This is a genomic window from Paralcaligenes sp. KSB-10 (genome assembly GCF_021266465.1).
Taxonomy (GTDB): Bacteria; Pseudomonadota; Gammaproteobacteria; order Burkholderiales; family Burkholderiaceae_B.
Genome location: NZ_CP089848.1, coordinates 1 through 57,671, shown reverse-complemented (window position 1 = coordinate 57,671; position 57,671 = coordinate 1). Strand labels below are relative to the sequence as shown.

Sequence of the window (57,671 nt, the reverse complement as noted above, 5' to 3'; positions counted from 1 at the left end):
ATTCCAGCTCATACACTATTGGCCGTAAACGGCCTCGCCTGGCCGGGCATGCTAATGGAAGTCGATATCACTGCGGTTATCGCCGATCAGTGACAGAAGCCATAAACGCAAAAAGTACCACCAGCCTTTTCACGGGAGGGGCTGGCTGTGTTGTTTTGACGGGGCGTGGTTACCAATGCGACTGGCCAAATAGCCGGACGGCTATTCAACATGCGCCTGAAAATCGGCGCTTGATGAATGCCGGACATGCGGCAACATCTCATATCGCGTCACACACAGACGAAAAAGCGGGCTGCGTAAAAACTACGCAACCCGCATGGATACTTGGTGGGCTGTGAGCGGCTCGAACGCTCGACCTACGGATTAAGAGTCCGCTGCTCTACCAACTGAGCTAACAACCCGATTTGACCGGATGCCTGTCTTTACAGAACCATAAAAACCGGTCAAGGCCGAGATTATATTACAAATCTGGCAATCGTTTTAAATCAGGCTATTTTTTCTTGCGATACGAGTCGTGGCAGGACTTGCAGCTTTTACCCACATCGCCGAAAGCGACCCTGAACGCGTCGAAGTCTCCCGCATCGGCCGCGGCTGTCAGCTTTTTCATACTGGTATGCAGCTTATCTTCCGCCTGCTTGAAACCTTCGGGATCCAGCCAGATATCGTCCTTTGCATCGCCGCCCTCAGTGCCGGGACCAAACCCCGCCCAGGGCAAAGTGACCAGAATATTCAGCAAGGCCACATTTTCTTTGATCTTTTGCTTATCGTAAGGAATTTGGCCTTTGACCACCGGAACCATGCGCCCGAAATGCGAACCCATTAATGTCATGGCCGATTCGCGATACTCCCTGGCATCCTTGCTCTTGGAAAATTGCGCCACGGCAGGTGTGGATAGGGCTGTAACCAACGCTGCAACGGCAATTAAACCAAGCTTCTGTGTCATACGAAATCTCCTATACCAAACAAGTGAAAGGAAAAATGGATCATTGCATAATCTTGCGGGGCCGATGCTTGACGGCTTGCCTAAGCTCCTCGGACGAAGCATCGCCGCCCTTTTGCCCGGCTGCTGTCGGCAGCAAAGCATAAATCAAGGCAATGACTCTTTCCGCGGCCGGAGACAAGGTGCGGCGTTCGCGATGAATAATACTGTATGTCAAGGTGCCGGACGCGGAATAGGCCAATGGCAATGGCTGCAACAGTCCTGCATCGATCTGGTGTTGAATGGCTTCGTGGGTGGAAAATAACACCATATCACTATTCAGCGCCACATCCCGCAGAGTCGCCACGCTGTCGCACTCCAGACCTATAGGTAAAAGATCAGGGCTTGTCACCCGATACAAGCGAGCCAGGTGCTCGCGCGCGCGCAGCGGCAGATCTGTTGCAGCAAGACGATACTGGTTCAGCATGCCGCGCAAATCAGCTCGGCGCACCTTGAGCAGCGGATGGCCTCGGCGCACAAACAAACCCCCGTGCTGAGGAGGCAGGGGCCTGGCAGTGAACTCGGATGATGGAGGCAGGCTATGCGTCACGGCCACGACAAAATCCAGCTTGTCTTGCCGCAGTTTATCGAGCAATCGCTGCCAGCTTTCGATTTCGACATGCACGCTCAGGCCGGGATGCTCGCGTGCCAACTGCATGAGCAGCGGCGACAGAAAGCCGTCCGCAGGAAAAACGCCGACTCCAAACACCACACGTCCTGTGTCAAAGCCGCGGATCAATTCAGCCTCGCGTCGCAACGCGGCGGCCTCTCCCAAAATGCGACGCGCATATTCCATCACCATCTGGCCCGTTTGGGTCAAGGCCATGCCGCTGGATGTGCGATCCACCAGCTTAAGCCCCAGTGCATCTTCCAGGGACTGGATACTACGACTCAGCGCAGATTGCGTCAGATGCAGGCGCAAAGCCGCCCGCGAATAATTTCGCTCTTCGACCAGCGCTGAAAAGTGTGTCAAGGCCCGCAAACTGAGCATTATGTATTTTTCTCATGAAATATAGGATAAATATGCATTTGATTTGAGATTTACGCAAGAATAAAGTTGTTTCGCCGATCAGTTGGATACTGACCTGTCCAGCTCGACACAATGCAAAATGACACGACCTGTCGGCAGGCATCACTACTACCTTCAAGGAGGAGACATGAATAGTAAATTCCTTAATACGACAAAACATACTTTCATCAGCTGTGCCCTGGCCGCCCTGGGCCTCCTGACCCTGCAAACGGCAACAGCAGAAACATCGTGGCCCGCCGCAGGCAGGCCCATCAAAGTCATCGTGCCGTTCCCGGCAGGTTCGGGTTCAGACACACTGGCGCGCATGCTGGCCCAAAAGGTGTCGGAACAGACGGGATCGTCCGTTATCGTTGAAAACAAGCCCGGGGCAAGCACGATCATCGGTGCCACCGATGTGGCTCGCGCCGCTCCAGACGGCTACACGCTGCTGTACACCATCGTCGTTACCCATACGCAAAATCCTCATCTGTACAAAAAACTGCCGTACTCCCCCTTCAAGGACTTCACCCCCATCGAGCAGTTCGTGCGATCCGCCACCATTCTGGAAGCGAACAAGAATGCGCCCTTCAACACGACCAAAGAGATGATCGCCTACGCCAAGGCACATCCGGGGAAATTGAACTTCGGCTCCTACAGTATTGGCTCAACCTCGCATTTGAACGGTGAGATACTGAAAACGCAGGCTGGTATCGATATTGTTCATGTGCCCTACAAAGGCACTGCCGATGCCGGCCGCGCCCTTCTTGCCGGCGAAGTTCAAGTCTATTTCGACGGCACCGCCACCGCCGTCGAAAACTTTCGCGCCCACAAAGTCAAGCTGTTGGGGACGGCAACCCCTCGCCGTCTTAAAGTCCTTCCCGATCTACCTACCTTTGACGAGCAAGGCATTCCCGGTCTGGATGTCGTGGGATGGCAGGGCCTGTTCGGCCCCGGCAATATGCCTCCTGAATTGGCCGAGAAAATCGCCGCGGTGTTTCGCACCGCCTTGAAATCGCCCTCCATCGTCAAAATGGTCGAATCTCAAGGCAATGACATCAGTGGCGCGGGTCCAAAAGAATTCAACAAAATTGTGCACGACGACTACAAACGCTGGGGCGAAGTCATCAAGCACGCCAACATCACACTCGACTGAACATCCTGGAGAAATTAGCATGCATGACCTTGCCATTCGCGGAGGCACCCTGGTCGACGGCAGCGGCAATGCCTCGTACACCGGCGATCTGGCCGTCAATGACGGACTCATCGTCCAGGCGGGCTCTAAAATCGGGCAAGCCAAACGGGAAATCGACGCCACCGGCTGCCTGGTTACCCCGGGCTGGGTCGATATCCATACCCATTACGACGGGCAGGCTACCTGGGATCCGTATCTCAGCCCTTCCACCTGGCACGGGGTGACCACAGCCATCATGGGCAATTGCGGTGTCGGGTTCGCCCCGGTCAAGCAGGAACGGCGCGAATGGCTAATCAAAGTCATGGAAGGCGTGGAAGATATTCCTGGAAGCGTGCTGTCGGAAGGCATTCAATGGGACTGGGAAACCTTTCCCGAATACCTTGATGCGCTGGAACGGCGTCCCAAGGCACTGGATATCGGGGCGCAAATCCCACACTCGGCCGTACGAGCCTATGTGATGGGGGATCGCGCGATTCATCACGACGAAGCTTCGCCGGCCGATCTCGTCGCTATGCGACAAGTCGTGCGCGAGGGGCTTGAGGCTGGCGCGGTGGGGTTCTCGACCGCACGCACTTTTTTGCACAAATACGACGAGCGTAAATATCCACCGGGTACTTTTGCGACGGAAGAAGAGCTCATGGCTCTGGGCAGCGTACTAGGGGAAGTTGGCCATGGGGTCTTTCAGATGACGGCCAATCATCCCGCCATGGAGCAGGAAATCCCCTGGCTGGAACAACTGGCGCGGCACAATCGCTTGCCCGTCCTGTTCAATTTGCAACAAACAGACCCCGCCCCCGATGTCTGGAAACAATTGCTTCATACGCTGGACCGTGCTCGCGATCAGGGCGTCCAGCTAATGGGAGGAATCAGCGGGCGCCCCTTGGGAATTCTGTTTTCCTGGCAAAGCACCCTGCATCCCTTTATGTCGCACCCCACATACCAAGCTATGCAGCACCTGCCGTTCGATCAGATTCTGACTCGTCTGCGCACCCCTGAGGTTCGTCAGAGAATCATGAACGAGCAGGCGGGCCTGCGGGATCGCCGAGCCGAAACGCTATTCAGCAGCTTTCACAAAATATACCCTCTCGGTACAGAACCCGATTACGAGCCTTTGGCGGAAAACAGTGTCGCGGCCATGGCCGAGCGTAGCGGACGCCCTCCACTCGAGATCATCTACGATCTGATGTTGAACAATAACGGCGAAGCGATTCTGTACTACCCGTCATTCAATTATTCCTATGGGCACCTTGACCACCTCCATCAGCTTTTACAGCATGACAATACCGTCAATAGCCTATCCGACGGCGGCGCTCATTGCGGCTATATCTGCGATGTCAGCATGCCCACATTCATGCTCAGCTACTGGACCCGGGATCGGACCCGAGGTCCTCAGTTGCCGCTTGAGTTCGTAGTCAAGCGCCAAACCGCCGACACGGCGCGCGTATATGGCTTGCACGACCGTGGCTTGCTTCAACCGGGGTACAAGGCAGACATCAACGTCATTGACCCTCGGGCTTTGAAACTGCATGGCCCCGAAATGCGCTTCGACCTGCCCGGCGGCGGGCGCCGCCTGGTACAACGGGCCGATGGCTATGTGGCTACCATCGTCAATGGAGAGCCCATATTTGAAAATGGGCAGGCCACCGGCGTGCTGCCGGGCCGCCTGCTTCGAGGCCAAAAGGCGAGGCATGCCTGACATGAATCCGCCCAATTCCCTCAGGCATGAAAGCCAAGACCACAACTCTGAACGACTCGATGATCAAAGCCTGAATCGGTTATTCCGCCATGCGCGCACGCACCGCGCATGGCAACAACGCGGCATACCCATGCCGCTGTTGCACGAATTGTATTCTTTGATGGTCCAAGGACCGACCTCCGCCAATTGCCTGCCCGCGCGAATCATCTTCCTATGCAGCGCCGAAGCCAAAGAGCGGCTATTGCCGCTAATGGCCGCGGGCAACCGGGAACAAACAAGGCTTGCTCCGGTAACCGCGATTGTCGGTTATGACCTGCGGTTTTACGAGCAGTTGTTCAAACTATATCCGCATCAGCCGGAAGCCAGCTCGTGGTTCAGCGCAACGCCGGTTACGGCGCGCGAAACAGCCTTGCGCAACGGCAGCCTGCAAGGCGGTTACCTTATATTGGCCGCCCGGGCCCTGGGCCTGGATTGCGGACCTATGGGAGGCTTTGATGGAGAGGCGGCAGCACGGGAATTTTTCCCCGGCAAGCCCTGCGAAGTGAACTTTATATGCAATTTGGGATACGGCATGCCGGCACGCCTGCACCCGCCATTACCCAGACTGGCCTTCAACGAAGCCTGTGCCATAGTCTGATCACACCCGCTTGGCCAGCTCCGCCGCCAGGCCCACATAAGAACGCGGTGTCATGGCCAGCAGGCGCGCCTTGGGCTCGGGCGGTAGATCGAGCCCGGTGATGAATTCGCGCAAGCCTTCTTCATTGATGCCTTTGCCGCGAGTCAGCGCCTTGAGCTGCTCGTAAGGCTGAGGCAGCCCGTAACGGCGCATCACGGTTTGCACAGGCTCTGCCAGAACCTCCCAGCAGCCATCGATGTCGGCATCGATGGCACCCGCGTTCAGCTCGAGCTTGCTCATGCCCTTCATACATGCATCCCATGCGACAGCGCAGTAGCCGAGCGCCACACCCAGATTGCGCAACACGGTAGAGTCGGTCAGGTCGCGCTGCCAGCGCGACACCGGCAGCTTCTCGGACAGATGGCGCAAGACAGCATTGGCCAGGCCCAGGTTGCCTTCGGAATTCTCGAAATCGATGGGATTGACTTTGTGCGGCATGGTGGACGAACCCACCTCGCCTTCTTTCAGTCGCTGTTTGAAGTAGCCCAGCGAAATATAGCCCCAGATATCGCGATCCAGATCGAGCATGATGGTATTGGCGCGCGCCACCGCATCGAACAGGGCGGCCATCCAGTCGTGCGGTTCAATCTGTATGGTGTAGACGTTTTGCGTCAAACCCAGGCCCGACAGGGTCTTGGCGCTGAACGCGGGCCAGTCGATTTCCGGATAAGCGGACAAATGAGCGTTGTAGTTGCCCGTGGCGCCATTGAGCTTGGCCAGCGGCTCGACCGCCTGGATAGCGGCAATGGCCCGCTCCAGCCGAGCAGCCACATTGGCAAACTCCTTGCCCAGCGTGGTGGGGCTGGCCGGTTGGCCATGCGTGCGCGAGAGCATGGGTTGATCCGCAAACTGCCGAGCCAGGGATTTCAGGCGCGCATGCACGTCGTTCAGGCGCGGCACAATAAAGCCGGAGCGGGCCCGCGTCAGCATGAGCGCATGCGAGGTATTGTTGATGTCCTCGGAGGTGCAGGCGAAGTGGATGAACTCGCTGGCGCCGGCAAGTTCGGCGTTATCGGCCACACGCTCTTTTAGCCAGTACTCGACCGCCTTGACGTCGTGGTTGGTGGTTTTTTCAATCTCTTTGATCAATGCGGCATCGCGTTCGGAGAAATTCTCGACGAGCTCGCGCAGCTCGGCGCGAGCGGCTTCCGAAAATGGCGCCAACTCGGGCAAACCGGCGTCGGACAGGCCTATCAGCCAGGCAACCTCGACCTCGACGCGATGAGCCATGAAAGCCGCTTCCGACAGCACGCCTCGCAGCGCCTGCCCTTTGGCGGCATAACGCCCATCCAGGGGGGACAAGGCGTTCAGGTGACTAAGTTGTTCGGCAATCTGCATCGAGGACTCGCGTAGGGGAAAAATCAAACGGAAATTTTAACATCGACCTAATTATGGGATTTTCCGCAGCCTTTGCCGGCAAACCGCATATAAACCACACATTGACACTTTCTGACATACCTCGTACGGCTTAGTTCGCGCTCCGTCACAAATTGGCGGCGTTATCCTGCTATACTTTTTTCGCCCATAACCATCCCCGCGTCCCCATGAAACTGATTGGTTCCCTGACTAGCCCGTATGTACGCAAAGTGCGCGTCGTCATGGCCGAAAAAAAGCTCGATTACGAATTTGTGCTGGAAAATGTGTGGGCGGAAGATACAAAAATCCAGGAATCCAACCCACTGGGCAAAGTCCCCTGTCTGCTGATGGACGACGGCGGCAGCCTTTTTGACTCCCGCGTCATTGTCGAATACCTGGACACGCTTTCCCCGGTGGGGCGCCTGATTCCCCAGGCCGGCCGCGACCGCACCGCTACCAGGTGCTGGGAAGCCATAGCCGACGGCGTGCTCGACGCGGCGGTTGCCATCAATATCGAAACCAACCGACGGGCCGCCAATTTACGCAGCGAAGACTGGATCGATCGCCAGAGCAAGAAAATCTCGGCGGCGCTGGAATTCATGGATCAAGGCTTGAACACCCAGGCATTCTGCATGGGCGTCAACTTCAGCCTGGCCGATATCTCTGTAGGCTGCGCGCTGGGTTACCTGGACCTGCGTTTCGATCACCTGAACTGGCGCAAACAATACGGACACTTGGCCCGCCTGGAAGAAAAACTGGCAATCCGCCCGTCTTTTTCCGGTACGCTACCGCCTCAAAAATAGCCCGCGTGTGCGGGCTGCCTTCCAGCCCGAAAGCCATCATTCAAACGCCCTATACGCACCGTACAACATATACGCAGCCAGGGAAAACAACAGGCAGGCAAAGACCCGTTTCAGGGTGGCGACCGGCCAACGATGCGCGCAGCGCGCGCCGAGCGGGGCGGTCAGCACGCTCATGGCCGATAAAACGAGCAGCGCAGGCCAATATACATACCCCAGCATGCCAGGCTGGCCCTGCACTTCCTTGAGACCGGAAAAAATATAGCCAAGGCTATTGGCCACTGCAATGAAAAAACCCAGCGCCGCCGACGTGGCCACGGCGTGACGCACCGCCACACTGCAGCGGGTCATGAACGGTACCGATAAAAACCCGCCACCGGCGCCCAGCAAGCCCGAGGCGAAACCGATAGCCACACCCACCCCCGCCGTCGCCGCCTTGCCAGGCATTTGCCGTGGAATGGCGGGTGGCTTGGCCACCAGCATGCGCAGCCCCGAATAGCCCACAAACAGGCCAAAAAACAAGGACAGCCATGCACCGCTGAGATAGGAAAAAACCGCTCCGCCGGAAATCAGGCCGCCCACGATCATGCCCGGAGCCATGACCCCCACGATGTCCCAGCGAATTGCCCCCTTGGCGTGATGGGCCCGCACGCTGGAAATCGAGGTAAAAATAATCGTGGTCATGGAAGTGGCAATCGCCGCATGCACGACCAGCGAATCGGGAACCCCAAACAGCGGGAACAGCATGGTCAGAAAAGGCACCAGCATCATTCCGCCGCCTATTCCCAGCAGCCCTGCCGCAAAACCGACAATGCATCCGAGAAACAGCAAGCTGATAATAAAGACCAGATCCATAATTACCCTGAAGATTCAACACATCGTGGTTTGGGGCGCGGCAGTTCAAGTCGCGATTCGACGCGGCTCCTGAAAAACAGGCGCCTGCCTAGGGCGATGCAATAAAACCGCCGCCCAGACACACATCGCCCGCATATAGTACGGCAGATTGCCCGGGGGTCACGGCCCACTGCGGGTCGTTAAAACTCAAGGCAAACTTGTCCGAGGCAGGCCCCCGCAACACACAGGCCGCATCGGCCTGCCGATAGCGGGTCTTGGCCGTGTACGCGCCTGGTTCGGGAACCTGCCCCGACACCCAGCTCGCTTCCTGCGCTTGAAGCTGCTGCGCCAGCAGCCAGGGGTGATCGTGCCCCTGCACAACATACAAGGTATTGTTTTCGAGATCTTTGCGCGCCGTATACCAGGCGTCAGCCGTTCCGTCGTCGCGCTGCCGCCCCTTTACGCCACCGATGCCCAGGCCTTTGCGCTGGCCCAGGGTATAAAAGGACAGGCCATGATGCTGGCCCACAGTCGCGCCCTCCGCGGTCTTGATGGGGCCGGGCTGGGTAGGCAGGTAGCGATTGAGAAACTCGCGAAACGGACGCTCGCCTATGAAGCAGATACCCGTGGAGTCCTTTTTTGCAGCATTGGGCAAGTGCAGCGACCGCGCAACGCTGCGCACTTCCGTTTTGGGCATTTCGCCCAGAGGAAACAGCGTTCGGGCTAATTGCTCCTGATTGAGCCTATGCAGGAAATAGCTTTGATCCTTGGTCAAGTCCAGGGCCTTGAGCAATTCGTAACGCATGCCGTGGCCCGTTTCCACACTCCGCACTCGCGCATAGTGTCCGGTCGCGATCAGGTCCGCCCCCAAAGACATGGCGTGGTCCAGAAAGGCCTTGAACTTGATTTCCGCATTGCAGAGTACATCGGGATTGGGCGTGCGGCCCGCCGAATATTCGCGCAAGAAATCGGCGAAGACGCGATCTTTGTATTCAGCGGCAAAATTCACGGCCTCGATATCGACGCCGATCAAATCGGCAACACTGGCCGCATCCAGCCAGTCCTGACGCGTCGAACAGTATTCCGAATCGTCGTCGTCCTCCCAGTTTTTCATGAACAGCCCAAGAACTTCATAGCCTTGCTGTTTCAGCAGCCACGCCGTAACCGAGGAATCGACCCCTCCCGACATGCCAACGACTACGCGCCCTTTCGATTTCGATGCAGATAATTTAACCATCGAGGTATTTTAAACTTATCCGGCCCAATATCGGGCACCGGCCTATGCCGCGGCTTTCGCCTGTGCAAGAGCCTGGTCGACGACTTCGACCCAATGCCGCACAGGCGTGGCCGTTCCGCTTTGCAAGTGTCCAATACAACCGATATTGGACGAAACGATGCAATCGGGCTGGGCCGCGGCCAGGGCCTGCAGCTTGCGATCTCGCAAGGCTTTGGACAACTCGGGCTGTGTCACGGAATACGTGCCGGCCGACCCGCAGCACAAATGCGATTCGGCGAAAGCATGCAGCTCGAAGCCCAGGTCCGCAAGCAGGCGCTCGGTCAGGCCGCGCAGGCCCTGCCAGTGCTGCAGCGTGCAGGGGGGATGGAAGGCAACGCGCTCGGGCAAGCCAAGCATGGCAGGCTTCAAGGCCTCCGCGTGTGGCGCAACAAGCTCGGCAATATCCCGTACTTTGTCGACGACACGCAAGGCCTTGACCACATAATGCGGATCGAAGCGCAAATGATGAGCATATTCTTTGACCATCGCCCCGCAGCCCGACGCATTCATGACTACCGCCTCGACGGCGCCGCTATCAAGCAGGGGCAGCCACGCATCGATGTTGGCACGCATTTGCGCCAGCGCAGCCTCTTGTGCGTCCAGATGAAAATTGATGGCACCGCAGCAGCCGGCGCCCGCGACGACCTGGGTACCGATCCCGATCGCATCCAGGACGCGTATCGTGGCTGCATCGATCGTCGGCATCATGGCCGGCTGCACACACCCGGCCAGCATCAGAACCTGCCGCGCGTGCCGGGAGCCATCGGGCAGCACGCCCGCCGGGCGAGCCTCTGGAATCTTGTTTTTCAGCGTCTCGGGCAGCACGCCCCGCACCAGTCGGCCCAATTTGTAGGCTGGCTCGAAAACCGGCGAATTCAGTGTATGGCGTAAAACGGCACGCGTGGCCTTTTGGGCCAAGGGGCGCTCAACCTTCTGATCGACCAGATTGCGCCCGATATCGATCAGGGCGCCATATTCGACCCCGGAGGGACAGGTGGTTTCGCAATTGCGGCATGTCAGGCAGCGATCCAGATGCTGCTGAGTCGCCACAGTGGGCTCGACGCCTTCGAGGACTTGCTTGATCAGATAGATGCGCCCCCGGGGACTGTCGAGTTCGTCTCCCAGAATCTGATATGTAGGGCATGTTGCCAGACAGAAGCCGCAATGCACGCAGCGACGCAGAATTTCTTCGGCCTCTTTGCCCAGTTCGGTATCACGCGCCCATGATGCTAAGTTTGTTTGCACAGCTAAACCTCAAAATTCGGGAAACAGACGTTTTGGATTGAAAATACCCATTGGATCGAGTTCTTGTTTCAGACGGCGGGACACACTCATCAAGCCGGCATCGAGGGGGTGAAACACGGGAACATCGAGCCGTGCTGGATCATAGCGAAACACAGTGGCGTGCCCGCCCAGCCCGGCTACCTGCTCGCGCAGATCGCTGCCCGATGCAACCTTCGATAACCAGCGCTGGCCGCCATTCCACTCAATCAGCGTGGGTCCAAGACCCAAAGGCGAAACCTGGGGAGGCACGGCAACGCGCCATAACGGCACTGCCTGAAAGAAAGAATGCGTCTGATCGCGCAGGCTATTCCAGAATGCCTGCGCCTCGTGCGGGTCAACAAGCTGGCCGCCGATTTTTTGCAAGCCGCTGGCGACGGCGGGCGTGCTTCCCGATACTCGCACCCAAAGCCGGCCTTCTTTTTCGTCGCCCGTTGCGTGCCAGCACGTGGCGGAAATAGGTAAAGGCTGGCCACGCCAACGATTAAAGGATTCCAGCGCTTCGGTTTCCGTACACGCAAGCACCACCGTACTTTCCTGGAAGGGCTTGGGCGCAACTTTGAGGGACACTTCGACCAAGGCTCCAAAAATCCCCATTGATCCTGCCAGCAGGCGCGATACATCGTAGCCGGCCACGTTTTTCATGACCTCGCCGCCAAACTCGAGCACTATGCCTGATGAATCGAGCAACTTGGCTCCCAAAACGAAATCGCGCAGGCTACCCGCCGCCATGCGCCGCGGGCCCGCCAGGCCGGAAGCCACACACCCACCCAGCGTGGAAGCAGGGCTGAACCGGGGCGGTTCGAATGCCAGCATCTGGTTCTGCTCATCGAGTGTCCGTTCGATATCGGACAGCAGCGTTCCCGCCCGAGCCGTGATGACCAATTCGGAAGGCTGGTAGTTGACTATGCCGCAGTAGCCCGATAAATCGAGTACTACATGGCTGTTGAGATCTTCGAGATCGGTGGCTTCGCCATAAAACCGCTTGCTTGCGCCGCCACGAATATGCAAGGGACGTTGCGCGGCACGAGCGGTCATGACCTGTTCGCTCAATTCCGATAAAACAAACTCCATTTGTGACTCTCAAAAACGAGGTAATTCGGGAAAACGGATATCGCCGCCATGAACATGCATCTTGCCGTACTCCGCGCAGCGCGCCAGCGTCGGAATGACTTTTTCGGGATTCAGCAAGCCATACGGGTCGAAGGCGGTCTTGACCGCTGCAAACGCATTGAGCTCTTCGCGTGTGAATTGCACACACATTTGATTGATTTTCTCGATGCCCACGCCATGTTCGCCTGTGACCGTACCGCCGACCTGCACGCACAGTTCAAGGATTTCAGCCCCGAATTTTTCGGCCCGCTCGACCTCGGCAGGCTGGTTCGAATCGAACATGATGAGCGGATGCAGATTTCCGTCGCCGGCATGAAAAACATTGGCGCAGCGCAAACCGTATTCATCTTCCATCTGCTCGATGGCACTGAGCACGCGGCCCAGGTGGCGGCGCGGGATCGTGCCATCCATGCAGTAGTAGTCGGGCGAAACCCGGCCAGCCGCGGGAAATGCATTTTTCCGGCCCGCCCAGAAGGTCAGGCGTTCGTGATCGGTACGCGACACTTGCAGGCGGGTTGCGCCGGCATCCCGAAAAACCGCTTCCATGCGTTCGATTTCGTCATCGACCTCGGCAGCCGTCCCGTCCGACTCGCATAACAGGATAGCGGCGGCCTCGAGATCGTAGCCCGCCTTTACAAAGGGCTCGACCATATGCACGGCGCGCTTGTCCATCATTTCGAGGCCTGCCGGAATGATTCCGGCAGCAATCACATTGGTTACCGCCCTGCTGGCCGCTTCAACGCTGGCAAAACTGGCCATGATGACTCGCGCGCATGCCGGCTTGGGAATCAGCTTGACCGTTACCTCGGTGACCACCCCGAGCATGCCCTCCGAACCTATGAAAGCCGCCAGCAAATTCAGGCCTGGGCTGTCGGGTGCTTCCGAACCCAGCTCGAGTATGGCGCCGTCGATGGTGACAACGCGAACCCGCAAAACATTATGAACAGTAAGGCCATATTTCAGACAATGTACCCCGCCCGAGTTTTCGGCGATGTTCCCACCGATGGAACAGGCAATCTGGCTGGAAGGATCGGGCGCATAATACAAACCGTATGCCGCCGCCGCTTCGGAAATGGCCAAATTGCGCACTCCGGGCTGCACGACAGCCGTTGCCGACGGCAAGTCGATTCGCTTGATTTGATTGAGCTTGGACAGGCCCAGCAGAATTCCTTGGGCATGCGGCATGGCTCCGCCTGACAAGCCTGTGCCGGCGCCGCGCGCAACAATCGGGATATTCAGCGCCTTGCATGCCTGCATGACGGCAATCACCTGCTCTTCATTTTCAGGCAATACCACTACCGGCGGCAGAGACCGGTACAGCGACAAGCCATCGCACTCGTAAGGTCGGGTGTCTTCGATTCTGGACAAAATGCAGTGTGCCGGGATATTTGTTTTAAGTCTTGCCATCAGCCCCACAAAATCCGGCCCGGTCGACTGTGCCGATGGCATCGCGTTATCGTTCATGTATAGTTTTCCCTCAAGCTATAAATGTAACGCGAATGCCTCGGAAATACATGACCGGGACTACCCTAAGACATCCTTTTGTCGATACTCGGGCGATACGTAAGCAGCCATGACATAAACTAAAAAAACAAGACAATCATGAAAACATGCGGCCTTACTTCGTGGGAATAATTTTCCCCGGATTCAGGATGTTGTGGGGGTCGAATGCATGCTTCAGGCTACGCATCAAATCCAATGCATCCTGTCCATGTTCAGCCAGCATGAACTCCATTTTGTGCAAACCGATGCCGTGTTCGCCGGTGCAGGTGCCATCCATATCGATGGCCCGCCTGACCAAGCGATGATTCAGGCGCTCGGACTCGTCCCAGTCGGACTGGCTGTCGGGATCAAGCAGCATCAGCACATGAAAATTGCCGTCGCCCACGTGGCCCACGATCATATAGGGGAAGCTTGCCTGATCCAGCTCTTTGGCGGTCTCGGACACGCATTCGGCCAGGCGTGAAATGGGCACACAGACGTCGGTAGTGCTGGCCCGTGCTCCAGGCCGCAGTTGCAGACCTGCAAAGTAGGCGTTATGCCTGGCCGTCCATAAACGACTGCGGTCTTCCGGGCGCTCGGCCCATTCGAAATCCATGCCGCCGTTATCGCGCGTAATGCTTTGCACGGTCTCGGCCTGTTCTTTGACCCCCGCCGCGCTGCCGTGAAATTCGAACAGCAAGAGCGGCGATTCCTGCAAGCTAAGCTTGCTGTAGGCATTCGTCGCCCTGACGGCGGCGCTATCCATGAATTCGACCCGCGCCACCGGAACCCCCATCTGTATGATTTCAATCACGCTTTGCACGGCCGCATCGAGCGTGGAGAAATTGCAAATCGCGGCCGAAATGGCCTCGGGCTGCGGATACAAGCGCACCGTTACTTCGGTAATGATGCCCAGCGTACCTTCGCTGCCTACGAAAATCCGGGTCAGGTCATAGCCCGCCGACGATTTCTTGGCGCGATTCGCAGTTTCAATAATGCGCCCATCCGCGGTGACCACTTTCAGATTCATCACATTTTCGCGCATGGTGCCGTAGCGCACCGCATTCGTACCCGAAGCGCGCGTGGCGGCCATGCCTCCCAGGCTGGCATCGGCTCCGGGGTCGATCGGAAAAAACAGGCCAGTGTTGCGGATCTCTTCGTTGAGCTGCTTGCGGGTTACCCCTGCCTGCACGGTGGCGGTAAGATCTTCGGAATTGACCGCCACCATCTGGTTCATGCCGGACAAATCCAGGCTGATACCACCATGTACAGCCAATAGATGCCCCTCAATCGAGGAACCGGCGCCATAGGGAATCAGGGGCACCTTGTGCTGATGGCAGAGCCGGGCCACCCAGGCGACCTCGTCGGTACTGGACGCAAACACCACGGCATCGGGCAGCATGGGTGGATACGGCGATTCGTCGCGCCCGTGATGTTCGCAGACGGCATGAGCGGTGGAAACACGCTCTTTGAACTGTGCCTTTAACGCATCCAGAAAACCTGCCGGAATCGGGCGTCGGGCACTCTCGAGAAAAACTGGGGCATTCATCGATCAACTCCGGAAGTAATTTAGCTACGATACAACATTCAACCATTAGCTGACCGCGGAAGCCTGAGCGGCAACTTCTCGACGATGCCTGACCGCCTGCGCCAGACGCTCCATAACCTGCACCGAGGTATCCCAGTCGATGCATCCGTCGGTAATGCTTTGACCGTACACAAGAGGCTGGCCTTCGACGAGGTCCTGCCGCCCTCCGACCAGATGGCTTTCAACCATGACGCCGAAAATGCGCTCGTCGCCACTTTCCATCTGCTGTGCGATATTTTCAATTACCGCAGGCTGATTTCTGTAGTCTTTGTTACTGTTGGCGTGGCTCGCGTCTATCATCAGTCGGGCGCGCAAGCCCGATTTGGAGAGAATCTGGCATGCCTGCTCGACATTGTCGGCGTCGTAATTAGGCACTTTCCCGCCTCGCAGGATTGCGTGGCAGTCTTCATTGCCAACCGTAGACACAATCGCCGAATGGCCCCCCTTGGTAACCGACAGGAAATGATGCGGCTGAGACGCCGCCTTGATCGCGTCAACGGCGATTTTCACATTGCCATCGGTGCCATTTTTAAAACCTACCGGACACGACAGGCCCGAGGCAAGCTCGCGATGCACCTGGCTTTCAGTGGTACGCGCACCGATAGCTCCCCAGGACACCAGGTCGGCAATGTACTGCGGGGTGATCATGTCAAGGAACTCGCAGCCCGCGGGCAGGCCAAGATCATTGACATTGATAAGCAGCTCGCGCGCCGTGCGCAAACCCTGATTGATGTTGAAACTGCCATCCAGCATGGGATCGTTGATCAGCCCCTTCCAGCCAACCGTAGTGCGGGGTTTTTCGAAATAAACCCGCATGATGATTTCAAGCTCGCCCTTGAAGCGCTCGCGTTGCTTCTGGAGGCGCTTGGCATATTCCAGCGCGGCCTCCGGGTAATGAATCGAGCATGGCCCTATTACCACTGCCAAGCGATCATCGGCGCCCTGCAGAATATTGTGCAGGGCATGGCGAGCCTGGTACACCGTATTCGAAATCTTGGTCGTACACGTAAATTCGCGCATGACGTGAGCGGGCGGGCTCAACTCTTTAATTTCTCGAATACGTAAATCGTCGGTATTGTGTAACACGGATCAGCTCCAGGGTAATGTCCATCTCGGCAAGCGGTACAAAAAAAGCCGCCTAGCTAAGCTGGCGGCTTTTTGGGAATTTGGTTTTTTTACTGCGTACTACGCTTCCCTTCCTCCACCAGCGGTCTTGGAAAGGTATAAAAATAAAAGAAAAATTGGCTTGCGCAGTGCATAGTTGTAAATCCTAGCACAGAGTCGGCGGCATGCCAAATAAAATCAATGGCAATTTGCGACTCTGTGCAAAAAAACCGGGCTCAGGCAGTGCCGCCGACCGTCAGGCCATCCATGCGCACCGTTGGCATCCCAACTCCAACAGGAACGCTTTGCCCCTCTTTGCCGCAGGTTCCGACACCGGAATCCAGTTGCAAATCGTTGCCTATCATGCTCACCCGGTTCATGGCGTCGGGCCCGTTGCCTATCAAGGTGGCTCCCTTGACCGGATAGCTTATTTTGCCGTTTTCGATCACATAGGCCTCGGACGCCGAAAAAACAAACTTGCCGCTGGTGATGTCGACCTGGCCACCGCCAAAATTGACCGCGTAGAGGCCTTTTTTAACCGAGGCGATAATTCCGGCCGGATCTTCCTTGCCTGCCAGCATATAGGTATTGGTCATGCGCGGCATGGGCAAATGCGCAAACGACTCACGCCGGCCATTGCCGGTAACTGCCGTTTTCATCAGGCGTGCATTCATGGAGTCTTGCATATAGCCACGCAAAATGCCGTCCTCAATCAGCACATTGCGCTGGGTGGGGTTGCCTTCGTCGTCGACATTGAGCGACCCGCGGCGATCGGCCAGGGTTCCGTCATCGACCACAGTAACCCCTTTGGAGGCCACCCGTTCGCCCATGCGGCCGGCAAAAATGCTTGAGCCCTTGCGATTGAAATCGCCCTCCAGGCCGTGCCCCACCGCTTCGTGCAGCAAAATACCGGGCCAACCCGAACCCAGCACCACTGTCATTTCGCCGGCAGGCGCCGGCCGCGCCTCGAGATTGATCAGGGCCTCGTGGGTTGCGCGCTTGACGTAGGAGCGCAGAATTTCGTCGGAGAAATAGGCCAGGCCGGTACGCCCGCCTCCGCCGCCGTGCCCCATTTCGCGCCGGCCGCCACGCTCGGCAATCACCGTAAGAGAAAGCCGCACCAGGGGGCGCACGTCGGCAACCAGACGGCCGTCGCTGCCCGCGACCAGGATCACATCGTATTCGGCGCCCAGGCCGGCCATGACCTGGATAATATGCGGGTCGGCGGCGCGCGCCATGGCTTCGACGCGCTCGAGCAAAGCCACTTTGTCGGGCGCCGACAGAGTATTCAAGGGATCGATCGCAGGGTATAAATCGTGGTTGACCCGAGCCTGCCCGGTGACGACCTTTTGGCGCCCGGCCCCTTGCCGGCCTATGCTGCGCACGGTTCGGGCGGAAGACAACAATGCTTCGGCGGACAAAGTATCGGAATACGCGAAAGCGGTTTTCTCGCCACTGATGGCGCGCACCCCCACGCCCTGGCCGATGGAAAAACTGCCCGTTTTGACTATGCCCTCTTCGAGGCTCCAGCCTTCGCTGCGCGTATATTGAAAATACAGATCGGCATAGTCGACTTTATGCGTAAAGATTTCGCCCAGGGCACGTGCCATATCCGCTTCGCTCAAGCCCCAGGGGTCGAGCAGGACGGATTTGGCCGTGGCCAATGCATTAATCGTAGGGTCGGAAAGTTTCATGACAAGTGGCGCTACCATAATTAAACAAGGATTACATCGTACGATGTTTCAAGGCGGGCAAAGCTTCACGCACATCGGCCAGGCGTTGTTGATCTACGGCGCCTATTGCGAAACCAAGCCCTTCGGGGCATTCGTCGACTATATCGCCCCACGGGTCAATTAGAACAGAATGCCCCCAGGTGCGGCGACCATTTTCATGCTTGCCGCCTTGTGCAGCCGCCAGGACGTAACATTGATTTTCAATGGCGCGGGCACGCAGCAGAATTTCCCAATGGGCGGAGCCGGTGGTGTAGGTAAATGCCGAGGGCACAATAATCAGGCTGACTTCGCCCAGGGCCCGATAAAGCTCGGGGAAACGCAAATCGTAACAAATCGACAGGCCGACCTTGCCGCAGGGAGCGTCGAATAATTGAGGGGTATTTTCGCCGGGCCGAATCGAAACAGATTCGTCGTAGGATTCGCCGCCCTTCCTGAAACCGAACAAATGGATTTTGTCGTAGCGTCCGATGCGGGCGCCGGTCGGATCGAAAACCAGGCTGGTATTATAAATGCGTTGATTATCCGGGCTTTCCAGGGGTAGCGTGCCGCCAACCAGCCAAATACCATGCTGCAAGGCCTGCGCCTTGAGGAAATCCTGTATGGGGCCTTGCCCCAAAGCTTCACGCAGATCGAGTTTATCGCGATCATGGCGGCCCATTAAACAAAAATACTCAGGCAAAGTGATTAATTCGGCTCCCGCGCGCGCCGCCTGCCCAATCAAATCGGCGGCTTGTTTCAAGTTTTCGGTCAGGTCGGTGGTCGAAACGGTTTGAATAGCCGCGACACGAAAGTTTTTTGCGGTCATGATGATTTTCTATCGCCATAAAATATATATCAGTTTCTGATTTTCAAAATAGCAAAGCTTGTATGCAATGCTCCAGGCCATTCAGAAAATTAATCAGCAACGATGGATAAACATTAAAAGTTGATGTTATTATTTCAATCGCAAACATCAATACCTGCGTTAACAACGCCGATAATCAGGCATCTGCAAGAAATCGCCAAAACTCCAGTTGCAGCCAGCCAATATGTGCAGCAGCAAGCACCCAAATTCATTATGTACGGCAATCGGCAATAACGCGGCCATGGATATTTGTAAGCAGACAATATCAGACGGCAGGTTTTCTTGACCTAAATACGGTAATCATACATATTCATCAGGAATGCACAATGGCACAAGATACTTACTCTACCCTCAAGTTGAAAATCGAAAAAGAAATCGCCAAGCTGCAAAAAAAGGCTCAAGACCTTCAAGCCAAACGCCGCAACCCTGTTATTGCATCAATTATCCGTTCAATGCGCGAATATGGCATTACACCGCAGGAAATCGCCACAGCCTATAATAAAGGGCCGGGCAAAACCGCCACTGTGCGCAAGTCTGAAACCAAGCCTGCCGTCAAACGCGCCGTGCCTGTCAAATACCGCCATCCTCAAACTGGCGAATCCTGGACCGGCCGAGGCAAGGCGCCTCGCTGGATTTCCGCAGCCGAAGCCGCTGGCGAAAAGCGTGAAAGCTTCCTGATTTCCTGATTAAACCTGCTTATCGCGGATTTCTTTCATACCTGATTTCACGCACCTGGCCATTATTCCCCGGGAAACCGTCAAAAACAGCACGCGCCAAATAAGGCATTACAGGCAAAAGATTATCTCCTCCGCTGAAATTCACAGCACTGGAACGATATACTTCGGCGCCATGATTGTGACGATCCTTGATCGAAACAGTCAGGGAATTCTTGTAAACCTGCACCGGCACATTAACAATGGACGGGCCAAAATACACCCCGCCTCCCCAGCCTCGGTTATAGGGGCCATAATAGCCACCCCAACCAGGTCCGAATCCATTATAAAAAGGCGGGTCGGCATATTGTTGCACCCAAGTCTGGGTAACTGGATTTCCATAAGTGAAGGTCACATCGAATCTGGCGGGCTGGTTTTTAATGGCCTCGACCAGGCCAGTAGGGCCGATCGCTGCGCGAATCATATCGGCATAGGTATCGAACTCGAGATTATTGGTTTGAGTCGGGCCAGGCACAAGACGATACGTCTGCCCGGCAACTCCGGCCGGCCATTGCTGGTACGACGTGACTCGAGCCGATATGGTCGACGCGCAGCCCGCCAGCAACAGCGTGCACGACAGCAGCGCCCAGCGTCGCCATGAGGCAAACCAGCCCTCGGTCATTTTCTGCAACATAATACTCACCTCATTGTGCCTTCTGGAAAATCATGCATGTCCCGCCATGCAAGAAAAACCCTCCGCCTATCATTAAAACAGCATAATGCCATTTATATACGATAAGACAATGAACCGCGGAAAAAGGTTGCACACGCCCATCAAAACAGCGGCTCCCGCACACACTACAATACGGCGTATTGAAAATACTTTCAGGCCTGCGCCATGCATACCAATATTGCTTCCACTGTTGCCCGCCTCGATTATCAGGCCTATCCATACCGCCTGCCCAATGTAGAACTGCATTTCGATCTCGATGCCGAGCAGACCCGTGTGAGCGCACGCCTGCATCTGGAACGCGCCACGGAAAGCAATCTGCCCCTGGTCCTGAACGGGGAAAACATACAGATGGAGTCGGTGGCCATCGACGGCCAGGCACTACGTCCCGACCAATACCGCCTTGACGAAAAATCGCTCACCCTGTTCCCGACGACGGCTGTTTTTGTCGTCGATGTGGTAAGTCTGTGCAAGCCCGCCGAAAACTCCACGCTGATGGGCTTGTATCTGTCGGGCAATAGCCTGTTTACCCAATGCGAAGCCGAAGGGTTCAGAAGCATAGTATGGTTCCCCGACCGCCCCGACGTCATGTCGCGCTATCGGGTAACGCTATGCGCCGATAAGACCCTGTATCCCCTGCTGCTTTCCAACGGAAACCTGCTGGAAACCAGCGATCTTGCCGATAACCGGCACACTGCCGTCTGGGAAGACCCCCACCCCAAGCCGTGCTACCTGTTTGCCCTGGTGGCCGGCCATTTCAGTTGCAGAGAGCAAACCGTCCAGACACGCAGCGGGCGCCAGGCCCTGCTGCAGGTCTACAGCGATCTCGATTCACATTCCAAGACCGAGTGGGCGCTCAACTCACTGGTCCATGCGGTCAAATGGGACGAGCAGCGCTTCGGCCTGGAACTCGACCTCGACCGGTTCATGGTGGTCGCCGCGCGCGACTTCAATATGGGCGCCATGGAAAACAAGGGCCTGAATATTTTCAATTCCGCCTACGTGCTGGCCGACCCGGACACGGCCACCGACAGCAGCTACCAGGCTATCGAATCCGTCATCGGGCATGAATATTTCCATAACTGGACCGGTAATCGCGTCACCTGCCGCGACTGGTTCCAGCTTTCCCTGAAAGAAGGGTTGACTGTATTTCGCGACCAGGAATTCTCGGCCGACATGATGTCCCAGGGCCTTGCTCCCGCCGAGGCCAGGAGCGCGCGCGCCGTGAACCGCATCGACGACGTCAGCACGCTCAGGGTCGCCCAATTTCCCGAGGATGCCGGCCCCATGGCGCATCCCATACGCCCCGAGAGCTATCAGGAAATCGGCAATTTCTACACGGCTACCGTGTACGAAAAAGGCGCTGAAGTCATCCGCATGCAGCACACGCTGCTGGGCGAAGCCGGATTCAGGGCCGGGATGGACGAATATTTTCGGCGCCATGACGGGGCCGCCGTTACGTGCGACGATTTCGTCAATGCCATGGAATCAGTCTATGTCCGGCAGAACCCTGGCAAAAACCTCGATATATTTCGACGCTGGTATTCGCAGGCCGGTACGCCGCGCGTCAAAGTAGAACTCCACTACGACCAGCAAAAGCAGTCCTGCTCCATTACCCTGAGCCAGCACTGCGATCCGGTAGGCATCGAAAAGCTTCTTACTCCGCCGCAAGTCAAGCCGCCTTTGCACATTCCATTCGCGCTGGGCTTGCTCGACCAGGCAGGCAAGCCGCTCCCCATCCATCATCAAGGCCACACGCACGACACAATACTGCTTGAATTGTGCGCCGAACAGCAAACCTGGGTTTTCGATAAGCTTCCTGAAGCGCCCATCCCTTCATTGCTGCGAAATTTTTCAGCGCCGGTAATTGTCGAATACCAGCGTTCAAATGCCGAGCTTGCCCTGCTCGCGCAGCACGATACCGATCCGTTTGCGCGCTGGGAAGCCGGCCAGGAATTGGCAAGCCGCCAACTGCTGGAAATGGTCCAGGCCTGCCAGGCCAAACAGCCGCTGACCGTGCATCCCGACTTCATCGAAACCTGGCGCGCCCTGTTGGAAGACCCACAGCTGACTCCCGCCTATCGCGCATGGGCATTGACCTTGCCAGCCGAAAAAATCCTGCTGGAAAAAACCACACCTATGGATCCAGCCGCGGTAACCACCGCGCGGACAGAGCTGCGCAGCGTACTGGGCTCCACCTTGGGGCCATTATGGCTAAATGCCTATCACCAGGCCACCACCCCAGCCGGCGACTATCGCCCCGATGCGTTGTCGGCGGGCCGAAGGGCCTTGAAAAACCTCTCGTTGTCCTATCTTATGGCAGGTGCCCACCCCCAGGCGGCAACGCTGGCGCTCAAACAATATTACGACGCCAAGAACATGACCGACCGCATGGGGGGCCTGTCGGCCCTGGTCAACTTTTCCGATACCCCCGCGGGTTCGCAGGCCCTGAGCCATTTTTACGAACAGTGGCAACAGGAACCGCTGGTTGTGGATCGCTGGTTTGCATTGCAGGCCGCGGCTCCAAGCACCACGGTAGACACCATACGTGCCCTGATGTTGCATCCGGCTTTTACCTTGCGCAACCCCAACCGGGCCCGCTCGCTGATTTTCCAGTTTTGCATGAATAATCTGCAAGGTGTTCACACCCCGGAAGGCTACGCCTTCTGGGCCGAGCAGGTCATTGCCCTGGACCAGATCAACCCTGAAATCGCGGCACGCCTGGCACGCGCTTTCGATAACTGGGCCCGCTTCGTTCCGGCCAGCCGCAGCGCAATCAAACAGGCGCTCGAACATATACAAGGGCAAGCCACCCTGTCGAGCAATGTTGGCGAAATCGTATCCAAAGCCTTAAAAATCTAATCTCGGGAGCCCATCTTGAAACGCAAAACCCTAACGCAATACCTGGTTGAACAACAACGCAAAAAACAGGCCGTCTCGGCTGAAGTGCGCCTGCTGATCGAAACCGTTGCCCGAGCCTGCAAGGCCATCGGACACGCCGTGGGCAAAGGCGCGCTGGGCGGCGTATTGGGCAGCCTGGAAACCGAAAATGTTCAAGGTGAAGTCCAGAAAAAGCTCGATGTGCTATCGAACGAAATCCTGCTGGAAGCCAATGAATGGGGCGGGCACCTTGCCGCCATGGCTTCCGAAGAAATGGAAACCATCCACCGGATTCCTAATCGTTATCCCAAAGGCGAATACCTTCTGCTGTTCGATCCCCTGGATGGCTCTTCGAATATCGACGTCAATGTATCGATCGGCACTATTTTTTCGGTATTGCGCGCGCCCCATCATGCTTCCGGACGCGAGGTCGACGAAGAAGATTTCTTGCAGGCCGGCACTGAACAGGTTGCCGCAGGCTATGCCGTATACGGCCCCCAAAGTTCGCTGGTGCTGACCGTCGGCACGGGTGTCGTCGGCTTTACCCTGGATCGCGAAATGGGCTCATGGGTACTGACCAGCGAAAGCATCACCATCCCCGAGCAAACTTCCGAATTTGCCATCAATATGTCCAATATGCGTCATTGGGAAGCTCCGGTAAAACGCTATATCGACGATTGCCTGGCTGGAAAAGACGGCCCTCTGGGCAAAGACTACAACATGCGCTGGATCGCCTCGATGGTGGCCGACGTGCATCGCATCCTGACCCGCGGCGGCATATTCATGTACCCGCGCGACCAGCGCCCGTCGGGCAAGGCCGGCAAACTCAGGCTAATGTACGAAGCCAATCCCATGAGCTTTATCATCGAACAGGCGGGCGGTGCCGCCATCGACGGCGGTGAGCGCATTCTGGAGGCCAAACCGTCAGCCCTGCATCAGCGCATAGGCGTGATCCTTGGATCCAAGGCCGAGGTAGAACGCGTGCAGCGCTATCACCGCGAGTCAAAATAGCAGACTCTCCGATCTCTAGGGGGCGCCCCTTTGTGGGCGCCCGAGACGCCAGTGGCCATTGAATTGGCCAAGAGCAGGCACAAAGGCCCGCTCCTGCTGTACCTCACTGCGCAATGGATTCGACGGCAAGCAGCAATTTGCCGATATTTTCGCCTTGCTCCAGGCGACGATGCGCGCTATGCGCCTCGGCAAGCGGGTAGACCTCACTGATCACCGGTCGGATGGCCTCACCCAGCAAGGGCCAGACGTGCTCCTTGAGCGCCTCAGCGACCTTTCTCTTTCTGGCCGGCGCCAGCGGCCGCATCAACGACCCCGTAATGCGCGCCTCCTTCTGCATCACTGCTCGCAGAGGCACCGGAAGAGGGCCGCCCGGGCCCTGTGACAAATGAACGATCCTGCCGCCGTACGCCAGCACCGCCAAGTTTTGATCGATGTAACGCCCGCCCGACATATCGAGTACCACGTCGACCCCGATACCCGCTTCGGCCATGCGTTTCGCGAAGTCATCCGTCCGATAGTTGAACGCATCGTTCGCGCCCAGCGAACGGGCAAACGCCACTTTCTCATCGCTGCCGCAAGTCGTGTAGACCGCGTGCCCCAGAGCTCGCAGCAACTGGATCGCAAACACTCCCACACCGCTGGTCCCGCCATGAATCAACGCGGTTTCATCCGGCTGCATCGCGCCAACCGAAAAGAAGTTGTACCAGGAAGTGAAGGCCGCCTCGGGCACGCTGGCCGCTTCGCGCAAGGATAGATGGGCGGGAACCGGGAATACATTGGCCGCATCGGCGATCGCATATTGGGCATACCCGCCGCCGTCGACCAAGGCGCAAACCGGTGAGCCAACTTCGATACCGCGGACGTCGCCACCCACCGATTCGATATGGCCTGATACCTCCAGACCCGGGATGTCCGACTCATGCGTATTGGGCCCCCTTGAACGCTGGCCGCAGTCATGCCGGTTGATGCCAGCGGAATGCACGCGAATCAATACCTGGCCGGAGGCCGGTTGCGGCCGGTCGCGCCGCGCCATGGTCAATACCTCCGGGCCGCCCGCTCGCGCAATAGCAATGACATCCTGAGACATCGATTCAATGTTTCCCATATTTGATCAACCTTATTGTTTACCTGTCGGACTCTGGACCACGGGTGCCCAGCGCGTGTGTTCCTGGGCGAGAAAGGAAGCAAAGTCCTTGGCGCCCAGGTAGGCCGGCCGAGAGTCCAACTGTGTCAAATGATGGATGACAGTAGGATCGGACATGGCCTCGCGCACACTTTGCTCGAGTCTTGCAATGATTGCCGGTGGAGTCTTCCGTGGCACCTGCAAGCCGTACCATGACGAAACATCGACCTTCGAATAGCCCATTTCCATCAGCGTGGGCACCTCTGGATGCTTGGGTGAGCGTATATCACTGCTGCTGGCGAGCAGCCGCAACTGCTTGCTCTGAGTATGGGACGCCACGTTGGTCGCCGCTACCGCGGCAATGGACAGACGGTTACTGATCAGATCGATGAGGATCGGCGGCGCCCCTTTGTACAGAATCGGCGTCAGGCTGATTCCAGTCGCGGAAGTCAGCAGGCTCATGACCAATTCCTGGGTCGATCCAACTCCCGTGCTGCCATAGAACATGCCCGGTTTCTCATGCGCCATTTGCACATAGCTCTGGAGGGTCTTGGCCGGAGAATCGAATGCCGTCACCAGATAGTTTGGCGATTTTGCGAGTCGTGCCACCGGCGCCAGATCTTCTTCACGCCAGCTCAGGTTTTTTTCGACGAGCGGATTAAGCGTCAGCCATTGGCTGGTCGCAAGCACTGTGTAGCCATCAGGCGCCGCCCGTGCCACCACTGCCGCCCCGATATTCGAACTGGCTCCCGGGCGATTTTCCACCACCACAGGCTGGGCCAATGTCTTCGAGATGCTCGCGCCCACCGTACGCATGATGATATCGACCGCGCCACCGGCCGGATATGGCACCACGATATGAATCGGCTGGCGAGGCCAATCGGCGGCGTTTGCCGAACCGACCACCAGGCATGCCGCTGAAAACACAAATGCACTCGATATTTTCATGTTTGTCTCCTCGTTCTGTCCAGACCAGGCCGGTCTGTGGATTGCAAGCCCATAACTCTTTCGTGAAAGCAGATGCCGGCTAGGTTTCTTTAAGTTTTTCGGCGGCCTCGGCAATCTGCAGTGCGAACTGCGCAGTGGACAGCGTGACCTGCCTGGCGGCCTTCGCTGCCGCCCAGGCATCGCCACGCTGCATGGCCTCCAGCATCGCCTGCCATAGTCGATTCGACTCGCGTCGACGTTCGACGGTCGACTGGCCCAGGAAGCAGTAGTACCAAAGCAGCTTCTGCCGAAAGTCCGTCACCATCGCGTGCAAATACCGGTTGCCCGCCAAACTCGATGTCAATGTGCTGATGGTCGCCGTCTGCTGCTTGTAGGCACGCTCGTCCCTCCCCGCCTCGGTCAGTTCAATCAGCTTGCCGATTTCCTCGCTCACCGCCGCAATCTTCTCGGGCGAGCCGTCTTCAGTGATCCTCTGCACACAGATAGCCAACAGATCGGCGCGAATCTCGAACAATTCGCGGATCTCTTCCAAAGAGTGCCGGATCACGCATACGCCGCGCCATGGAAAAATTTCAATCAGGCCTTCGCGCTCAAGTACCCGGAATGCTTCTCTAAGTGGCGCCCGGCTGGTGCCAAAACGCAGCGCGATTTCCTGTTCCTTGAGGCGTTCGCCGGGGCTGTAGACGCCCGTCACAATATCATTGGCCAAGCGCGAGGCGATTTGATCGACCAGGGACTGGGGCTGCACTCGCTCGTGCGGCAAAGAGGAAGAAGCGGAATATGACGTCATGATCCGGAGGTAAAAGAGTTGAAAGGGGCAATGCACAATAACATCAGCGATCGATCCGATAAATTGCCAGCTTGGCTTCATCGACGATCAAGCCGATGCCCGGACCATCGGGCAGTGTCAGGCACCCTTCGCTGATAACGAGGTCGCGATCGCAAATGTGGTCGCAAGCATCCAGAAACGTACTGAATTCATGTTCGTGCTCTGAAGGATAAGAACATGCGAATTGCGCCGCCGCACAGGCCGTGATGTGCATATCGCCCTGGCTGCCGCTATGCAGCGGAAGGTGAAAGCCCCTGCACAGCGCGACGATGTCGCGCGCCTGCCGATAGCCATTGCGGGCAACCTTGAGAACTACCGCGCGAATGGCGCCAAGCTTGAGCTCATGCAACACATCGTCCGGGCTGAAGCAGCTGTCGTCGCCGCTGATCGGAATACTCGTACGCCCGGCGCACAGGCTCTTGCCCGCGGCATCCCTGGCTGCCAGCGGTTCTTCGATCAGCGCTATGTCGATCTCTTCCAGGGCGGGCAACGCCTGGAGCAGCATGTGCGCGGTCAAGGACTGATTGAAGTCTATCGAGATAGAAACGGTATCGCCACACAGCCGGCGCAGCTTGCGCAGGAAGGCGATATCGTTCCGGTATTCGTGGGAACCTTTCACCTTCAATGCGCGAAAACCGTATTTGCCCATCATTTCATCGGCATCGCGCAGCATGTCCGTTTCAGACGCCATGCGCAGGCGCCAACTGACCGGCAGCGGCCGGTGAATGGCGCCAAGCAATCGGGCGCAGCTTATACCCAGACTCTTCGCCTGCGCGTCGTGAACCGCCATGTCGATCGCCGCTTTCGCGACCTGATTGCCGCCGAAGCTCCCAAGTATGTTCCATATCGCATCGAGATCGAAAGCGTCGATCCCTATCAACCGTGGCGTGAAGTGGTCGTCGATGATGGCCACGATCGATTTCTGCGTGTCGCCCAGTATGGTCGGCCGCGACGGCGCATCGGCAATGCCCTGGGTACCATCCGACAACGTGACGCGTACCAGCACATTGTCGACGTCCGTCATCATTCCGCGGGCCCAGGCAATGGGCCTCGCCAAAGGAATCACATAGGGAATCGCTTCGATACGGCGAATGACAAGATGGTCTGGGCCGGCGGCAAGGGGCGGGTTCATACTTCTCGCAAAAGACACTGCAGGGATGGAAAGCTCATCTGACATCATGGCGCGTTAAGGCGTGATTCCCAGTTTATTGACCAGGCCGCCCCATTTCTTCACCCCTTCGGTGATTGAACGGCGCGCTGCTTCGGGCGTACCGCCAACTGGCTCGGCCCCTTCCTGCGCCAGGCTGGCCTTGACTTCAGGTAATTTGAGAATGCGATTGACCTCGACATTGAGCCGGTCGATGAGCGGCTTGGGAGTGCCGGCCGGCACCATCAAGGCGAACCAACCCAGCGCCTCGTAGCCAGGCACTCCCGCTTCGGCCACGGTCGGCGTATGCGGCAACAGGGGATGGCGCGTGGCGCCCGTCACCGCAAGTGCCTTGAGCCTGCCCGTAGCGATCTGCCCAATGACTAATGGAAATGGCGCAAACGACAGCTGAATCGTACCCGCCATGACATCATTGATCGCGGGCCCACTGCCTTTGTATGGCACGTGCGTCATGTCGATATGGGCCATCGACGCGAACAATGCTCCGAACAGATGGTTTGACGACCCGCTGCCTGAAGATCCATAGTTCAGCTTGCCGGGATTCGCCTTGGCATAGGCGATCAGGCCTTTCACATCATTGAAAGGCAACTTGGGGTTGGCCACCAGGACAGTCTGCGGCGTCGCGAGCAGGGCGACAGGTGCCAGGTCGGCTACCGGATCGTACGGCAGGGTTTTGTACCAGGCGGCCGCGGTAAGGATATTGCCAAAGCTGGCGAGCACCATCGTGTAGCCATCAGGCTTGGCTTTTGCAACCGCGTCGACTCCAATGGTGCCTGCGGCCCCCGGGCGATTCTCCACCACTACCGTCTGGCCGGTGGATTCGCCGAGCCTCTGCGCAATCATGCGGCCCAGCAGATCGGTGTTGCCGCCAGGCGTATAGGGCACGATCAAGCGAATCGGCCGGTCGGGATACACGCTTGCTCCGTGGGCCAATGCCATACAGGCGGCCAAGCCGATGGCTGCAATCAGTCTCTGAATCATTGAAGCATCTCCCCTTTCATTCGCCCTATACACGGACGATGAATTCATGGTAATGAGACGCCGTTGCCATCGAACCCGGGATAGATCGATTTCAACGGCATCGGGCGGTTAATTCAGGCATGGGCATCAGCGGGTTCGCCGTGCCGTCTGGCATACGAGGTGCTGAATTCGCGCGTCTGTGCGAAAACAGGCGGCAGCGGGCGTCCGTTGGGCAGTGTGAGCCAGGCCCGCAGGAGATGGCGGCGCCGCGCGGGATCGTCGTCATCCTGGTATTTGGCGCGCGCATGCAGCACCGCGTAGTTGCTGGCCAACTGGATATCGCCGGCCTGCATGTAGAACGATAGCTGCACCTCGGGATCGATACAGAGAGATTCAATCAGATCGATGGAGTCCTGCTGCGCCGGAGTCAGGCGCGGAACCTCGGGAAATTCCTGGGCCGTGCGCAAATAACGCCTCTTATAAAGAATGCTGAGCCGCCCCGCGAAGAAATTGAAAATGGGCACGGACTGGACCTTCAGGCCGCCGCGATGCTGGCCACGCGTATCGAAATGGAAGGGCTGCTGCAGTACCTCAATGAGATCGGGACGGCGACGCAGCACTTCATTGTATAAATGGGCGACGCTCACCAGTTTGCTTATCCCCCCTGATTTTGCCGGCCTCAGGCAGAGCAGCATGAAGGCATCCCCGCCATCGTTGTGAAAGGTCAGCTCATCGTCTGTTTGATAGCTTCGGACCGAATTATTCTTTTCGACTCGCAGCCCTGTGTTGGTCACGCTGTGCAAGCGATTGCCCGCACGATCCTGTTCTTGAGGCTCTCCAAGATGAACCGACAAGCCCCAGAAAAGAATACGGCTGTCTTCCAGCGAGTAGCGCTCGACGGGCAAGCCGCGCAACAGGGCGAACCCCCTGCCGCCCTCGAGGTCGTTACGCACCGCGTCGAGGCGGCGCGCCATCAAAGGCATGGGGAAATCGTCGCGCGTGAGGCTTGTCAGTTCCACACCCATGGTTTTCACGTGCTTTACAGCTGCATCGATTTCATCAATTTCGGCGGGGCTCAGGTGACTGATCCATTGTTCGCTGCCGCGCAAACTGGCGCCGCTCCATACCTCCGGGCCAGAAAGAAATCCGGATTTCTGCTGTTCCATAGCGTCTCCTCGGCCGCAGCCTATATTGAATAACGTAAGATTTACCTATTGTCGACAATATAACAATAAGTGGAAACCCGTAAGGCGAGCGAGAAAACTGAGCTAGCCCATTGGGGCGTTTTCGGTTCTAGCGTTTATGGGGCTGGACGCGTTTCAGTGACTTTTGTTTTGGGCTGTTTTTAGGCTTGAGGTGTGAATTTGAGCTGCCTGTACCGGTTTGAGCGATGGCTTTGGACGGTGCGTTGCTGTGTTGGCTGTGTAGGCGGCGGTTAATTCTATAAAGACGCCGCAGGGTGGGCGGTGCGGTGTAGTCCGGCACGTCCAGCGGTCGTGGCGCTACGCACCCCGACTGCCCGGGTCTGCCTCGTCCAGGCGGGCGTCGGGCGAACTCGCCCGGCCTCGCGAGGCCGGGCTCAGACAGCGCCCGCCGAAGGCCCCCGCCTTCCCTTCGTCAGCACCCGGCGCTGGACTACCGCCGGACTACACCGCACCGCCCACCCTGCGGCTTGCGTTGAGGCAATGCATAGAGAGATACGTTGGGGAAGCGGCGTTGAGCCAATCACAGACTACATTGAAGCGGTGGGTGCTTTTAGTACATCCAGTCGTCAAGCCATCGAGTCGTCAATCGAGGTAGATGTGGCGACGTGATGGAGGCATGAGTGCGGGCACGTTAACGGTTCTAGGGGTGCAGGCCCATTAACGGTAGGGGCAAGCACGTAAATTCCGGACATCCCGTGATGCAATTCCAGGCAGGCCATTACGTGAGCCGTCTATCGGGGCTTGGGGTCAGGACCGGCGTAAGGCGTGCGCCGGATGCTACCGTAGGGAAGGCGGGGGCTTTCGGCGGGCGCTGTCTGAGCCCAGCCTCGTGAGGCTGGGCGAGTTCGCCCGACGCCCGCCTGGACGAGGTAGATCCGGATCAAGCACGCCGTGCCGGGCCTGACCCCAAGCCCCGATAGACGGCGTCTTTAAATACCAATACCCATCCACCACCGAATGCCACAAACAGAATGCTGCAAACAACTCGACCCAAAAATACACTAAACAAAAGTTGGGCAGTTAAAAAACCAGGTCGGGCACCAGACTCGCCGCTACGTTAGCGTCTGGGAATTTCCCAGACGCTATTTACGAAATATCGACGTAATCCAATTATTTAACGCGGTCGAGTTTTAATCACGGTCGAGTTTTAATCACGGTCGATTTTTTGATCGTCACTCAATTATTTGACCTTGGTCACGCTCTCGGGCAAATCGGCGCCGTGATATTTTTTATAAATCTCATTCAATTTGCCGTTTTTCAGATTCGCCACAACCCAGGCATCAACCCATTCTTTTAACTTGGGATTGTTTTTAGGCAGAGCGATGCCAAGCATGTAGTTCTGCATCACGAATTTCGTTTCGAAGGGCTTGCCCGAGGTTTTCTTGTTGATTTCCCCGATCAGAGGCGCCTGGGTCGACACCACGCCCACCTGGCCCGACACCGCGGCGGTAATCAAAGTGGCATCATCTTCGAAGCGCTTGATATTGGCACCTTTGGCCATTTTCGTAATGGTGCTGTCATTCACCGTGGCACGAGTAACCCCTACGTCCTTGCCGGCCAAATCGGCATAACCGTGAATACTGACTGCTTTTGGCGCAGCAACTATTGTTTGCAGAGCCGCGTAAGGCGTAGAAAAATCAATGACTTTCTTCCGTTCGTCGGTGACCGATAAATTAGCTACGGCCAAGTCCGCTTTTCCGGTCTGAATCGTCGGGATACGCGCCGCGTTGGTGATCTGAACCAGCTCGAGCTTCACACCCAAGTCTTTGGCCAACAGCTTGGCCGTATCGACATCCGAACCCGCGGGCTGCAAATTGGCATCGGCATAACTGAACAGCGGAACGCCCATCGCCACAGCGATACGGATTTTCCCCGCCGCCTTGATCTGGTCAAGCTCGCCCGCACTGGCCAGGCCGACGGCGGAAACCAGCGTCAGGGCAAAGAGCGAACCAAAAATTGTTTTTACTCGTTTCATGTTGATATCTCCGTTTGTGGAATTTTGATCAATTTTCAAAGGCCATTGCCGACAAAACGCCGCAGCTCTTCCGTCCTGGGGTTGGCCAGAATTTCACTGCCCCCGGTTTCCCACACTTTGCCTTCGTTCATATAAATGATTCGATCGGCAATTTTTTTTGCAAACTCCATTTCGTGGGTTACCAGGATCATGGTCATGCCACCGGCGGCCAGATCTTCGATCACCTTTAGAACCTCGCCGGTCAGTTGTGGATCGAGCGCCGATGTGACCTCGTCGAACAGCATGACTTGCGGCTCCATCGCCAACGAACGGGCAATCGCCACCCGCTGTTGTTGGCCGCCCGACAGCTGCTCAGGATAATTAAGCGCTTTTTCGCTCAGGCCTACTTTCCGCAATACGTGTGCGGCCACTTTTTCACACGATTTGCGATCCATCTTCTTGACATGCTTCAGGGCCAGCATAATGTTTTGCTCGACCGTGAGATGCGGGAAAAGGTTATAGCTCTGGAAAACGATCCCGACGTCCAGCCTTAGCTTGTGCAGATTCAGGCCGGGCGAATTCAGTTGATGGCCGCACAGGTCAATGGCACCCGAATCAATCGTTTCAAGACGGTCCAGACAGCGCAATGCCGTGCTCTTGCCGGAACCGCTCTGCCCTATGATGGCAATCACTTCGCCTTTATTGACTTCGAACGACACCCCCTTGAGCACATCGACATGTCCAAAACGCTTGAAGATGTTATCGACTTTAACGACTACCGACATTTAATTTTTTCTCCATATAACGGCTCCAGCGCGACAATGGGTAGCACAGCACGAAGTAGAAAATTCCGACCAGAACAAAAATCAGGAAAGGCTGGAATATAGAATTATTGATAACCTGCCCAGCCCGCGTCAGTTCGACAAAACCGATAACCGACGCCAGGGAAGTCCCCTTGAGCACTTGAACCAGAAAGCCCACGGTGGGTGGCAGCGAAATACGTACGGCCTGCGGAATGATTACCAGGAACAGTGTCTGGGATCGCGAGAAAGACAGGCACTCGGCGGCTTCCCATTGCGTCTTGACCACAGACTCCACGCAGCCGCGCCAGATTTCCCCCAGAAACGCGCTGACATAGAACATCAGTGCCACGCCGGCGGCCACCAGAGCGGGCAATTCCAGGCCGAATATCCCCAGGCCGTAATAAACCAGGAATAAAATCACCAGCAGAGGAATCCCCTGCAAAAGCTGCACGTAAACCAGCGATGCCCAGCGCAGATATTTATGCTCGGATATGCGTGCCAGCATTACAAAGAAACCGGCGAAACCTCCCAGCACAAACGCCAGCAGAGATAAAACCAGCGTCCAGACCACACCATCGAGCAGATAATAAAGATGAGCCAGGGTAAACGAACCGAGCATTACACTCCCCTTTGATAAGTCAGCGGTTTGGCTTGCTGGCTCTGTCTTCTGAGCGCATTTCTTATGGCTCTTTTTCTTTTGAAGATCAAATCGCCAGCCAGCCAGAAACCCAGCTTCAACAGTATCGCCAGGATCAAATAGAACGCCGCCACGACAATATAGGTTTCAACCGACAGGAAAGTTTCCGACTGGATCTGGTTGGCCACCGCAGTCAATTCTTCCACCGATATCTGAGAGGCTATCGATGACATCAGCATCATCAAAATAAATTGGCTGGTCAGCGCCGGATAAATTTTTTCGGCAGCGGGCTGCAGGATCACGTGCCAATATACGCGGGGACGGCTCAGGCCCAGGCATTCGGCCGCTTCTATCTGCCCATGCGGAATGGCATCCATCCCGGCCCGGATGATCTCGGCGCTATAGGCGCCGACGTTGATCACCATGGCTATCACAGCGGCCACCATCGCCGGTAAACGCAGCCCAATACTGGAAAGCCCGAAATACAATAAAAAAATCTGAACAATAAAGGGTGTATTGCGGATAATTTCCACATAGGCACCACAGACGTTGCGCAATACCGCAGCATGACTGCGCTTGCCTATGGCGCACAAAGTGCCGATGACCAGCCCAAAAGCGGTAGCGAAAACGGTGAGTTCGAGCGTACGCTCGACGCCGCTAAGGAATAAATCCCAATACGGCAACAAGCCGAGGAAATTGAACGTGTAATGCATGTTTCATGCACAGACCTCTAGCCTGCAGAGATATCTGTGTTTTATGTTGTACGATGTTATACATCATATTCATAACCATCATAAACACCAATCATGAATTACCCTAATAAAGCGCCCGCGCGAGATTCCGCAGAAAGTGCACCAGGCCACAGCAGGGAATTTAAAGCACGGTATACAGCAATTTGCGCGAAATAGCACGGCACGGCGGGGGCCCTGGAATGATTGTCATGGGTCAGCCGCGCATAGGCCATCCGTGGCCGGACTTAGTCATCCGACCACGTAAGAGGTATGGCAATAAGGGTCAGTCCAGCGTCAGGATGGTGCCGCCGGTAGTTTTACGGCTCGCCAATGCGACTTGCGCGGCGCCCGCATCCTTCAAGGCAAAGCGCTGGCCAATACGCACGCTGATTTTCTTTTTGCCTACCAGGCCAAAAAGCTCGTCGGCCGCCGCCTGCAATTTTTCGTACGTGGGAACATGAGTTCCCAGTGTAGGACGAGTGACATACAGCGAGCCTTTACTGGCGAGAATTCCCAGGTTGACGCCATCGACCGGCCCCGAAGCATTCCCGAAACTGACCATCAGCCCGCGCGGCTGGAGGGAGTCGAGCGACGCCAGCCATGTATCCTTGCCCACGCCGTCGTAGACCACGGGGACTTTCTTGCCGCCGGTCAGTTCCAGGACGCGCTCGACCACATTTTCACGGGAATAATCGATAACTTCCCAGGCGCCATTCGCCTTGGCCAGAGCCGCTTTTTCGGGGCTGGATGCGGTACCGATCAGCTTGACGCCCAAGGCTTTTGCCCATTGGCAGGCAATCAGCCCCACTCCACCGGCCGCCGCATGGAACAGTATGGTTTCGCCGCCCTGCAGGCGGTATGTCTGCCGGAACAGGTATTGCACGGTCAGGCCTTTCAACATCAGCGCGGCCGCGTCGTCGAAGCTTATGCCTTTGGGAAGCTTGACCACCTGATGAGCCGGCACGTTGCGCGCTTCGGCATAAGCGCCCAGAGGGCTTTGGCCATACGCCACCCGATCGCCCGCCTTGAGGTGCTTTACCTCCGCTCCCACCGCCTCGACGATGCCCGCGGCTTCGGCACCCAGACCATGGGGCAAGGGATGCGGATACAAACCTGATCTAAAATAGATATCGACGAAATTCAGCCCTACCGCCTTTTGACGTATGGTGACTTCGTTTTTTTGCGGTGCGGGCAGTACAACTGAAACTAATTTCAGCACTTCAGGGCCGCCATGCTCCTCAATGCGTATTGCTTTGACTTGGTTTTCCAAAACAGACTCCTTGTGTCTAGACTTTGCTGGCAAATCGAGTTCCTGTAGTTTAATTCCAGATTGCATATAAATACTTATAAATATGAATCGTAGGCACGCTCTTTTTTCGATTCATATCGCAGCCGTTTTATTTGGCCTGACCGGCATATTCGGGGAACTCATCAAAGCCAGCGCCATCCTCATTACGGCGGGCCGCGCCGGCTTTGCCGTTCTGGCCCTGTTTGTATTCATGCGCGTCCAGGGCGGTTCCGTCTCCCAGGGCTTGAAGTCCAGGCAATTCGGCGTATTGCTGGCGGCAGGCAGCCTGCTCGCCATCCACTGGATTACTTTTTTCATAGCGGTAAAGGTGGGAGGCGTTGCCATCGCCACCTTGGGATTCGCCAGCTTCCCGGCGTTCATTACGCTGAGCGAGCGCTTTTTCTTTCATGAAAAAGTCAGTTTGAGCGAATGGACCATTGTGCTGCTCGTGACACTCGGACTGCTCCTGGTGACGCCCTCGTTCGACTTCCGGAACCAGGCCACCATCGGCCTGGCCTGGGCGCTTGTATCGGGCCTGGCTTTCGCCTTGTTCACACTGATCAATCGCCGCGCCGCCGCACATATTCCAGCCCAGCAAGTCGCCTGCTGGGAAAATCTGGTGGTCGCCGCACTCACCTTGCCATTTGCCTTTGGCGAATTTCTCCACCTCCCAGCCATCAACTGGCTGTGGATTGCGCTGCTGGGGGTGTTTTGCACGGCCTTATCGCATTATTTGCTGGTATCGAGCCTGACGATCCTGAACGCACGCAGCGCCGGTATCGTCATCGCTCTTGAACCCATTTATGCCATTTTTTTTGCCGCCGTGCTGTTCGCACAATACCCGTCCGTGCGCGCGCTCTTCGGCGGCGCCCTCATGATAGGCGCCATCGTCTGGTCGGGGCTGCGGCAAACGGGTAAAAAAGCTAGGCTTGCGCAATAAGTTCAGCCACGGCCTTGCCGACTTCGCTGGTGCTTGCCTTGCCCTTCATGTCAGGCGTGCGCGGCCCTTGCTCCAGCACGGTTTCGATGGCCTTCACCACGGATTGCGACGCCTCGGGGTAGCCCAGGAAATCGAGCATGAGCGCCCCGCTCCAGATTTGCCCTATCGGATTGGCAAGCCCCTTGCCGGCGATATCGGGCGCCGAACCATGCACTGGCTCGAACAAGGACGGAAACAGACGCTCGGGATTGAGATTGGCCGAAGGCGCTATGCCTATGGTGCCCGTGCAGGCCGGCCCCAGGTCGGACAGAATATCGCCAAACAAATTGGACGCCACCACCACGTCGAACCAGTCCGGGTGCTGGACAAAATGAGCGCACAGGATATCAATATGATATTTGTCCCAGCGCACATCCGGATAATGCCCCGCCATCTCGGCGACACGTTCATCCCACCAGGGCATGGAAATCGAAATGCCGTTGGACTTGGTGGCGGCCGTAACGTGTTTATTTCGTTTTTTAGCCAGTTCAAAGGCAAACTTCAGGACGCGTTCGGCCCCCACTCGGGTAAATACACTTTCCTGAATCACCACTTCGCGGGAAGTGCCTTCGAACAGGCGTCCGCCGCTGTTCGAGTACTCGCCTTCGGTGTTCTCGCGCACAATGTAGAAGTCGATATCGCCGGGCTTGCGATCGGCCAGGGGCGATTTGACGCCCGGCATGAGGCGCACGGGCCGCAAATTAATATACTGATCGAACTCGCGCCGGAACTTGAACAGCGAGTCCCATAGGGCAATATGATCGGGCACGGTGGCCGGCCAGCCTATGGCGCCAAAAAAGATGGCTTCATGGCCGCCAATCCGCTCCTTCCAGTCTTCAGGCATCATGCGGCCGTGCTTGGCATAATGATCGCAACTCCAATCGAGTCTGTCCCAGTCGAACCGGATGCCGTAGCGATCGGCTGCGGCCTCCATTGCGCGGATGCCTTCGGGCATGACTTCCTTGCCTATGCCGTCACCGGCGATAACGGCTATTTTGTGAGTTCTGGACACTGTTTTCCCTTTTTCAAGTATGACGAAACAATAGATTGATACGGAACCATTTTATTAATAGCCATGATCCCTGGACACCAGTCCAGAAACCGGCAAGCCCTGTTCCAGGCTATGTATTTTATTGACGATCTGCTCCACGGTATGTTCGCGCAAGGTAATCGCGGCAATATGCGGGGTCACCGTTACCTTTTCATGCCGCCAGAATGGGTGGTCGGCAGGCAGCGGTTCGACTCGAAACACATCGAGCAAGGCGCCCTGCATGTGCCCCGAGTCCAGCAGATCGAGCAAGTCTTGCTCGACCAGATGAGAGCCGCGAGCCACGTTGATCAAATAAGCGGGGGCCCGAAGGCGTTCAAGGTTTTGCCGATTCAGGATGTTTTCGGTGTCGCCGGTAAGCGGTAAGACATTAACCAGCACACGAGTGCGTGCCAAAAACGCGGGCAACTGGGCAAGGCCGGCAAAGACACTGATACCGGCGATATCCCGATGGCTGCGAGCCCACCCGGCCACGGGATAGCCCAGCCGGGCAATCGCTTGCGCCACGCTCAAGCCGATCGCTCCCAGGCCCATGACGCCAACCGGCCACTGCTCGCGCTCGACAGGCCGCAATGGCTTCCAGGCCAGAGCCCGCTGCTGCGTCTCATAAGCTGCAAACTCACGAGAAACCCGCAATAACCCGTGCACAACATATTCGACCATTTGCTCGGTCATGCCGGCATCTTCCAGGCGCACAACCGGCAAGCCCACGGGAAGATCGGGCAGGCTCAGCAGGCCATCGACCCCGGCCCCCAGATTGAACACCGCCTTGAGGCGAGTCTCGCGGCGGAACAGCGCGCCCGGAGGCTTCCAGACAAGCGCATAATCCGCGCGGCTGTCCTCATCGGCCTCATTCCAGGGGATGAGCCGGGCGCCGGGCAAGGCTTGCTCGAAGGCCTGGCACCATACGTGTGTACCGCGATCAGTGTTTGCCGCGACGATGATTCGTGCCTTGATTTTCTGTACGCTCATGTCTAGCGGCGCCCTATCAGAGAACCCAGTACGCCGCGAACCAGGCTGCTTGCCGTCTGGCGCGCCACACTTTTGACCACAGACTGCACCACCCCTTCGCGACGGCCGCCGCGTGGCCCGGTGGAGCCGAAAAGAAAGTCGTTGACGGTTCCCAGCAGTCCTCCCGTGCCGGCCTGGCCCTGCCGTGCACCGGACGCGGGCGCGCCTGCGGCGTCACCGCCAGGCGCCGAGCCGCCTTCGACACGCTTCTGCAAAACCTCGTAGGCCGATTCACGATCGATAGCCTGCTCGTACTTGCCACCCAGCAAGGATGAAGCCCGTACCGCCTGGCGCTCGGCATCGGTAGCCGGGCCAATCCGGCTGCCCGGGGCCAGCATCCAGGCACGCTGCGTCACGCAAGGCCGCCCCTTGGCATCCAGCATCGACACCAGCGCTTCACCCACGCCCAGCTCGGTAATCGCGGTTTCGATATCGAGATCCGGGTTGACACGCATGGTCTGGGCCGCTGTCTTGACCGCTTTCTGATCGCGCGGGGTAAAGGCTCGCAAAGCATGCTGCACCCGGTTTCCCAACTGTCCCAGAACGGTATCCGGAATATCGAGGGGATTTTGCGTCACAAAATAAATGCCCACGCCCTTGGATCGCACCAGGCGCACGACCTGCTCGATTTTTTCGAGCAAGGCCTTGGGCGCATCGTTGAACAGCAGGTGCGCTTCATCGAAGAAGAAAACGAACTTGGGCTTTTCCGGATCGCCTATCTCCGGCAATTTTTCGTACAGATCAGCCAGCATCCACAGTAAAAACACAGCATACAGACGCGGCGCCTGCATGAGTTTGTCGGCCGCCAGCACATTGACGACACCCTGGCCTTTTTCATTGACGCGGATCAGGTCGAACACATCGAGCATGGGCTCGCCGAAGAACTGATCGGCCCCTTGCGATTCCAATTGCAGCAAACCGCGCTGAATCGTGCCAATCGATGCCGCCGACACATTGCCATAACGCGTTTTGAGCTCCCCTGCCCGATCGGCCACATTTTGCAACATGGCCCGCAAATCTTTCATATCGAGTATCAACTGCCCTTCGTCGTCGGCCACTTTGAACACCAGGCTCAACACCCCTTCCTGGGTTTCATTGAGTTCCAGCATGCGGGCCAGCAACAAAGGCCCCATATCGGAAATCGTGGCTCGGATCGGATGTCCCTGCTGGCCCAGCACGTCCCAGAATACGGTCGGGCAGCCCCCCCAGGCCGGCTCGGGCAAGCCCAGCTTCTGAAGTCGTTCCTGCAGTTTTGGAGTGTTTGCGCCCGACTGGGAGATTCCGCTGAGATCGCCCTTGATGTCGGCCATGAAAACCGGCGTCCCCATGCGGGAAAATGCCTCGGCCAGGACTTGCAGCGTGACCGTCTTGCCGGTACCTGTCGCACCCGTAATGCACCCGTGCCGATTGGCCAGCTCGGGAAGCAGGGAGAGTTCGATATGGGCATTTTTTGCAATGAGAATGGGATCCGCCATTTTTTTCCTTTCTATTCAAGCATCGAGCACAAACCCAAGTGTAATGGGACGAACCGGCCAGTGCACGCGGCAAAGCCCGGCACGCGGTAAAATTGTTTTCCTTTTAAAAACGAAGATACTCCATGGCCGGACACAGTAAATGGGCGAACATCCAGCACCGCAAGGGTCGCCAAGATGCCAAACGAGGCAAACTCTGGACAAAAATCATCCGTGAAGTCACGGTTGCCGCACGTGCCGGCGGTGCCGATGCCGATGCCAACCCGCGGCTGCGCATGGCCTGGGATAAGGCGACGGCGGCCAATATGCCCAAGGAAAACATACAGCGCGCCATCATGCGGGGCGCCGGTGGCGCCGACGGAGCCAACTACGAAGAGATCCGTTACGAAGGCTATGGGGTGGGCGGAGCCGCGGTCATTGTCGACTGCATGACCGACAACCGCATTCGCACCGTGGCCGAAGTGCGCCATGCTTTTTCGAAACATGGCGGCAATCTGGGCCAGGAAGGTTCGGTTGCCTTCATGTTCAAGCATTGCGGGCAATTCCTCTTCGCTCCCGGCACCTCCGAGGACCAGGTCATGGAAGCAGCGCTCGAAGCCGGTGCCGAAGACATCCAGACCGATGACGAAGGGGTCATCGAAGTCATTTGCCCGGTCGGCGACTATGCGGCAGTCAAGAGCGCTTTCGAATCCGCCGGGCTTGTGCCGGAAGTTCACGGCATTATCATGAAAGCGCTGAGCGAAACCGAGCTGGACGGCGAAGACTCCATCAAAATGCAAAAACTGCTCGATGTTCTGGAAGGGCTGGACGACGTCCAGGAAGTCTATACCACCGCAATTCTCGACGAATCGGACTGACGCTGCCCCACCTTGATCCAGATCAAGCCTTTTGACTTTGTCCTACAGCAAACACAACAACACCCCAAAACCATGAAACTTCTCGTAATAGGCAGCGGTGGCCGCGAACATGCCCTGGCCTGGCGCTTGGCGCAGTCGCCCCGCGTACATAAAGTGTATGTAGCGCCAGGCAATGGCGGTACGGCCCGAAGCAATCGCCTGCAGAACCTTGCATTGACACAAATCGACGAACTCGTCGCCTTTGCCAAGCAAGAAGGCATAGCCCTGACGGTAGTCGGCCCCGAAGCGCCGCTGGCGGCCGGCGTCGTCGATGCTTTTCGCGCCCAGGGCCTGAAAATTTTCGGTCCCACGCAAGCCGCGGCGCAATTGGAAAGCTCCAAGGACTACGCCAAAGCCTTCATGGTGCGTCACCGTATCCCGACCGCGGCCTATCAAACCTTTACCGACCCGGCTCCGGCCAAGGCTTATATCGATGCCCAAGGAGCGCCCATCGTCGTCAAGGCCGATGGCCTGGCCGCAGGCAAGGGGGTCATTGTCGCCACTACCGTGGCCGAAGCGCACCAGGCCGTCGACATGATGCTGGGCGACGGCTCGTTTGGCGCCGCGGGCGCGCGCGTGGTCATTGAAGAATGCCTGCTTGGCGAAGAAGCGAGCTTTATTGTCATGTGCGACGGCAGCAATGTGCTTGCGCTGGCAACCAGCCAGGACCATAAGCGCCTGAAAGACCACGACCAGGGGCCGAATACGGGCGGCATGGGAGCCTATTCCCCCGCCCCTATCGTCACCCCCGCGCTGCACAACCGCATCATGCGCGAAGTCATCCTCCCCTCCATTCAAGGCATGGCCAAGGACGGCATACCGTTCACAGGGTTCCTGTATGCCGGCCTCATGATCGGCGAGGGCTCCGATGCCAGCCGCCCTCTCAAGGTGCTGGAGTTCAATTGCCGCATGGGCGACCCCGAAACCCAGCCCATCATGATGCGCATCAAAAGCGATCTGCTCGATGTGTTCGAAAAGGCTGTAATCGGCAAACTGGACCAGGCCAGCATTGTCTGGGACCGCCGCACGGCGCTGGGCGTAGTCCTGGCGGCTCATAATTATCCCGGCACGCCGCGCACGGGCGATGCCCTGACGCAACTGCCGGACGACACCGAGGAGTGCATGGTATTTCATGCCGGCACCCAGCTGGAAGACGGGGTCATCAAAACCTCCGGCGGACGCGTCTTGTGCGTGACGGCGCTCGGCGACTCGGTCAAGCGGGCCCAGGCCGCCGCCTACGCGGCAATACAAAAAACTCATTTTGACGGTCAGCAATACCGTACCGATATCGGTTGGCGGGCCTTGCCTCACGGGGAAGCCCCGTCGTAATTTTTACCTGCAAAAGCAGGAGTACTCAAGGAAGTTGCCATGGTTGTGCCCATTTCATCCGCCTATGATTATTTTCTCGATCTGCAGGCCCGCATCGTAGCGGCCCTGGAACAGGCGGACGGCACAGCCTTCCAGGCTGATCGCTGGGTCCGCAACGAAGGAGGGGGCGGCATTTCGCGGCTGCTCGAAGGCGGCCCTCTGTTTGAACGCGCCGGGGTCCTGTTCAGCCACGTCAAGGGAAACACCCTGCCGCCTTCCGCCAGCGCACATCGAAGCGATCTGGCAGGCCGTCCCTGGGAAGCCATGGGGGTTTCCATGGTTTTGCATCCGCGTAATCCTTATATTCCGACTGTCCATATGAACGTCCGATTGTTCGTTGCGCCGGCCCCCAAAGACAGCAATGCCGACGACGCCTTCTGGTTTGGCGGCGGCCTGGATTTGACCCCTTACTACGCCTTCGATGAAGATGCCCGGCATTTTCATCAAACCTGCCATGCCGCCGTGGCCCCGTTCGGCACAGACAAATATCCCGCCTACAAAAAATGGTGCGACGACTACTTCTATCTGAAGCACCGCAACGAAACCCGCGGCATAGGCGGCCTGTTTTTCGACGATCTGAACGCCCTGGGCTTTGAAAAAAGCTTTGCCCTGACGCGCTCGGTTGGCGACAGCTTCCTGGCCGCCTACATGCCTATTGTCGAAAAACGGCGCCATATCGAATATGGCGAACGGCAACGTGAGTTCCAGGCCTACCGTCGCGGCCGCTATGTCGAATTCAACCTGGTATTCGACCGGGGAACCCTGTTCGGCCTGCAATCGGGAGGCCGCACCGAATCCATTCTGCTTTCCATGCCGCCGCTAGCCACCTGGCGCTATAACTGGACCCCCCAGGAAGGCACTCCCGAAGCGGCACTGCAGGATTATTTAAAACCACGCGAATGGCTCTGAAAAAAATCGGCTTGCTGGGCGGAAGTTTCGACCCCATTCATCTGGCGCATATCGCTCTTGCGGAAGCGGCCTGCCAGGCCCTGCGGCTTGATCAGTTGCAGCTCATCCCCGCTGCCGATCCCTGGCAACGCGCACCGCTGCAAGCCACCCCGCAGCAACGCCTGGCCCTTGTCGAACTCGCCATCGCAGGCCACCCTCGTTTATGCGTCAATCCCGCGGAAATCGAGCGCGGCGGAAAAACCTATACCATCGACACCCTCAGGCAACTTCCGGCGGGCGCAGACTATTACTGGATACTGGGAGCCGATCAACTCAGCAATTTTTGCTCATGGCACGAATGGGAAGAGATCGCAAGGCTGGTTTACCTGGTGGTCGCTCAGCGCCCAGGCACGTCCGTCAGTGTCCCGCCGGAGCTTGCCCGGCATCTGGACACTCTGGGCCGGCGCATCGTCGAACTACCCTTCGAACCCATGCCCATATCGGCGTCGGACGTACGCCGGCGCCTGGCCGCCGGCCTGCCGGTGCGGGAATTGCTCGATGTTGCAGTCGCGCACTATATTCAGCGACACAAGCTCTATCATCCCCCTCTTTCATAGCGTCTCACGTTATAGTTCAGGTTATGGACATACAAAAACTGCAACGCATCGTCATAGACGCTCTCGAAGACGTCAAGGCGCAAGATATCAAAATCTTCAATACCACCCACGTTACCAGCTTGTTCGACCGGGTGGTCATCGCCAGCGGGACCTCGAACCGGCAAACCCGGGCTCTGGCATCGAGCGTGGCCGATCGCGCCCGCGAACTCAAAATTCCGGTTATCGCCTACGAAGGCGAGGACACCGGAGAATGGGTACTGGTAGACTTGGGCGATATTGTCGTGCATTGCATGCAGCCTTCGATACGCCAGTATTACAACCTCGAAGAGATCTGGGGCGGCAAACCCGTGCGCATCAAACTCCTGCCGCAGTCCACGCAACCCGGCAGCGTTGGCGCGTCGTACGACTTCGACGCGGACTGACCTCCCGGCACAGGATCCCAAATCATGCCAGGACATAATCTCCACAACCTGGCCAGGCGCCTGGCATGAAACTTTTTGTGATTGCCGTCGGAGTGCGCATGCCGCAATGGGTGGAAGCCGCCTGGCAGGATTATTCCAGGCGATTGCCGGCCGATTGCGCCCTCGAACTCAGGGAAATCAAGCCCGAATCGCGCACGACAGGCAAAACCCCGGCGCAGATGATGCAGGCCGAAGCAAAGCGTATCGAGGCGGCCCTGCCCCTTAATACGCTGCGTATCGCTCTTGACGAGCACGGCCGCGACCTCAGCACCATGAAGCTCTCGGCCGAACTCGAAAAGTGGCGCGCCGGCGGCCAGGATATCGCCTTTCTCGTAGGTGGCCCCGATGGCCTGGATGCCGAGCTGAAAAAAAGCTGCGGCGACCTGCTGCGGCTGTCCTCCCTGACACTTCCCCACCCCATGGTACGTGTTGTACTGGCCGAGCAGCTCTATCGAGCCTGGACTATCATGAACCACCATCCCTATCACCGCGCCTGAACGCGCAGCACTATTTCGAGCGATCAATCCATGTCGAAACGTCGTACCAAAATTGTTGCCACGCTGGGCCCAGCCAGTTCCAGCCCTGAAAAAATCGAACAACTGATTCTGGCCGGAATGGACGTGGCCCGGCTGAATTTCTCGCACGGCAATCCGCAAGACCATCGGCAACGAGCCGAAACAGTCCGCGCCCTGGCCGCCAAACATGGCCGGTTCGTCGCGCTGATGGGGGATTTGCAGGGCCCGAAGATACGTATAGCCCGCTTCAAATCGGGCAAGATCACGCTGGCTGTCGGCCAGCCATTTACCCTATCCAATAAATACCCGCCCGACGAGGGCAACGAAACCATCGTCGGAATCGATTATCCCAGCCTCGTCAGCGATTGCCGCCCCGACGACGAACTGCTGCTCGATGACGGACGGGTCGTGCTGAAGGTCGAGAAGGTCGACGCCCATGCGGTGCACACCCGCGTCACCGTGGGTGGCCCCTTGTCGAACAACAAGGGCATAAACCGGCGCGGCGGCGGCATCTCGGCGCCCAGCCTGACCGATAAAGACAAGCTCGATATCCTGCTGGCCGCCGAACTCGAACTCGACTATGTCGCGGTATCGTTTCCCCGCTACGGCCGCGACATCGACGAAGCACGCAAGCTGGTGCGGGCCGCGGGCAGCCCGGCCTGGCTGATCGCCAAGATCGAGCGCGCCGAGGCCGTCGCCGACGACCGTGCGCTCGACTCCCTGATCAAGGCCAGCGATGGCGTCATGGTCGCACGCGGCGATCTGGGCGTGGAAATCGGCGACGCCAGGCTGGTCGGCATACAAAAACGCATCATCCAACATGCGCGCACGCACAACAAGCTGGTGATCACAGCCACTCAAATGATGGAATCCATGATCAGCAGCCCCTTGCCAACCCGGGCCGAGGTGTCGGACGTGGCCAACGCCGTCCTCGACTACACCGATGCGGTCATGCTGTCGGCCGAAAGCGCTTCGGGCCAATACGCCGTGGAAGCCGTGGAAGCCATGGCCCGCATCTGCCTGGGCGCCGAACAGGAACCCACCACGACCCATTCGAAACACCGCCTGGGCGAAACCTTTACACGCTGCGATGAAACCATTGCGCTGTCGGCCATGTATGCCGCCAATCATTTTCCCGGCGTCAAGGCCATCATCAGCCTGACCGAAAGCGGCCATACGCCGCTCATCATGTCGCGCATCCGCTCCGGCGTACCCATTTACTGTTATACGCCCCACCCCATGACCCAGCGCCGAGCAGCACTGTTCCGCGGGGTGTATACGGTTCCTTTCGACGCGGCCTCTATCGATCCGGCCAAAGTCAGCGATGCCGCCATCGATGAATTGAAACAGCAGGCGCTTCTGAAAAAAGGCGACTGGATCATCCTGACGAAGGGCGACTATTACACCAACAGCGGCGGCACCAACGGCATGAAAATACTCAAGGTCAGGTAATCCGCCCGACGGACGGATTTCAATAAACGCGCAATGAATATCCCGATGATCTATCTCGCTTCGGCCAGTCCGCGCCGCCACGAACTCCTGCAGCAGATACGCATCCCGCACCAGGTGCTCGATGTCCCGTCACCGCCCGGTGAAGATGAGCCCATACACGAGAACGAATCCGCAGCCGCCTATGTGCGGCGCACGGCCAGGGACAAGGCGCTGCGTGCCATAAGCTGGATTGCGGCCCAATCCCTGCCGCCACGGCCCATATTATCGGCCGACACCACCGTCATACTGGACCAGGCCGTGCTCGGCAAGCCTGCCGATCTGGCCGAGGCGCGTAGCATGCTGGAGCGCTTGTCAGGCCACACGCACGAAGTACATACCGCCATCGTCCTTGCGCACCGCGGCCAGCTATATGAAGATGTGTCGATCACGACGGTGCGCATGAAAGGACTGTCGCATGCTGAAATCGAGGCCTATTGCCAAACCGACGAACCTTTGGGCAAAGCCGGAAGCTACGGGATACAAGGCGCCGCAGCCATTTTTATCGAGCATATATCGGGCAGCTACACCGGAGTAATGGGACTGCCCCTTTTTGAAACGCACCGGCTGCTGGCACGAGCGGGTCTGGATAATTGAGTTTTTATATTAAGGACACTTCAATGAACCGCAGAACGCTATTGCGCACGGCAGTCCTGGGCACCTTGTCCACGGCTATTGCCCCCCGCGTCCGGGCTCAAACCCAGGACAGTGCTTCCATTGAAAAATCGCTGAAAGAATTCGGCACTCTGTCGCCCGACAATACCGCCATCAGTATTTCGATTCATGGCAAGAACGGCGAAAAGAGCTATGCCTTCAATGCCGAGCGCCCGTTATTCATAGGCAGTGCCGTCAAGACATTCATCCTGGCGCAATACCTGAAAGAAGTCGAGGCCGGCCGCCTTTCCGAAAACACACAGCTTCAAATCGGGCCTAAAGTCTGGTCGCCCAGCAGCCCTGTATTCATCCATCTAAAAGGCAGTACCAGCGCAAAAAGCGTGCTGGAGGCCATGATTGCGCATAGCGACAACACAGCGACCGATGTCGCCTTGAATGCTGTGGGCGCCGATAATGTCCGTACGCTGATCAAAAATGCCGGGCTTGGCAAAACACGCATTCCCGACTCCACGCGCAAGCTCTTCTCCTATCTGGCGGGCGCGCCCAGCGGCACCGACATAGGTTGGGCCGGTATGGAGAAAATGCAAAATGGATCCATGCCAGGCAAGCCCCGCTCGCCCATGAATGATCATCAAACCATGCTCAGCACGGCCAGCGAAATGACGCGTTGGTACGATCAGGTTCTAGCCGACAAATATTTTGGAAAACGCGAAACCCTGGCGGAATTCAAGCGCATCTCGGCCATGGCCGATGCCATGCCCTTGATAGTGCCTGAAGATACGATGGCTTACGGCAAAGGCGGCAGCATAGATTGGGAAGGCTTCCACTGTTTCTGCGTAGCCGGGCAGATGGTACAGCCCGCACAGCGCACCAGCTTCTGCCTCATCGTCAACTGGAAGGGAGCGGACGACAGCGTGCCTAAAGTGTTTGCCTCATTCAAGGAACAGGGGCAGCGCTTGCTTGCCCAGGTAGCCGCCCGCTAGGAAAGACTAGTCCGACCTTGAATTCTGGGTAAGCGTCTGCCGAATACACATTGACGAACGGCCGCAGTTGCGGCCGTCAGTTTTTAGTCATCGGGTTAACGGCGTTAACTACGCCGTTTCTGGTTACCAGCGATGCGGCAACAGTTCCTCGATCCGGTTATTCGGATGCGTGGGCAGACGCGTGAGAATGTCCTTCAGATAGGCATACGGATCGTGCCCGTTCATCTTGGCGGACTGGATGAGACTCATCACGGCAGCCGCACGCCGGCCCGCTCGCTGGGAACCAGCGAACAGCCAGTTCTTGCGCCCAAGGGCGATAGGCCGGATCTGGTTCTCGATCCAGTTGTTATCGATGGGTAATCGACCATCAACCAGGTAGCGCGTCAGCGCCGTCCAGCGCTTCAGGCTGTAGTCCAGCGCTCGGGCAATGCCGGTGCCATCGGGCACCTTCAGACGATGGGCCGTCATCCAGGTATGCAGTGCCTGGGCAATCGGCCTGGCCTGTTGCTCACGTAGACGCTGGCGCTGCTCAGGAAGCAAGTCTGCCGCCTGGACTTCGATCTCATAGAGCTGCCCGATGGACTTCAGTGCCTGTTCCGCGATCAGACTTTTGCCCGACTGATGCAGTTCGAAGAATTTGCGTCGGGCGTGCGCCATGCAACCGACCTCGTCAATGCCTTGCTCGAAGCACGCTTTATAGCCGCCATAATCGTCGCAGATCAGCTCACCGCGCCAGTCACCTAGGAAGGCCCGGGCGTGTGCCCCGCTGCGTCCTTCGGTAAAGTCGTAAACGACGGCGCGCAGATCCTGGAAGGCGCCGGGGGCATAGGCCCACAGATACGCGCGATGGGTCTTCTTGCTACCTGGCTGCAGGACTTGAACCGGTGTTTCGTCCACATGCACCACCGGTTCATTCAGGATGGCTTCGCGCAGGGCATCGACCAGCGGCTGCAAGCGCACCCCACACACGCCTACCCATTCAGCCAGCGTGGAACGGGGGATCTTCACGCCGGCGCGCGCAAATATCTGTTCTTGGCGGTAGAGCGGGAGATGATCCGCATACTTTGCTATCAACACGTGAGCCAGTAGCCCCGAGGTGGCCAAGCCCTTGTCGATGACCTGTGCCGGCATGGGCGCCTGGGTGAGTGTTTCGCACTGACGGCACGCCCACTTGCCGCGGACATGTTGCTCGACGCTGAACACCCCAGGCACATAGTCCAGTTTCTCGGTGATGTCTTGGCCGATGCGTTGCATCGGGCAGCCGCAAGTACACGTGGTGGAGTGCGGTTCGTGACGCACTTGGAGACGGGGCAACTCCGGCGGCAAGGCCTGACGCTTGGGCTGAGAGGCCGTCTTGTGCGCAGGCGGCTGCCCGCCCAGGCTGATCAGTTCCTGCTCGATGGCGGCGATGTCGGCATCGACCGCGTCTTCCAGCAACAGCCCCTGCTCACCGCCGAGTTGTTCGCTCTTTTTGCCGAAGCGATAGCGGCGCAGCATCGCAATCTCATACGTGAGCTTGCGGATGTGGGTTTCCTTAAACTGGATATCGTGAGCCTGCTTGGCCACCAATTGGCGCGTTTCATCCAACTCGCCCATCAGTTGCTGGGCCAAGGCCCGCAGGGCATTGGCATCAAGCTGATCGAGGTGAGAAGCCGATTTTAGAGACATGGTCGCCATGATGCCATGCCGGTGAGCGGCGCACCATTCGGAATGCACCGGATTGCAAATCCGTGTTCATAAGATGGCGATCGACTCGTGCTCGCCCAAGCGTTGCCACGGCAGGCCGATGACCAGGGCGCGCGCCTGTTCAGACGTCAGTTCGATCTGGGTGTCGCCGGGTCTGGGCCAGTGCACACTGCCCTGGTGCAAGCGGCGCACGGCCAGCCAGAGGCCGAAGCCATCGCACACCAGCACCTTCAGTCGTGTGCCCCGGCGGTTGGCAAACACATAGGCGTGATGCGGCTGTGAGGCACCGAAGACTTCCACGACACGAGCCAACAGCCGATCCATGCCACTACGCATGTCCACGGGTTCGACGGCTAACCAGATTCTCTCGATGCGGATCACCGAAACAGTTCCCGCAGCCAGGCGGCGCACTCGCCAGCGGCCTGTGCGGGCCAGCTCACCCGCGCTTGCAAGCTCCCCCATTGCAGTTGAACCTCGATGGCCACCGACGCAGTCTGTGCGCTGTGGTGTGTGCTCATCGCGCAGCCCGCCGTGGCAACGACAGGAATAAACGCCGGCGCGTCCGACAGTGTCAGTTCACCGCGCCTGGCTTCGCGGCGCCAGCGCTGCACCATGTTCGGGTTCAGGCCGTGTGCAATGGCGATGCCCGCGACCGAAGCCTCAGGCTGCTCACAAGCCTGAAGAATCTGTGCCTTGAGAGCCTTGCTGTGCTTGCGCCGCGCGGGCCGCTGGACTGAAGGGTTTGGATCCATGAATAGTCCCCACTAAAAACAAGTGGGAACTATCGTCCCGATCGCTACGCTCCATCAAGGTGTGTTCGGCAGACGCTTACAGTGCAGCGCGCATCGAGACCGTGAAGGAGCGTAAGACGATCAGGCTTCAGGATCAAGAGGTCCAGGCCGGGCGCTTGCAGCCCAAGAGCGAGTCCCGGATACTTTTTTATAAGTGGTGTTGGGATAGGGGCCCGGCACGCGCAGCCGAGTTGCGGCTACAGGTGCGGAAAAGGCAAACGCCCCGGCAGGGTTGAGCCTGTCGGGGCGATTGGTACAGATAAGAGCCTGACGATGACCTACTTTCACAGACGTACGTCCACTATCATCGGCGCAAAGGCGTTTCACGGTCCTGTTCGGGATGGGAAGGAGTGGGACCACCTCGCTATGGTCGTCAAGCGTAACCGGGTGTTGGTGCGGGCGGTTACGCCCACAGCCAACGAATCTGGGAAGAAGCACCCTCGAAGGCCGCGCCTTCAAGGTGATGTATGTCTGGATAGCGGTACGGGCCGCGATACTGAGCCGCAGCTCAGTGTGTGCGTACCGGTTCACCTCACGGTACGACTTTTCTTTGTTTGAACGGCACTCTCACGTATAACCAACAGGGTTATAGGATCAAGCCGCACGGGCAATTAGTATCAGTTAGCTTAACGCATTACTGCGCTTCCACACCTGACCTATCAACGTCCTGGTCTCGAACGACCCTTCAGGGGGTCTAGCCCCCGGGATACCTAATCTTCAGACGAGTTTCCCGCTTAGATGCCTTCAGCGGTTATCTCTTCCGTACATAGCTACTCGGCAATGCCATTGGCATGACAACCGATACACCAGCGGTACGTCCACTCCGGTCCTCTCGTACTAGGAGCAGGCTCCGTCAAGTATCCAACGCCCACGGCAGATAGGGACCAAACTGTCTCACGACGTTTTAAACCCAGCTCACGTACCTCTTTAAATGGCGAACAGCCATACCCTTGGGACCGGCTACAGCCCCAGGATGAGATGAGCCGACATCGAGGTGCCAAACACCGCCGTCGATATGAACTCTTGGGCGGTATCAGCCTGTTATCCCCAGAGTACCTTTTATCCGTTGAGCGATGGCCCTTCCATTCAGAACCACCGGATCACTATGTCCTGCTTTCGCACCTGTTCGACTTGTCAGTCTCACAGTCAAGCACGCTTATGCCATTGCACTATCAGCACGATTTCCGACCGTACCTAGCGTACCTTCGAGCTCCTCCGTTACACTTTAGGAGGAGACCGCCCCAGTCAAACTGCCCACCATGCACTGTCCCCAACCCGGATAACGGGCCAAGGTTAGAACCGCAAACAAACCAGGGTGGTATTTCAAGGTTGGCTCCACGACATCTAGCGACGCCGCTTCAAAGCCTCCCACCTATCCTACACAGGCCGGTTCACAGTCCAATGCAAAGCTACAGTAAAGGTTCATGGGGTCTTTCCGTCTAGCCGCGGGTAGATTGCATCATCACAAACACTTCAACTTCGCTGAGTCTCAGGAGGAGACAGTGTGGCCATCGTTACGCCATTCGTGCAGGTCGGAACTTACCCGACAAGGAATTTCGCTACCTTAGGACCGTTATAGTTACGGCCGCCGTTTACCGGGGCTTCGATCAAGAGCTTGCACCCCATCACTTAACCTTCCGGCACCGGGCAGGCGTCACACCCTATACGTCGACTTTCGTCTTAGCAGAGTGCTGTGTTTTTAATAAACAGTCGCAGCCACCGATTCTCTGCGACCCCATCATGCTCCAGGCGCAGGCCCTTCACACTACCGGGGTATACCTTCTCCCGAAGTTACGGTATCAATTTGCCGAGTTCCTTCTCCTGAGTTCTCTCAAGCGCCTTGGAATATTCATCCCGTCCACCTGTGTCGGTTTGCGGTACGGTCTCGTAGAACTGAAGCTTAGAGGCTTTTCTTGGAACCACTTCCAATCACTTCGCGAACCAAAGTTCACTCGTGCAACACCCTTGAATTACGCGCCCGGATTTACCTAAGCGCCTTCTTCGATGCCGCAACGGGGACGTCCAACACCCCGATGATCTTTCGCAATCCGTCCCCCCATCGCATTCTACGACGGTACAGGAATATTAACCTGTTTCCCATCAGCTACGCATCTCTGCCTCGCCTTAGGGGCCGACTCACCCTGCGCCGATGAACGTTGCGCAGGAAACCTTGGACTTACGGCGAGGGGGCTTTTCACCCCCTTTATCGCTACTCATGTCAGCATTCGCACTTCTGATACCTCCAGCCGCCTTCTCAAGCGACCTTCACAGGCTTACAGAACGCTCTCCTACCACGTATGTCCCGAAGGACACACATCCGCAGCTTCGGTCTATGGCTTAGCCCCGTTACATCTTCCGCGCAGGACGACTCGATCAGTGAGCTATTACGCTTTCTTTAAAGGATGGCTGCTTCTAAGCCAACCTCCTGACTGTCTATGCCTTCCCACTTCGTTTCCCACTTAGCCATAGTTAGGGACCTTAGCTGGCGGTCTGGGTTGTTTCCCTCTTGAGTCCGGACGTTAGCACCCGGTGCTCTGTCTCCCGCGCTGTACTTGCAGGTATTCGGAGTTTGCCATAGGTTGGTAAGTCGCCATGACCCCCTAGCTATAACAGTGCTCTACCCCTGCAGTAATCACGCGAGGCACTACCTAAATAGTTTTCGGAGAGAACCAGCTATTTCCAGGCTTGTTTAGCCTTTCACCCCTATCCACAGTTCATCCCCTAATTTTTCAACATTAGTGGGTTCGGTCCTCCAGCACGTGTTACCGTGCCTTCAACCTGACCATGGATAGATCGCCTGGTTTCGGGTCTACACCCAGCGACTGAATCGCCCTATTCGGACTCGCTTTCGCTACGCCTCCCCTATTCGGTTAAGCTTGCCACTGAATGTAAGTCGCTGACCCATTATACAAAAGGTACGCAGTCACCCCATAAATGAGGCTCCTACTGTTTGTATGCATACGGTTTCAGGATCTATTTCACTCCCCTTCCGGGGTTCTTTTCGCCTTTCCCTCACGGTACTGGTTCACTATCGGTCGATCACGAGTATTTAGCCTTGGAGGATGGTCCCCCCATCTTCAAACAGGATTTCACGTGTCCCGCCCTACTTGTCTGACGCTTAGTTCCACACCCACGATTTCATCTACAGGGCTATCACCTGCTATGGCCGGACTTTCCATTCCGTTCGATTATCGTGTGTGTTAAATCGTCAAGGCTGTTCCGAGTTCGCTCGCCGCTACTATCGGAATCTCGGTTGATTTCTTTTCCTCGAGTTACTGAGATGTTTCAGTTCACCCGGTTCGCTTCGCCACACCTATGTATTCAGTGTGAGATACCGCATTGCTGCGGTGGGTTTCCCCATTCGGACATCAACGGATCAAAGCTCGTTTGTCAGCTCCCCGTCGCTTTTCGCAGACTACCACGTCCTTCATCGCCTGTGATCGCCAAGGCATCCACCATATGCACTTAGTCGCTTGATCCTATAACGCTATCGGCTATAGAACGTCGCTATATTTACTACTGAGTATTCGCGTTTGTGCCGTTCATCATTTCAACGCCGCTCATGGATTCGCACCCACTCGCGTATTGAGAACTATTGAACAAAAAATATAATGCAATCACAACCCGTACTTTCTGCGCGCGCATCGCCTCCCTACTTCAGAGACCATGCACCCATAAATACATTTTGTTGTGCTTCTTCCAGATTGTTAAAGAACAAAACAGCCGTCAGGCTCCAACGCCTAACGAACAACCCCCTGACTCTCACGAACCAGGACGCTCTTCGTTATCCGCTCGGATAACCCGCTTCCAACATGACTACCTTCCCTCACCCCACAACCCCAAATTCAGTGGTGGAGGATGACGGGATCGAACCGACGACCCCCTGCTTGCAAAGCAGGTGCTCTCCCAGCTGAGCTAATCCCCCCTCTCTCAAATCCGTGGTGGGTCAAGTTGGAATCGAACCAACGACCCCCGCCTTATCAAGACGGTGCTCTAACCGACTGAGCTACTGACCCAACTTCCCGTGGATGGGTAACCATGTCTTGCTGCTAACAGCCGATAAGCGTGGACGCTTTCGCTTCGTGTGCGTCGCTCTAAAAGGAGGTGATCCAGCCGCACCTTCCGATACGGCTACCTTGTTACGACTTCACCCCAGTCATGAATCCTACCGTGGTAATCGCCCCCCTTGCGGTTAGGCTAACTACTTCTGGTAAAACCCACTCCCATGGTGTGACGGGCGGTGTGTACAAGACCCCGGGAACGTATTCACCGCGACATGCTGATCCGCGATTACTAGCGATTCCGACTTCATGGAGTCGAGTTGCAGACTCCAATCCGGACTACGATCGGGTTTCTGGGATTGGCTCCCCCTCGCGGGTTGGCGACCCTCTGTCCCGACCATTGTATGACGTGTGAAGCCCTACCCATAAGGGCCATGAGGACTTGACGTCATCCCCACCTTCCTCCGGTTTGTCACCGGCAGTCTCATTAGAGTGCCCTTTCGTAGCAACTAATGACAAGGGTTGCGCTCGTTGCGGGACTTAACCCAACATCTCACGACACGAGCTGACGACAGCCATGCAGCACCTGTGTTCCGGTTCTCTTGCGAGCACTCCCTAATCTCTTAAGGATTCCAGACATGTCAAGGGTAGGTAAGGTTTTTCGCGTTGCATCGAATTAATCCACATCATCCACCGCTTGTGCGGGTCCCCGTCAATTCCTTTGAGTTTTAATCTTGCGACCGTACTCCCCAGGCGGTCAACTTCACGCGTTAGCTGCGCTACCAAGGCCCGAAGGCCCCAACAGCTAGTTGACATCGTTTAGGGCGTGGACTACCAGGGTATCTAATCCTGTTTGCTCCCCACGCTTTCGTGCATGAGCGTCAGTATTATCCCAGGGGGCTGCCTTCGCCATCGGTATTCCTCCACATCTCTACGCATTTCACTGCTACACGTGGAATTCTACCCCCCTCTGACATACTCTAGCTCGGGAGTTAAAAATGCAGTTCCAAGGTTGAGCCCTGGGATTTCACATCTTTCTTTCCGAACCGCCTGCGCACGCTTTACGCCCAGTAATTCCGATTAACGCTTGCACCCTACGTATTACCGCGGCTGCTGGCACGTAGTTAGCCGGTGCTTATTCTGCAGGTACCGTCAGTTGCGCCCCGTATTAAAGAGCGCCGTTTCTTCCCTGCCAAAAGTGCTTTACAACCCGAAGGCCTTCATCGCACACGCGGGATGGCTGGATCAGGGTTGCCCCCATTGTCCAAAATTCCCCACTGCTGCCTCCCGTAGGAGTCTGGGCCGTGTCTCAGTCCCAGTGTGGCTGGTCGTCCTCTCAAACCAGCTACGGATCGTCGCCTTGGTGGGCCTTTACCCCACCAACTAGCTAATCCGATATCGGCCGCTCCAATAGTGAGAGGTCTTGCGATCCCCCCCTTTCCCCCGTAGGGCGTATGCGGTATTAGCCACGCTTTCGCGTAGTTATCCCCCGCTACTGGGCACGTTCCGATATATTACTCACCCGTTCGCCACTCGCCGCCAAGAAAAAGCAAGCTTTCTCTCGCGCTGCCGTTCGACTTGCATGTGTAAAGCATCCCGCTAGCGTTCAATCTGAGCCAGGATCAAACTCTTCAGTTCAATCTCTGTATAAAAATCGTAATTTCCATCCGGCCCCCAAAGGAGCCAGTGGTCATACGTCGCGTTTCGCTCAAAGAAAAAGACCGGTTCAAATTTCTTCAAACCTTACTTCTTCATTTGTGCGAGCACTTGATATAAATTTCGCGACCTCTCGTGAGAAAGGCTGCACACTCATTCCAAGCGCCCACACTTATCGGCTGTTAAATTGTTAAAGAGCAATGACATGAAATCGTCAAACTTCCTGTCCATACTACGGTACTGCGTATTCGGTACTATGTATTCAGTCCTGCCGCCTGACCCAGCCCCGCGTTAATCGCGGCGTTGTTCCAGAAGCAGAGAAACGAGATTATGAAGGAGTTTTTTAAGCCTGTCAAGTCGCTGTACCGCGCCTCGAATCGTTTGGCCTGCTGGCTCATCCCGATCCCGGGCGTACGTCCCACGGCCTTGACTCCTGCTGCCGTCCCCTCCTTCCCCCGCCAGGCCGGGCCGCTTCGAAAAGCCTGCCTGGCACTCACCGGGTCCCGCTGCACTGCCTTCCCGCAACCGCCTCATTTAAGGGTTAACCCTGATGTGTGGGCTGCGAAAGAACGCCACTATAGCACGCCTTTTAACCCCCGCGCAAACCCAGTTCGCCCCCGCCCCGTCCCGACCCCCTTGCGCCGCACCTAAGCCCTTGATTTGAAACCAATCCACGCACCTAAAATCTTTTTTTAACCAGTCCGCAAAAAACCACCCCGCCGCGAACAGTTTCCACGGCTACCCCCACGGACCGGCCCTGTACGCTCACCTAGAGCCACGCTAGCGTGCACTCGCGCAAAATGCCCCGACGCCAGCGGGGGTGGCGGCCCAGGCGGGGTGGGCGAGCTTGAGTCCGCCGCGGCCGGCGCCTGGATCGGGATGCAAGGGAGGGCTGTTTGAGCGTCAAGGGTGTCCACAGCCCGGGGGGCTGTGGACGACGCGAGTTCCGCGACCGCCCGATCCAGGCGCCGGCCGCGGGCAGTCCTGGCAAAGCCAGGACCGGACGAGGCGAGCCCCACCCCGCCTGGGCCGCCACCCCCGCGCCTTAAGAAACCCAAATAGGCACCACAAAAAACAGCCCCACGGCCAGCCACAATAAACCGCCCAACTTCAGCCGCGCCAGCTCATAACGGCCACTCCCACGTACCGCTCGAGAAAGGCCTTGTCCAAAATCCCCCCTTCAGTGGTCAAGTCATTCCAGACACCGCGATTATTCTTTTTACTGCCGCATTTACTGCGGCAGGCCGTTCGTCATGTACGAGCAGGGTCTATCCCAAAGCGACAATGCAATCGTGCGCCGCTCAAAGCGCCAG

48 protein-coding genes, 3 tRNA genes and 3 rRNA genes (1 of these 54 running past the window's edge) are annotated in these 57,671 nt (G+C 57.3%); 18 read left to right on the top strand and 36 right to left on the bottom strand.

Features of this window, described 5'->3' with window-relative positions:
• Positions 1-93 carry the 3' portion of a RidA family protein gene (locus tag LSG25_RS00270; RefSeq protein ID WP_232742741.1) on the top strand. Its footprint begins 330 nt before the window's first position, so 93 of the gene's 423 nt are visible here — the last part of the coding sequence; the start codon falls outside the window, past its left edge; it ends in the stop codon at positions 91-93.
• A gap of 232 nt (positions 94-325) precedes the next feature.
• On the opposite strand, the gene LSG25_RS00265 is transcribed toward LSG25_RS00270, so the two are convergent.
• The 3 genes from LSG25_RS00265 to LSG25_RS00255 form a co-directional block, all read right to left on the bottom strand.
• A tRNA-Lys gene (locus tag LSG25_RS00265) sits at positions 326-401 on the bottom strand.
• An 89-nt stretch (positions 402-490) separates the two neighbouring features.
• Positions 491-943: a cytochrome c gene (locus LSG25_RS00260; protein ID WP_232742740.1), complete on the bottom strand. Its 453-nt coding sequence runs from the start codon at positions 941-943 to the stop codon at positions 491-493.
• Between the two features lie 40 nt (positions 944-983).
• Complete coding sequence (locus LSG25_RS00255) at positions 984-1,970, bottom strand: LysR family transcriptional regulator (protein WP_232742739.1); 987 nt, start codon at positions 1,968-1,970, stop codon at positions 984-986.
• 166 nt (positions 1,971-2,136) lie between these two features.
• Here LSG25_RS00255 and LSG25_RS00250 point away from each other — a divergent pair, with 166 nt between their 5' ends.
• From LSG25_RS00250 to LSG25_RS00240, 3 genes are read left to right on the top strand one after another with little or no spacing between them, the layout of a single operon-like run.
• On the top strand, positions 2,137-3,141 hold the full coding sequence (locus LSG25_RS00250) for a tripartite tricarboxylate transporter substrate binding protein (protein ID WP_232742738.1): 1,005 nt from the start codon (positions 2,137-2,139) through the stop codon (positions 3,139-3,141).
• Between the two features lie 19 nt (positions 3,142-3,160).
• Positions 3,161-4,876: an amidohydrolase family protein gene (locus LSG25_RS00245; protein ID WP_232742737.1), complete on the top strand. Its 1,716-nt coding sequence runs from the start codon at positions 3,161-3,163 to the stop codon at positions 4,874-4,876.
• A 1-nt stretch (position 4,877) separates the two neighbouring features.
• Positions 4,878-5,513, top strand: coding sequence for a malonic semialdehyde reductase (locus LSG25_RS00240; RefSeq protein ID WP_232742736.1), 636 nt, complete (start codon positions 4,878-4,880; stop codon positions 5,511-5,513).
• On the opposite strand, the gene purB is transcribed toward LSG25_RS00240, so the two are convergent.
• Positions 5,514-6,890, bottom strand: a complete 1,377-nt coding sequence (gene purB, locus LSG25_RS00235; RefSeq protein ID WP_232744504.1) for an adenylosuccinate lyase — start codon at positions 6,888-6,890, stop codon at positions 5,514-5,516.
• A gap of 206 nt (positions 6,891-7,096) precedes the next feature.
• On the opposite strand from purB, the gene LSG25_RS00230 reads away from it, so the two are divergent.
• On the top strand, positions 7,097-7,711 hold the full coding sequence (locus LSG25_RS00230) for a glutathione S-transferase N-terminal domain-containing protein (RefSeq protein WP_232742735.1): 615 nt from the start codon (positions 7,097-7,099) through the stop codon (positions 7,709-7,711).
• Between the two features lie 36 nt (positions 7,712-7,747).
• Here the strand turns inward: LSG25_RS00230 and LSG25_RS00225 are convergent, their stop codons facing one another.
• From LSG25_RS00225 to LSG25_RS00185, 9 genes are all read right to left on the bottom strand, one after another.
• Positions 7,748-8,563 carry a sulfite exporter TauE/SafE family protein gene (locus LSG25_RS00225; protein WP_232742734.1) on the bottom strand — a complete coding sequence of 272 codons (816 nt, stop codon included), beginning with the start codon at positions 8,561-8,563 and terminating at the stop codon, positions 7,748-7,750.
• An 88-nt stretch (positions 8,564-8,651) separates the two neighbouring features.
• Positions 8,652-9,779, bottom strand: coding sequence for a tRNA 2-thiouridine(34) synthase MnmA (mnmA, locus tag LSG25_RS00220; protein WP_232742733.1), 1,128 nt, complete (start codon positions 9,777-9,779; stop codon positions 8,652-8,654).
• Between the two features lie 42 nt (positions 9,780-9,821).
• Positions 9,822-11,063: a glycolate oxidase subunit GlcF gene (glcF, locus tag LSG25_RS00215; RefSeq protein WP_232742732.1), complete on the bottom strand. Its 1,242-nt coding sequence runs from the start codon at positions 11,061-11,063 to the stop codon at positions 9,822-9,824.
• A 9-nt stretch (positions 11,064-11,072) separates the two neighbouring features.
• The gene (gene glcE / locus LSG25_RS00210) at positions 11,073-12,173 is read right to left on the bottom strand and encodes a glycolate oxidase subunit GlcE (RefSeq protein ID WP_232742731.1); all 1,101 of its coding nucleotides are present in this window, start codon (positions 12,171-12,173) and stop codon (positions 11,073-11,075) included.
• A 9-nt stretch (positions 12,174-12,182) separates the two neighbouring features.
• Complete coding sequence (locus LSG25_RS00205; RefSeq protein WP_232744503.1) at positions 12,183-13,619, bottom strand: FAD-linked oxidase C-terminal domain-containing protein; 1,437 nt, start codon at positions 13,617-13,619, stop codon at positions 12,183-12,185.
• A gap of 211 nt (positions 13,620-13,830) precedes the next feature.
• Positions 13,831-15,243 carry an FAD-binding oxidoreductase gene (locus tag LSG25_RS00200; RefSeq protein WP_232742730.1) on the bottom strand — a complete coding sequence of 471 codons (1,413 nt, stop codon included), beginning with the start codon at positions 15,241-15,243 and terminating at the stop codon, positions 13,831-13,833.
• A gap of 45 nt (positions 15,244-15,288) precedes the next feature.
• Complete coding sequence (gene aroG, locus LSG25_RS00195; protein WP_232742729.1) at positions 15,289-16,368, bottom strand: 3-deoxy-7-phosphoheptulonate synthase AroG; 1,080 nt, start codon at positions 16,366-16,368, stop codon at positions 15,289-15,291.
• A 254-nt stretch (positions 16,369-16,622) separates the two neighbouring features.
• Positions 16,623-18,080 carry a metalloprotease TldD gene (tldD, locus tag LSG25_RS00190; RefSeq protein ID WP_232742728.1) on the bottom strand — a complete coding sequence of 486 codons (1,458 nt, stop codon included), beginning with the start codon at positions 18,078-18,080 and terminating at the stop codon, positions 16,623-16,625.
• Positions 18,081-18,111: 31 nt separating this feature from the next.
• Positions 18,112-18,924 carry a carbon-nitrogen hydrolase family protein gene (locus LSG25_RS00185; RefSeq protein WP_232742727.1) on the bottom strand — a complete coding sequence of 271 codons (813 nt, stop codon included), beginning with the start codon at positions 18,922-18,924 and terminating at the stop codon, positions 18,112-18,114.
• A 365-nt stretch (positions 18,925-19,289) separates the two neighbouring features.
• Between LSG25_RS00185 and LSG25_RS00180 the strand changes: the two genes are divergently transcribed.
• Positions 19,290-19,649, top strand: a complete 360-nt coding sequence (locus LSG25_RS00180) for an H-NS family nucleoid-associated regulatory protein (RefSeq protein ID WP_232742726.1) — start codon at positions 19,290-19,292, stop codon at positions 19,647-19,649.
• Between the two features lie 10 nt (positions 19,650-19,659).
• Here LSG25_RS00180 and LSG25_RS00175 read toward each other — a convergent pair whose 3' ends face one another.
• Positions 19,660-20,310 (bottom strand): DUF4136 domain-containing protein, encoded by a 651-nt coding sequence (locus tag LSG25_RS00175; RefSeq protein WP_232742725.1) that lies wholly within the window; start codon positions 20,308-20,310, stop codon positions 19,660-19,662.
• A 204-nt stretch (positions 20,311-20,514) separates the two neighbouring features.
• Here LSG25_RS00175 and pepN point away from each other — a divergent pair, with 204 nt between their 5' ends.
• Positions 20,515-23,208 (top strand): aminopeptidase N, encoded by a 2,694-nt coding sequence (gene pepN / locus LSG25_RS00170; RefSeq protein WP_232742724.1) that lies wholly within the window; start codon positions 20,515-20,517, stop codon positions 23,206-23,208.
• 15 nt (positions 23,209-23,223) lie between these two features.
• On the top strand, positions 23,224-24,237 hold the full coding sequence (locus LSG25_RS00165; protein WP_232742723.1) for a class 1 fructose-bisphosphatase: 1,014 nt from the start codon (positions 23,224-23,226) through the stop codon (positions 24,235-24,237).
• A gap of 103 nt (positions 24,238-24,340) precedes the next feature.
• Here the strand turns inward: LSG25_RS00165 and LSG25_RS00160 are convergent, their stop codons facing one another.
• The 11 genes from LSG25_RS00160 to LSG25_RS00110 all read right to left on the bottom strand — a co-directional run bounded on the left by LSG25_RS00160 (position 24,341) and on the right by LSG25_RS00110 (position 35,865).
• Positions 24,341-25,342 (bottom strand): NAD(P)H-quinone oxidoreductase, encoded by a 1,002-nt coding sequence (locus LSG25_RS00160; RefSeq protein WP_232742722.1) that lies wholly within the window; start codon positions 25,340-25,342, stop codon positions 24,341-24,343.
• A 12-nt stretch (positions 25,343-25,354) separates the two neighbouring features.
• Positions 25,355-26,308: a tripartite tricarboxylate transporter substrate binding protein gene (locus tag LSG25_RS00155; protein ID WP_232742721.1), complete on the bottom strand. Its 954-nt coding sequence runs from the start codon at positions 26,306-26,308 to the stop codon at positions 25,355-25,357.
• 79 nt (positions 26,309-26,387) lie between these two features.
• A complete protein-coding gene (locus LSG25_RS00150; protein ID WP_232742720.1) occupies positions 26,388-27,179 on the bottom strand; it encodes a GntR family transcriptional regulator in 792 nt (263 codons plus the stop codon).
• A complete protein-coding gene (locus LSG25_RS00145; protein ID WP_232742719.1) occupies positions 27,142-28,269 on the bottom strand; it encodes a mandelate racemase/muconate lactonizing enzyme family protein in 1,128 nt (375 codons plus the stop codon). Before LSG25_RS00145 ends, LSG25_RS00150 begins: the two co-directional genes overlap by 38 nt.
• Positions 28,270-28,323: 54 nt before the next feature.
• Positions 28,324-29,286: a tripartite tricarboxylate transporter substrate binding protein gene (locus LSG25_RS00140; protein WP_232742718.1), complete on the bottom strand. Its 963-nt coding sequence runs from the start codon at positions 29,284-29,286 to the stop codon at positions 28,324-28,326.
• A gap of 113 nt (positions 29,287-29,399) precedes the next feature.
• Positions 29,400-30,431, bottom strand: coding sequence for a TauD/TfdA family dioxygenase (locus LSG25_RS00135; RefSeq protein ID WP_232742717.1), 1,032 nt, complete (start codon positions 30,429-30,431; stop codon positions 29,400-29,402).
• 1,219 nt (positions 30,432-31,650) lie between these two features.
• On the bottom strand, positions 31,651-32,445 hold the full coding sequence (locus LSG25_RS00130) for a transporter substrate-binding domain-containing protein (protein ID WP_232742716.1): 795 nt from the start codon (positions 32,443-32,445) through the stop codon (positions 31,651-31,653).
• A gap of 35 nt (positions 32,446-32,480) precedes the next feature.
• Positions 32,481-33,209 (bottom strand): amino acid ABC transporter ATP-binding protein, encoded by a 729-nt coding sequence (locus LSG25_RS00125; protein ID WP_232742715.1) that lies wholly within the window; start codon positions 33,207-33,209, stop codon positions 32,481-32,483.
• Positions 33,193-33,846: an amino acid ABC transporter permease gene (locus LSG25_RS00120; RefSeq protein ID WP_232742714.1), complete on the bottom strand. Its 654-nt coding sequence runs from the start codon at positions 33,844-33,846 to the stop codon at positions 33,193-33,195. Before LSG25_RS00120 ends, LSG25_RS00125 begins: the two co-directional genes overlap by 17 nt.
• Positions 33,846-34,577, bottom strand: coding sequence for an amino acid ABC transporter permease (locus tag LSG25_RS00115; protein ID WP_232742713.1), 732 nt, complete (start codon positions 34,575-34,577; stop codon positions 33,846-33,848). Before LSG25_RS00115 ends, LSG25_RS00120 begins: the two co-directional genes overlap by 1 nt.
• 301 nt (positions 34,578-34,878) lie before the next feature.
• A complete protein-coding gene (locus LSG25_RS00110) occupies positions 34,879-35,865 on the bottom strand; it encodes a quinone oxidoreductase (protein WP_232742712.1) in 987 nt (328 codons plus the stop codon).
• 82 nt (positions 35,866-35,947) lie between these two features.
• Here LSG25_RS00110 and LSG25_RS00105 point away from each other — a divergent pair, with 82 nt between their 5' ends.
• Positions 35,948-36,823, top strand: coding sequence for a DMT family transporter (locus LSG25_RS00105; protein WP_232742711.1), 876 nt, complete (start codon positions 35,948-35,950; stop codon positions 36,821-36,823).
• On the opposite strand, the gene LSG25_RS00100 is transcribed toward LSG25_RS00105, so the two are convergent.
• From LSG25_RS00100 to LSG25_RS00090, 3 genes are read right to left on the bottom strand one after another with little or no spacing between them, the layout of a single operon-like run.
• On the bottom strand, positions 36,807-37,874 hold the full coding sequence (locus LSG25_RS00100) for a tartrate dehydrogenase (protein ID WP_232742710.1): 1,068 nt from the start codon (positions 37,872-37,874) through the stop codon (positions 36,807-36,809). The two genes, LSG25_RS00105 and LSG25_RS00100, sit on opposite strands and share 17 nt — an antisense overlap.
• A gap of 54 nt (positions 37,875-37,928) precedes the next feature.
• The gene (locus tag LSG25_RS00095; protein WP_232742709.1) at positions 37,929-38,882 is read right to left on the bottom strand and encodes a glyoxylate/hydroxypyruvate reductase A; all 954 of its coding nucleotides are present in this window, start codon (positions 38,880-38,882) and stop codon (positions 37,929-37,931) included.
• Positions 38,883-38,884: 2 nt separating this feature from the next.
• Positions 38,885-40,396 (bottom strand): helicase HerA-like C-terminal domain-containing protein, encoded by a 1,512-nt coding sequence (locus LSG25_RS00090; protein ID WP_232742708.1) that lies wholly within the window; start codon positions 40,394-40,396, stop codon positions 38,885-38,887.
• A gap of 122 nt (positions 40,397-40,518) precedes the next feature.
• Between LSG25_RS00090 and LSG25_RS00085 the strand changes: the two genes are divergently transcribed.
• From LSG25_RS00085 to LSG25_RS00045, 9 genes are all read left to right on the top strand, one after another.
• Positions 40,519-41,250: a YebC/PmpR family DNA-binding transcriptional regulator gene (locus LSG25_RS00085; RefSeq protein WP_232742707.1), complete on the top strand. Its 732-nt coding sequence runs from the start codon at positions 40,519-40,521 to the stop codon at positions 41,248-41,250.
• Between the two features lie 72 nt (positions 41,251-41,322).
• Positions 41,323-42,618, top strand: coding sequence for a phosphoribosylamine--glycine ligase (gene purD / locus LSG25_RS00080; RefSeq protein ID WP_232742706.1), 1,296 nt, complete (start codon positions 41,323-41,325; stop codon positions 42,616-42,618).
• A gap of 39 nt (positions 42,619-42,657) precedes the next feature.
• Positions 42,658-43,566, top strand: coding sequence for an oxygen-dependent coproporphyrinogen oxidase (hemF, locus tag LSG25_RS00075; RefSeq protein WP_232742705.1), 909 nt, complete (start codon positions 42,658-42,660; stop codon positions 43,564-43,566).
• A complete protein-coding gene (gene nadD / locus LSG25_RS00070; protein WP_232742704.1) occupies positions 43,557-44,162 on the top strand; it encodes a nicotinate (nicotinamide) nucleotide adenylyltransferase in 606 nt (201 codons plus the stop codon). The genes hemF and nadD overlap by 10 nt, the downstream gene beginning before the upstream one ends.
• Positions 44,163-44,185: 23 nt before the next feature.
• Positions 44,186-44,584: a ribosome silencing factor gene (gene rsfS / locus LSG25_RS00065; protein ID WP_232742703.1), complete on the top strand. Its 399-nt coding sequence runs from the start codon at positions 44,186-44,188 to the stop codon at positions 44,582-44,584.
• A gap of 65 nt (positions 44,585-44,649) precedes the next feature.
• Positions 44,650-45,120: a 23S rRNA (pseudouridine(1915)-N(3))-methyltransferase RlmH gene (rlmH, locus tag LSG25_RS00060; protein WP_232742702.1), complete on the top strand. Its 471-nt coding sequence runs from the start codon at positions 44,650-44,652 to the stop codon at positions 45,118-45,120.
• A 30-nt stretch (positions 45,121-45,150) separates the two neighbouring features.
• Complete coding sequence (gene pyk / locus LSG25_RS00055) at positions 45,151-46,590, top strand: pyruvate kinase (protein ID WP_232742701.1); 1,440 nt, start codon at positions 45,151-45,153, stop codon at positions 46,588-46,590.
• Between the two features lie 33 nt (positions 46,591-46,623).
• Complete coding sequence (locus LSG25_RS00050; protein ID WP_232742700.1) at positions 46,624-47,223, top strand: nucleoside triphosphate pyrophosphatase; 600 nt, start codon at positions 46,624-46,626, stop codon at positions 47,221-47,223.
• Positions 47,224-47,246: 23 nt separating this feature from the next.
• A complete protein-coding gene (locus tag LSG25_RS00045; protein WP_232742699.1) occupies positions 47,247-48,224 on the top strand; it encodes a serine hydrolase in 978 nt (325 codons plus the stop codon).
• 123 nt (positions 48,225-48,347) lie between these two features.
• Here the strand turns inward: LSG25_RS00045 and LSG25_RS00040 are convergent, their stop codons facing one another.
• From LSG25_RS00040 to LSG25_RS00005, 8 genes are all read right to left on the bottom strand, one after another.
• Positions 48,348-49,901, bottom strand: a complete 1,554-nt coding sequence (locus LSG25_RS00040) for an IS66 family transposase (protein ID WP_370635922.1) — start codon at positions 49,899-49,901, stop codon at positions 48,348-48,350.
• A 57-nt stretch (positions 49,902-49,958) separates the two neighbouring features.
• Positions 49,959-50,372, bottom strand: a complete 414-nt coding sequence (gene tnpB / locus LSG25_RS00035; RefSeq protein WP_232742697.1) for an IS66 family insertion sequence element accessory protein TnpB — start codon at positions 50,370-50,372, stop codon at positions 49,959-49,961.
• A complete protein-coding gene (locus tag LSG25_RS00030; protein WP_232742696.1) occupies positions 50,288-50,662 on the bottom strand; it encodes a transposase in 375 nt (124 codons plus the stop codon). The genes tnpB and LSG25_RS00030 overlap by 85 nt, the downstream gene beginning before the upstream one ends.
• Before the next feature lie 304 nt (positions 50,663-50,966).
• Positions 50,967-51,079 (bottom strand): 5S ribosomal RNA (gene rrf / locus LSG25_RS00025).
• A 212-nt stretch (positions 51,080-51,291) separates the two neighbouring features.
• A 23S ribosomal RNA gene (locus LSG25_RS00020) occupies positions 51,292-54,180 on the bottom strand.
• A 370-nt stretch (positions 54,181-54,550) separates the two neighbouring features.
• Positions 54,551-54,626 (bottom strand) — tRNA-Ala (locus LSG25_RS00015).
• 14 nt (positions 54,627-54,640) lie between these two features.
• Positions 54,641-54,717: transfer RNA gene (locus LSG25_RS00010), tRNA-Ile, on the bottom strand.
• Positions 54,718-54,798: 81 nt separating this feature from the next.
• Positions 54,799-56,340, bottom strand: a 16S ribosomal RNA gene (locus tag LSG25_RS00005).
• The 16S, 23S and 5S rRNA genes sit together here with 2 tRNA genes alongside, the layout of an rRNA operon.
• Positions 56,341-57,671: the final 1,331 nt, after the last annotated feature.

What these genes read in the sequence shown, in the direction of transcription:
- LSG25_RS00260 (WP_232742740.1), bottom strand. Translation starts at nt 943, where the DNA reads ATGACACAGAAGCTTGGTTTAATTGCCGTTGCAGCGTTGGTTACAGCC.
- LSG25_RS00255 (WP_232742739.1), bottom strand. Translation starts at nt 1,970, where the DNA reads ATGCTCAGTTTGCGGGCCTTGACACACTTTTCAGCGCTGGTCGAAGAG.
- LSG25_RS00250 (WP_232742738.1), top strand. Translation starts at nt 2,137, where the DNA reads ATGAATAGTAAATTCCTTAATACGACAAAACATACTTTCATCAGCTGT.
- LSG25_RS00245 (WP_232742737.1), top strand. Translation starts at nt 3,161, where the DNA reads ATGCATGACCTTGCCATTCGCGGAGGCACCCTGGTCGACGGCAGCGGC.
- LSG25_RS00240 (WP_232742736.1), top strand. Translation starts at nt 4,878, where the DNA reads ATGAATCCGCCCAATTCCCTCAGGCATGAAAGCCAAGACCACAACTCT.
- purB (WP_232744504.1), bottom strand. Translation starts at nt 6,890, where the DNA reads ATGCAGATTGCCGAACAACTTAGTCACCTGAACGCCTTGTCCCCCCTG.
- LSG25_RS00230 (WP_232742735.1), top strand. Translation starts at nt 7,097, where the DNA reads ATGAAACTGATTGGTTCCCTGACTAGCCCGTATGTACGCAAAGTGCGC.
- LSG25_RS00225 (WP_232742734.1), bottom strand. Translation starts at nt 8,563, where the DNA reads ATGGATCTGGTCTTTATTATCAGCTTGCTGTTTCTCGGATGCATTGTC.
- mnmA (WP_232742733.1), bottom strand. Translation starts at nt 9,779, where the DNA reads ATGGTTAAATTATCTGCATCGAAATCGAAAGGGCGCGTAGTCGTTGGC.
- glcE (WP_232742731.1), bottom strand. Translation starts at nt 12,173, where the DNA reads ATGGAGTTTGTTTTATCGGAATTGAGCGAACAGGTCATGACCGCTCGT.
- LSG25_RS00205 (WP_232744503.1), bottom strand. Translation starts at nt 13,619, where the DNA reads ATGGCAAGACTTAAAACAAATATCCCGGCACACTGCATTTTGTCCAGA.
- LSG25_RS00200 (WP_232742730.1), bottom strand. Translation starts at nt 15,243, where the DNA reads ATGAATGCCCCAGTTTTTCTCGAGAGTGCCCGACGCCCGATTCCGGCA.
- tldD (WP_232742728.1), bottom strand. Translation starts at nt 18,080, where the DNA reads ATGAAACTTTCCGACCCTACGATTAATGCATTGGCCACGGCCAAATCC.
- LSG25_RS00185 (WP_232742727.1), bottom strand. Translation starts at nt 18,924, where the DNA reads ATGACCGCAAAAAACTTTCGTGTCGCGGCTATTCAAACCGTTTCGACC.
- LSG25_RS00180 (WP_232742726.1), top strand. Translation starts at nt 19,290, where the DNA reads ATGGCACAAGATACTTACTCTACCCTCAAGTTGAAAATCGAAAAAGAA.
- LSG25_RS00175 (WP_232742725.1), bottom strand. Translation starts at nt 20,310, where the DNA reads ATGTTGCAGAAAATGACCGAGGGCTGGTTTGCCTCATGGCGACGCTGG.
- pepN (WP_232742724.1), top strand. Translation starts at nt 20,515, where the DNA reads ATGCATACCAATATTGCTTCCACTGTTGCCCGCCTCGATTATCAGGCC.
- LSG25_RS00160 (WP_232742722.1), bottom strand. Translation starts at nt 25,342, where the DNA reads ATGGGAAACATTGAATCGATGTCTCAGGATGTCATTGCTATTGCGCGA.
- LSG25_RS00155 (WP_232742721.1), bottom strand. Translation starts at nt 26,308, where the DNA reads ATGAAAATATCGAGTGCATTTGTGTTTTCAGCGGCATGCCTGGTGGTC.
- LSG25_RS00150 (WP_232742720.1), bottom strand. Translation starts at nt 27,179, where the DNA reads ATGAAGCCAAGCTGGCAATTTATCGGATCGATCGCTGATGTTATTGTG.
- LSG25_RS00145 (WP_232742719.1), bottom strand. Translation starts at nt 28,269, where the DNA reads ATGAACCCGCCCCTTGCCGCCGGCCCAGACCATCTTGTCATTCGCCGT.
- LSG25_RS00140 (WP_232742718.1), bottom strand. Translation starts at nt 29,286, where the DNA reads ATGATTCAGAGACTGATTGCAGCCATCGGCTTGGCCGCCTGTATGGCA.
- LSG25_RS00135 (WP_232742717.1), bottom strand. Translation starts at nt 30,431, where the DNA reads ATGGAACAGCAGAAATCCGGATTTCTTTCTGGCCCGGAGGTATGGAGC.
- LSG25_RS00130 (WP_232742716.1), bottom strand. Translation starts at nt 32,445, where the DNA reads ATGAAACGAGTAAAAACAATTTTTGGTTCGCTCTTTGCCCTGACGCTG.
- LSG25_RS00125 (WP_232742715.1), bottom strand. Translation starts at nt 33,209, where the DNA reads ATGTCGGTAGTCGTTAAAGTCGATAACATCTTCAAGCGTTTTGGACAT.
- LSG25_RS00120 (WP_232742714.1), bottom strand. Translation starts at nt 33,846, where the DNA reads ATGCTCGGTTCGTTTACCCTGGCTCATCTTTATTATCTGCTCGATGGT.
- LSG25_RS00115 (WP_232742713.1), bottom strand. Translation starts at nt 34,577, where the DNA reads ATGCATTACACGTTCAATTTCCTCGGCTTGTTGCCGTATTGGGATTTA.
- LSG25_RS00105 (WP_232742711.1), top strand. Translation starts at nt 35,948, where the DNA reads ATGAATCGTAGGCACGCTCTTTTTTCGATTCATATCGCAGCCGTTTTA.
- LSG25_RS00095 (WP_232742709.1), bottom strand. Translation starts at nt 38,882, where the DNA reads ATGAGCGTACAGAAAATCAAGGCACGAATCATCGTCGCGGCAAACACT.
- LSG25_RS00090 (WP_232742708.1), bottom strand. Translation starts at nt 40,396, where the DNA reads ATGGCGGATCCCATTCTCATTGCAAAAAATGCCCATATCGAACTCTCC.
- LSG25_RS00085 (WP_232742707.1), top strand. Translation starts at nt 40,519, where the DNA reads ATGGCCGGACACAGTAAATGGGCGAACATCCAGCACCGCAAGGGTCGC.
- purD (WP_232742706.1), top strand. Translation starts at nt 41,323, where the DNA reads ATGAAACTTCTCGTAATAGGCAGCGGTGGCCGCGAACATGCCCTGGCC.
- hemF (WP_232742705.1), top strand. Translation starts at nt 42,658, where the DNA reads ATGGTTGTGCCCATTTCATCCGCCTATGATTATTTTCTCGATCTGCAG.
- nadD (WP_232742704.1), top strand. Translation starts at nt 43,557, where the DNA reads ATGGCTCTGAAAAAAATCGGCTTGCTGGGCGGAAGTTTCGACCCCATT.
- rsfS (WP_232742703.1), top strand. Translation starts at nt 44,186, where the DNA reads ATGGACATACAAAAACTGCAACGCATCGTCATAGACGCTCTCGAAGAC.
- rlmH (WP_232742702.1), top strand. Translation starts at nt 44,650, where the DNA reads ATGAAACTTTTTGTGATTGCCGTCGGAGTGCGCATGCCGCAATGGGTG.
- pyk (WP_232742701.1), top strand. Translation starts at nt 45,151, where the DNA reads ATGTCGAAACGTCGTACCAAAATTGTTGCCACGCTGGGCCCAGCCAGT.
- LSG25_RS00050 (WP_232742700.1), top strand. Translation starts at nt 46,624, where the DNA reads ATGAATATCCCGATGATCTATCTCGCTTCGGCCAGTCCGCGCCGCCAC.
- LSG25_RS00045 (WP_232742699.1), top strand. Translation starts at nt 47,247, where the DNA reads ATGAACCGCAGAACGCTATTGCGCACGGCAGTCCTGGGCACCTTGTCC.
- LSG25_RS00040 (WP_370635922.1), bottom strand. Translation starts at nt 49,901, where the DNA reads ATGGCGACCATGTCTCTAAAATCGGCTTCTCACCTCGATCAGCTTGAT.
- tnpB (WP_232742697.1), bottom strand. Translation starts at nt 50,372, where the DNA reads ATGGGGGAGCTTGCAAGCGCGGGTGAGCTGGCCCGCACAGGCCGCTGG.
- LSG25_RS00030 (WP_232742696.1), bottom strand. Translation starts at nt 50,662, where the DNA reads ATGGATCCAAACCCTTCAGTCCAGCGGCCCGCGCGGCGCAAGCACAGC.